Genomic DNA, 56,401 nt, shown 5'->3' with positions numbered 1-56,401 from the left:
TCAGCCAAGGCGCTGCGGTCGACTGCTTCAGCAGCCCTTCGATCGCATCCGGGATCTCCAGGTACGACATCTGGAAGCGCAGCATGTTGGACACCGCGATCAGCAGCAGCACGACACCCGTCGTGCGCGCCGCATGCGACAGCGCGCGGCGCAGCTTCGCGACCGTCAGCGTGCGGTAGACGATCGCGGTCAGCACGAGCGAGTACACGACGGCGATCGCGGCCGCTTCGGTCGCGGTCGCAATCCCCTTCGCGACGCACACGAGGATGATCGCGATCACCATCAGCCCGGGCACCGCGCCGACGAAGCTGCGCAGCACCGCATACCAGCCGGGAAACGCGGGCAGCGCGGACGAGCCGTCCGCACGGCGCGGATAGCCGTGACGCACGGCCTGCCAGTACGCGGCCGCGAGCACGAAGCCCATCACCCACAGCACGGGCAGCAGCCCCGAGAACAGCAGGTCGCCGATCGACACGCCGCCCACCGGCTGGCCGTGCAGCATCCCCGTGATCCCCTGCGCGGCGAACGCGTAGATGATCATGTTGGTCGACGTCGGCATCAACGCGCCGGCGAGCGATGCATGCGTCGTCACGTTGACCGCGTACGCGGCGCTGTAGCCTTCGCGCTTCATCAGCGGGATCACCACGCCGCCCATCGCCGACGTATCGGCGGTCGGCGAGCCCGACACGCCGCCGAACAGCGTGCACGCGACGACGTTCGCCATCCCGAGGCCGCCGCGGAAATGGCCGACGGTTGCCTGCGCGAAGCGCAGGATCCGGTCCGCGATGCCGCCGTGCAGCATCAGTTCGCCGGAGAAAATGAAGAACGGCACCGCGAGGAACGAGAACGCGTTCATCCCCGAAATCATTGCCTGCATCGCGGTCGCGATCGGCAGGCCTTCGACCATATAGGTCAGCACGCAGGCTATCCCGAGCGCGAACGACACGGGCACGCCGAGCACGAGGAAAATCAGAAAACTGACGGACAGGATCGCGAGTTCCATGGCGTTATTGTCCCGACGAAGAACGACGAAGCGCGAGCAGGTGCTCGAGCGAGAAGAGGATGATCGCGACCTCCGCGGGCATCGTGATCAGGTAGCGCACGCCTTCTGGAATCCCGATGATCGGAATGCGGTCGCCCATCGTCTCGGCGGCCATGCTGCCGCAGCCGACCATGATCGCGATCGCGAACGCGATCAGGCTCAGGTGCTGGATCGCGACGACCACGGTGCGCGCGTTCGGCGGCAGCCGGCGCACGAGCGAATCGAGGCCGATATGGCCGCCGTCGCGCACCTTCATCGCCGCGCCGAACATCGCGATCACGATCACCAGCAGCAGCGCGATCGGCTCGACGAAATCCGGCGCGTTCTCGAACACGTAGCGCATCACGACCGCGTAGAACACCAGCACCGTGAGCACCGCGAGACAGGCCGACGCGATCACGGCCAGCACGCGGAACAGCACGTCGTTCACGCAGCGCAGGAACGGTGCGGCGTGCGGCCGCGCCGTTCCTGCGCCGTCCGGGGCGGCGGCCGGCGAATCCGCGGCGACCGCGCTGTTCAGGGAAGTGCGACGCGTCACTTGGTCGCCTCGATCTCGTCGACGATCTGCTTCATCTGCGGCGTCTTTTCATACTTCGTCCACAGCGGCTGCATCGCCTTCACGAACGCCGCGCGGTCGATCTGCGCGGCCGGCAGGATCTTCGCGCCGCCCTTCGTCACCGACTGCTGCGCGGACGCCTCGCGCGCGGTCCACAGCTTCTGGTAGTACGGCACCGAATCGGCCGCCGCCTTCCTGATCGCCGCCTGCTCCTGCGGCGACAGCGTGTCCCAGATCTTCTTCGAGAACACCAGCACTTCCGGCGTCATCGCGTGCTGCGTCTGCGAGTAATCGGGCGCCACTTCGTAGTGCTTCGTTTCCTCGTACGACGGCAGGTTGTTTTCCGCCGCGTCGACGAGGCCCGTCTTCAGGCCCGTGTACACCTCGGCGAACGGCATCGGCGTCGGCGTGCCGCCCATCGCCCTGATCTCGTCGACCATCAGGTCGGACGGTTGCACGCGCACCTTCAGCCCCTTCATGTCGGCCGGCGTGCGCACCGGGCGCTTCGCGTAGATCGAGCGCGCGCCGCTCTCGTAGAAGGTCAGCGCGATCATCCCCTTCGCCGTGAACGCATCGAGGATCTTCTGGCCGGCCGGGCCGTACATCGCCTTGCGGAAATGATCGACGTCGCGGAACAGGAACGGGAACGACGGAATCAGCGATTCCGGCACGATCTCGTTGAACGACGCGCCGTTCACGCGTGCCATGTCGATCGCGCCGATCCGGACCTGGTCGACGGTGTCCTTCTCGGAGCCGAGCGCGCTGTTGCCGAACACCTTGATCGAATCCTTGCCGCCCGTCTGCTTCGACAGCTCGTCGCCCATGAACTTGACCGCCATGTTGGTCGGGAAGTTGTCGCCGTGCACGTCCGCCGAGCGGAACACGCGCGCCTGCGCGGACATCGCGAAGCCGGCCAGCAGCGCGACGGCCAGTGCGGTACGGGAACCGGTGAATCGGTGCTTCATGGTGAGTCTCCTTGATGGTCGTTCGTTGTTGTGCGGCGATCCGTCGGCATGCGCGTTCGTCGGCGATGCGCTCCCCTGAACCGCAAAGTCATACGTCGTATGATGTGTTGACGCGAATGTACGTCGGTTAATCGTTTAACTCACTTGGTGCATACCCCTATAAGCGCTGCGGCTAAGGGTTTTAGGCATCAGTCCGGGAATCGCGTTCTCTGTTTTGGTGATTTTCAGAGAAACGTTTTCCGGCAATGGGCCCGCGTTTGAATCGGATGCCCGCGTGGCTGGTTTGCCGACGCCGGAAAGCAATCTTTCGCTTCGGTTGCATTAGTCATAAGATGTCTGACCATGACGCAAGCACACCCGCGCACGGCCAAGAGCACGCGCCGGCACACGATCGTGTGCGGCGGAACTGCGAAGGTTCGGGAAGGAAGCCGTGCAAGCGCGGGCGCTCGAAACGCCCTCGCCACACCTTTACGTCTGCATGACCAGCGACGTCAGTTGCGCCGCGCGCGCCACATCCGTCTTCGCGTAGATCGATTTGATCTGCGCGCGGATCGTGCCGATCGACACGCCGCGCAGCGCCGCGCATTCCTGCGGCGACAGCCCGTCGCAGCACAGCAGCACGGCGAGATCGGCTTCCGCCGACGACAGCCCGTAGAACACGCGCAGCCGCTGCGCGCGGGCCGCCGGCGAACGCAGGTCGGCGGCCGTCATCAGCGCCGCGACGCCGGGCCGTTCATGCAGGAGGCGCGACTGTTCGGGAATCGGCATCAGCGCGAGCGACAACGGTTCGCCCGTCGCACGGCGCAGCAGCAACCCGCCGCGCGCGAACGCGTGCCGCCATTGCACATCGTCGACGCAGCCTTCCGGCGCGAAGCGCCCGTTCACGATCCGCATCGCCGGTTCCGCCGCGATCAGTTGATCGGCCGCGCGATTCGTATAACGCAGTTCGCGTTGTTCGCCGAGCAGGAACACCGGCACCGGAATCGCATCGAGCGCCGATTCCGCGGCGGCCACGCGCGCTTCGAGCTCCCCGATGCGCGCCTGGATCCGCAGCGCGCGGCCGATATGCGCGCCCATGATTTCGATCGTGCGGCGCTGATCGTCGGAAAGACCTTGCGATTCGAGCCCGCCCTGTACGCTGAGGAACGCGCCGCCGCCCTCTTCGCGATGGATGTACAGGCCCGAGATGCTGCCGAGCCCGTAAGGACGCAGGAATTCCTGATAGAACACGCCGTGTGTGCGCTGTTGCGGGGACAGGTGCTTGACGTCCTCGAACCAGCGGCCCGCCGGCCAGTTGCCGGCGACCGGCACGACCGGGTCGTACCGGTAGAACTCGGTGTTGTAGATGTGGTGACACGCGGCGACCCATGACGCGTCGTCGCCGGCCGCCAGCTCGATCGCCGGCACCCCCGCCGCCTCGTCGAACCACAGCAGCGTGGCCATGCGCACGCCGAGCGTCGTTCGCAGCCCGTCCAGCACCGCTTCCCATCGTTGATCGCCCAGTGCCGCAGCGTAGATGTCATCGAACCATGCCGATGGAATCAATCCGTTCCGTTGCATCTGGCTACCCCGCGCCGTGCGTTTTTGTCGAACGTCTTGCGCGCATCTTACTCAACCAGCGGCATTGTTCAAATTACCTGTGCGCATTTGATTCGGAATACCGCGTTTGATACCGTTTCTCGTCAGACGTATCGGCCATTCTTTACAAGCTTTCGATTCCTTTCGGCGCAAAAGATCCGGACTATCGCACTCGGCGGCACCGCTCGGGATTGCAGTGCACGTCCGCGGAACTCATCCCGACGCCGGCTTTTCATCAGGGTCGGCGTATGTCATGATGCAGCGCATGACGATCCGAAACGCGACGACCCACCTGCACCATCACCACGCACGCCCTCTGTTGCGCCGTGGTTCGTTTCGCATCTAGCACTTGAATCGGGAGCTTTCCCGATCAGGACGACAACCAAGGCGCCTGCGGCGCCTTTTTTGTTTTTGGCCGCCCTGAAACCTGCTGCGCCGATCGATCGATAACGTACGGAGTGTTTCCAATGCAACGACCGTGGAAGGAAGTGTCCTTGTCGGACTTGCCGCTCAGGGAGGACCTCAAGTTGCAGCACGCGTACGGGGCGCCGCAACTCGATGTGCCGGTCTGCCTGAACGTCAACGAGAATCCGTATCCGCCGTCGCCGTCGCTCGTCGAGCGCATCGCGACTGCGGTGGCCGACGCGGCGCGACAGGCGAACCGCTATCCCGAACGCGACTTTGCCGAGCTGCGAGCGCATCTGGCCGCCTATCTGACGCACGACACCGGCGTGACGGTCGACGTATCGAGCGTCTGGGCAGCCAACGGCTCGAATGAAGTGATCCAGCAGATTCTGCAGGCGTTCGGCGGCCCGGAGCGCTCGGCGCTGGCCTTTACGCCCGCGTATCCGATGTATGACGAATACTGCCGCACGACCTTCACGCGCCTGCATACGGTGCCGCGCACCGAGGATTTCGCGCTGGATCCGCAGCAGGCGATCGACAGCATCCGCGAGCATCGGCCGAGCGTGGTACTGCTGACGTCGCCGAACAATCCGACCGGGACCGCGCTTCCCGTCGACGATATCCGTGCGATTCTCGACATCGCGCCGGGCGTGGTCGTCGTGGACGAAGCGTATGCGGAGTTCCGGCGCCACGGCGTGCGCAGCGCGGTGACGTTGCTGCCCGACCATCCTCGGCTCGTCGTTACCCGCACGCTGAGCAAGGCGTTCAAGTTCGCGGGCGGCCGCGTCGGGTATTGCGCATGCGCGCCTGCGATCGTCGACGCGCTGAAGCTGGTTCGACTGCCCTATCACCTGTCCGCCTTTACGCAGGCGGCCGCCTGCGCGGCGCTGGTCGCGCGTGACGAGATGCTGTCGCAGGTCGACGCGATCAAGGCCGAGCGCGACGCAACCGTTTGCTGGCTGCGCAGCCAGGGTTTCGCGGTGGCCGATTCGGACGCCAACTTCGTGATGTTCGGCAGGTTTGCCGATCGCCACCGGATCTGGAGCGGACTCCTGCGCCACGGCGTCCTGATTCGCGAGTCCGGCCCGCCGGAATACCTGCGCGTATCCATCGGCACCGCGGCGGAGATGGCCGCGTTTCGCGCGGCGTTGCTTGCGGTGATGGCGGCCGGATAAGCAACGGGTTATGCGGTCGATCGCACGATGGAGGGCCACGTTGTTCGATCACGGCGGTGCGGGTGCGCCGTGCCGCCCACGCCGCCCGGCGCGGCGGCCGGCGCGTGTCGGCGCAATCACCGGCAGCACCGGCGGCGCACCTACCTCATCGCCACGTATCGCAACTCGATCGCGTCGATCTTCGCGAGCACCGCTTCGCTGAGCTGCCTGAGGTGCCGCGGCACATCGGGCGTCGACAGCAGTTCCTCGATCCGCCCTCGCCAGTAACTCGGGTGCCTCACGCGTCCGGCGCCCGACATCGACACGTCTTCAGCGATCGTCTCGCTGTCCAGCAGAGCCACCATTCTCTGGATGTGAGAAAGCTCTCGTTCCACATAGTCTCGTGCCAGCATAATGATTGAAATTCCCCGAAATGCGACATCAGGCCTTCCGTTATCGACGCGCCATCGTGCGACGATGCAAACGACGCACCGCACACGTTGCTCGTCGGCGTACGCAAAGACCGTGTCGGTCAACTGCGTGGACATTCCCGGCGTTCGACACGGAATGGCGACCCTGTCCGCGCGCTCCGGTTACATCCGTCCCCGATGCACTGTTGCCAATCGTAGGCGGACTGACCGGCGCCGGCATCCCCAAAAGTGGGGATGCCGGCCGATATCGGGAAGGTGAGGGTTTCCGGAAATTACCGGGAGTGGAATGGCCGGCGAGCACATGGTCGTGCCGCCTGCGCTACGGCGCGATCGCGCGCGACTTGAACGGCCTGTAGCCGGTGCGCTGCTGTCGGCCGAGTCGGAAACGGGGGTTTCCAGTGTGCACGGACAGATTTCGTTGCGCGTGCAACGGAGAAGCGCAATCGAGTGCGGGGCGACGCGTCACCGAAGCCGTGCGCTCGGGCCCGAACGGCTCTCTGTCACCGCTTCGTCACGCCGCCAGTTCGGGTGACGAAGCATCGGGGCTGTCCGGGTTGAACCGCGTCATGCAGTTCAGGTCGAGCGCACGTATCTGCTCGGTCATGAAGTCGACGAAAATACGAATGCGCGTCGGAAGATGTTGCCGGCTCAGATAGCAGATATAGTGCCCGCGATCGTCCGGCACATGCTTCGCCAGCGCGACGACGAGCTCGTTCGATGCGATATGGTCGCGGATCTGATAACCCGCCATCTGCGCAATGCCCGATCCGTTCAGAACCGCACGCAACACCAGATCCGTATCGTTGAACGTGAGGCGGGACGTCGGCAGGTACTTTTGCAGGCGGCCGTCGACATTGAATTCCCATTCGAGTACGCGACCGCTGGCAAGACGGAAATTGATGCACTCGTGCCGGGCCAGATCCTCCAGACGCTGCGGAAGGCCATGCCTGGCCACATACGACGGCGCCGCGCACAGCGCCATCTGCATCGGAATCAGTTGCCGCGCGATGATGCTGGAGTCCTCGATGCGTCCGTTGCGGAACGAGATGTCGATCCGTTCCGACACCAGGTCGATCGGCCGGTCGTCGAGCAGCAGATCGATGACGATATCGGGGTAGGCCCGCGCAAACGTTTCAAGCAACGGCGCAACGACTTTCCTGCCGAATCCCACCGCCGAGCTGATCCGAATGAGGCCGCGCGGCGGCCCCTGCCGCAGTTCCAGCATGTCGTTCATGGCTTCGACGATCTGCGCGACGCCCTGGTGGCAGTTCTCGAAGAATCGCTGGCCTTCGCAAGTCAGTTCGGTCATGCGCGTGGTCCGCTGGAACAGCCGCGTACTCAACTGCGCTTCCAGCTTCTGGACGTTCCGGCTCACGGCCGGCCGGCCGACGCCGAGACGTTCGGCGGCCTTCGTAAAACTCCCCTCGCTCGCCACTGCGACGAATGCAAGGATGCCCGCGTAGCTTGCACCGAAGCTCGCCGACAGTGCATCGGCGCGACCGGCCAGGTCGCGACGAACGCCATGCTCCGATGTATCCGATTGATTCATTTCCGCTGCCTCCAGACATGCCGCTCATCACGATTGCCCGTCGCTGGCCTGCGCCAGCGAACCGTCACACGTGCGAACGCGAATCAGCTTCTTGCGAGCCACTGGTCGAGACCGATGCGGCCGAGTCGCGCGGGCCCGAGCGGCACCAGCGATTTTTCCTCGACGCGGCCGCCGTAGTAGCGGGCGTCACGATCGGTCACCACGGCGCGCGTGTCGCCGACCGATTTCAGATAGCGTGCGACGATCTCCGCGAACGGCGCGCGATCCGGGCCCGCGATCTCGACCGTGCCGTTCAGCGGCCCGGCAAGCGCGATCTGTGCGAGGAGCGCCGAGACGTCTTCCGCGGCGATCGGCTGAAACAGCCCGTCGCCAACGCGAACCACACCGCCTTCCGTGCCGAAATCCGCAATCCCGCCGATGAACTCCATGAATTGCGTTGCGCGCACGATCGTGTACGGCACGCCCGCTGCTTCGATCGCCTGTTCCTGCGCGACCTTGGCCGCGAAATAGCCGTTCTCCGGCATCCGGTCGCAGCCGACGATCGAAAGCGCGACGTGATGGCGCACGCCTGCGGCCACTTCGGCCTTGCCGAGATTACGCGCTGAAGTACGGAAGAAGTCCAGCACCGCCTGCGGTTCCCAAGATGGTGCATTCGCCACGTCCACGACGACGTCCGCATCGGTCAACGCGTCGGTCAGGCCTTCGCCCGTGATGCTATTGACGCCGGTGCGCGGCGATGCAGCGAGCGCCTGATGGCCCGCTTCGCCCAGCAGCGTGACGACACGCGAGCCGATCAGTCCCGAACCGCCGATGACAACGATCTTCATCGCAAAATCTCCTGACGAAAGGATTTCATTTGAATCCACTGGGCGCGTGACGGACGCCGTCTCCGACGAAGAAGGTCATGCCCGTCACATCGCGTGCCGCAATTGTGGAAGTATCATGTCCTATCGATAAGAGCCAAGAATCGTCGATCAAACTAGTCCATGCCGTTCCCGTCACCCACAAGGCCATGATGTCTGCGTCAACGCCCACCCTGGCCATCGAAATCGACCGGCACCATCAGTTGCCGATCTATCTGCAGATCTGCGAGCGGTTCAGAACCGCGATCGCCGCGGGCCATCTGCGTCCCGGCGATCGCGTGCCCGCGCTGCGCGGCCTGGCGACGCAACTGAACACCGCGCGCGGCACCGTCGAACAGGCTTACACGATCCTGGTCGACGAGGGTTATCTGCAAATGCGCGGCGCGGCAGGCACGTTCGTGTCGCCGTCCCTGCCGATATCGCTGACGGGTTCGCTGCCCGCGCGTGCCGTCGAACCGGCGCAGTGCGCCGCAGACGCCGGTTCGCAACGGGCGCCGGACATGCCGTGCGACAGTCGAGCTCCGCCGCGCCCGCAGCCGATCGCCGTCGCGATGAGCGGCGAGCCGCGCCCGTTGCAACCCGGGCTCCCGGCGCTCGACGCATTTCCGCGCAAGGTATGGCACCGGCTCGTGTCGCTGCGCGCGCGCAGCAGCGACCGCGCGCTGCTCGGCTACCCGAATCCGCTCGGCTACCGGCCGCTGCGCGAGCACATCGCCACCTATCTGACCCTGTCGCGCGGCGTCACCTGCGCGCCGGAACAGGTGTTCATCACCGGCGGCTACCGCGCGACGCTGGAACTCGTGCTGCGCAGCCTCGCGCGTCCGAACGACCGGGTATGGTTCGAGGATCCCGGCTATCTGCTCGCACGCGGCTTTCTGTCCGAGACCGGTGTCCAGCTGGTGCCGGTGCCGGTGGACGCCGAAGGGATCGACGTCGAACGCGGCATGCAGCTGGACGCACGCGCACGCTTCGCGCTGGTGACGCCGTCGCATCAGAGCCCGCTCGGGCATACGCTGTCGCTTGCCCGACGCATCGCCCTGCTGGATTGGGCCGAAAAAGCGTCGGGCTGGATCGTCGAGGACGACTACGACAGCGAGTTTCGCTATCTGGGCCGCCCGCTGCCGGCGTTGAAGAGTCTCGACCGGCGGGATCACGTGATCTATTGCAGCACGTTCAGCAAGGCGATGTATCCCGGCTTGCGGCTTGCGTACGCGGTCGTGCCGGAGCGTGCCGTGGAGCGCGTCGAACGGGTCGCGGGCAGCATGAACGCCGGCTCGCCGACGCTCCTGCAGGCGGCCATGGCGGATTTCATCGAACAGGGGCACTTTGCCCGCCATCTGAAGCGGATGCGCACGCTGTATGGCGAACGACGCACGCTGATCGTGCACGCGTTGCAGCAAGCGTTCGGCGAGCGCTTGATCGTCGAATTGCCCGTCGGCGGCATCCAGTTCGCGGTGCAGTTTCCCGACGGGCCCGACGGCCCGGTCGACGACGTCGCCGTTGCAGCACGCGCCCGCGACGCGGGGCTCGCGATCTTGCCGCTGTCTATCTGGTATGCGAACAGCCGCACGCGGCAAACGCCGCGCGGCCTCATCATCGGATTCGCGAACATCGCCGATGCCGGCGAAGCGCGCCGCCTCGCGCAAACGCTGCGCGCGTGCGTGGATCGCTGAAGCCCGGCACGCGCCGTCGCGCCCGGGGGTACGAGCCCGCAGCCGCGTTTCTCCGGGCCTGCGAGCGGGAGCGGCGCAATGGCCATCATCAAGCGCACCGGCGGCAGCCGGACGCCGTCGGCCCGGATTGGTGTCGAACGGGAAACATCATGTCTCCCTCGGCGGCCATACCGCCGCCACCCGCACTCCTTTAGCATGGGGGCGGCTTTGTCCCGCGGACCAACCAGGAATCGGGCTGCATCACGAGATTGCCGCATTCCTTATATGACCATTCGTTCCATGCCACTTCTCGAAGATGATGTCTGCCCGGGCAGTGCAGCCCGCCTTCGCAAGACGCTTCGACGAATCGACCGACCGGGATCGGAACGCGCGTCCTTGAACTCGAGAATGCATCATGCACGACAAGAAACTGCAAGCTCCCCCGCTTTCCCTCCTCGACCGGTATCGGGGCCGGGACTTCCATCCCCTCTATACGACGACCGTCACGGTTTCCGGCGGCGAGACGGGGCACGGCCGCGCATCCGGCGTCGCACGTTCGGATGACGGCAATCTGGCCGTGGATCTGCGGCTGCCCGCCGAGTTCGGCGGTCCCGGCAACGGCACCAATCCAGAACAACTGTTCGCGGCGGGCTTCGCCGCGTGCTTCCACGGGGCGTTGAACCTGATCGAGAAGCGCGCCGCCTTGGAGATCACCGACACTGTCGTGGAAGTGCAAGTGTCGTTTGGCCGCGATCCGATGGATGGCGGTTATGCACTGGTCATCGACGTGCGGGTCCGGATGCCTGGTGTAGACCGAAGCACTGCGGAAGAGATGGTTCGAACTGCGGAACGCTTGTGCCCGTATGCAAAGATGGCCAGGCAAGGGTCCGTCAATATCGTGACCGTCGTCGACTGACTCGCCGCCCCGCGGGCGGCGGCGGCGGCGGCGCGATTATCTGACGAAGACGCTCATCGCCGCCCGCCTGACCAGCCGCGCATATCGCGACCGATCAGGCGGCGCGAATGCGTCAATCGGACGACGCTTGCGGGTTGCCCGCTGCCAACGCTTCGGTGCGATTCGGCGCCGGCGGGTAGATCCACTGCGTGTTGATCACCTGTTTGCGCGCCTTTCCATCCGCATGCGTCAGCTTGATCTGACGATCCCAGCCTTCCGAGTAAACCGCGCCCCATTCGCCAAGGTCGAGGCAGGTCGCATAGAACGGCTGCCGGTATGCCAGCGTGGCCTCCCCGATCAGATCCGCGGCGACGTTGTGCCCGCCGAATTGCCCCATCACGATCGCGTGTTGACAGGACATCAACGCGTAGTGCCCGTCATCGTCGCTCCGGGCGCGCGCCACATCTCCCGCCACGAACACGTGGGGGGCTTCCGCCACGCGAAGATCGGGCGTCACCTCGACGCGCCCGAGCGGGTCAAGATGCGACGAGACTTGCGCCGTCAGTGAACTCGCACGCATCCCGCCGGCCCAGATCACGGTCATCGCTTCGACATGGGTGCCCGACGCGGTGCGAACGCCGTCAGCCTCGACCGACACGACGCGCGATCCGAGTACGGTCTCGATGCCCAGCGAGTCGAAGGCTTCCGATACGTACGGCCGAGGATTGGGGCCAAGATCGGGACCAATTTCGTCCTGCGCTCCGATCACGACAACACGACTCGCAACGTCGGCGCCAAACCACTCGCGCAGGCGCTTCGGCAATTCGGTGGCGACCTCGATACCCGTAAAACCACAGCCGACAACGGCGACCGTATTGCGTGCCGGAGAATCCGGCAGCTTCGCCAGCGCAGCGAAATGCGCATCGAGCGCTACCGCGTCTTCGATACGATCGACCGAGAACGCATGTTCCGCCAACCCCGGAACCGGCGGTCTGCTCAACGAGCTGCCACTGGTCAGCAGCAACCTGTCATACGCCAGCAAACGCTTTTGTCCGTCGGACAGCGCAACAACGAGCGTCTTCTCGCGAACCGAAATCTCCTCGACACTGCCCTCGACGAAATTCACGCCGACGGCGTCGAGCAGCGGCAGCAGCGGTGCGGCCATCCGTTGCGGCTCGCTTTCGTACAGTCGCGGCCGGATCTGCAATTCGGGTTTCGGGGAGATCAACGTGATTTCCACGTCGCCGCTTCCCACACCGGCCTTGTCAAGCACGCGAGCCGCACCCAGTGCACCCCACACTCCGGCGAAGCCGGCACCCACGATCAAGATTTTCTGCGACATGATTTTTGCCTTCGGTTGGAAAACTGCAAGATCGACGACAGGCACCGAACTCGATGCAACGGGTACCTGCTTCGTTACTCGGCGCTCCTTCACGAGCGCCGCGCGCTGCCGCGCCTTTGGAACAACGTCGGTTCCCCTGCAACCGAAGTCGCGCCTCGACAGCCGGAGCGAAATATCGCGATTGCGGTGTATTCGACGCGAAGCCGAACATGGTCGACATGCCCGTCGCGGGTTCCTCGACGGGACCGCGAACACTCGTGTCCGGCGGAGTCGTTCGCGGCAATGCGCCGCACGAAGTCATCGTAGGTCGGTGCGGCATTGCCCGGTAGACCTGCGATCAGGCTCATGGTGTTGCCTCTTCGGCACCAATCAATCCCGTTCCGCCGAATCAAGCGTCGGGCATCATGCGTAACGGACGATCGTCCGCTCGTACGTCACGAAGACCGAATGCACAGCGCCCACGAAGCGGTCCTGCCACGGTCGGACGGAGTGGGTATTCGCGCGGCTGCGTACGTTGTCAGAAAACCGTATTCATCATAACCTTCAATATCCCGAGGCACAAAAATGCATCTTGGAAAATCGTATAAATTCTCCGAGTTCCTGATCTGGACTCGCTGGAAAATTTACGAACTTCTTATTTGCGGCTCCGTACCGGTTGTGCTTTACAAGTTCTTCTCCTTCACATGGTTATCCGTACCCCTTACGATCGTGGTGATGCTCGGAACGGCAACGTCGTTCATCGTCGGCTTCAAGAACGTTCAAACGTACAACAGGGCAATGGACGCGCTGGACATCTGGACCGACATACTGAGCAAAAGCCGCCGCTGGGGCCAGCTCACGCGGGATCTGGTCGAAGATGAGGCGATTGCCCGGAAACTGGTGTACCGGCACCTCGCCTGGCTGACCGCGTTGCGATACGACCTGCGTCGGCCGCTTGTCTGGGAAAGCACGAGCAAACGCTACAACGCCGAATATCGCCGGTTCTATCGTGTTCCGGAGTGGGAAAAGGATCTCGGCAAGTTATTGCCGGAATATCTGTCTCCGTCCGAAACGGCGCAAGCGCTTTCATCCGCCTCGATCCCGACATTCGTGCTGAGCCTGCAAGGGAGCTCGCTCAGGATGCTTCACCAGGCGGGACACCTGAATTCAAGCTTCTATATGGAACTTCAAAAGCTTGTCGGCGATTTCATCGATCTACAGTCGAAATCGGAACGTTTCAAGAACTTTCCCTATCCACGCCAGTATGCGACGGTCAGCTCGCTGTTCGTGAGGTTCTTCTGCTTTTCCTTCCCGTTCGGATTGCTTCACGAATTCGACAGACTGAATGACGGCGTGAGCGGCTTCATGCACGGCAATATGGTATGGCTGGTCGTGCCGTGCAGCGTCGCGGTATCGTGGATGTACACGTCGCTCGAGCAGGTTGGTGAAAGCACGGAAAATCCGTTCGAGGGCGGCGCAAACGACGTTCCCATTTCGACGATGTGCAGCTCGATCGAGCGCGATCTGAAGCATATTCTCGGAGAACATGCCGGCGATCCGTCGAGCCAGGCGGTCATCGCGCTCTAGGGAATTCGGTGTATCCGGGCCGGCATGTCTCATCGTTGTGCACCGGCCCTCCTGTCGTTGATTGTTGTCGCCGAGACAACACGGTGAGGTCCTGTTCAGGGCTACTGCCGCAACACGACATCGCCTACGCTTGGTCCTGACGGTGGCCGCTCACGCTGCCCGATGCGATCCGGGAAACGACGCGACACCGTAAGAGAGAAACGTGCGAATGCGCGCAGCGAGTCATCACCGCGTTGCGCGATCGCGCGTCATTCACCGCGGCAACGAAAGCCGTGGCGACGAGTGTTACGCAGCACCTCACCAAGCGAGGAACGATCCGTGACAGAAGAAGATATCCGCAACAACGCCTTTGCGATGCCCGTGCACAATCCGGCGTATCCGCGTCCGCCCTTCCGCTTCATCAACCGCGAGTACTTCATCATCTCGTACGAGACGGACATGGACGCGCTTCGGGCCGTCGTCCCCGAGCCCCTGACGGTCGACCACGCAATCGTCCATTACGAGTTCATCCGCATGCCCGACTCGTCGGGGTTCGGCGACTACACGGAAAGCGGCCAGGTGATCTCCGTGCTCGACGAGGACGGCAACCGGGCCAACTTCACGCACGCGATGTATCTGGACGACGAAGGCCCGATCGCGGCTGGACGCGAAATCTGGGGCTTTCCCAAGAAACTGGCTTCGCCGAAGCTTTGCATCGACGGCAAGGACACCCTGCTCGGCACGCTCGACTATGGCACGCAGCGCATCGCCACCGGAACGATGGGCTACAAGTATCGCGCACTCGACACGGCGGCCGAGCGCCGCAAGCTCGCCGATACGCCCAACTATCTGCTCAAGGTGATTCCGCACGTCGATGGCTCGGCGCGCATCTGCGAACTCGTGCGCTTCTTCCTGCGCGATGTCGACGTGATCGGCGCGTGGGAAGGGCCTGCAGCGCTCGAACTGCATCCCCACGCACTCGCATCGGTCGCCGATCTGCCGGTTCGAAAGGTGATCGGCGCACGTCACGTCATTGCGAATCTCACGCTCGGGATCGGCGAAGTGGCTTATGACTATCTCGCCCCTGTCGAGTCGTTGAAACTCGCGGTCAACCAGTAATCTCACGGAGGACGTATGGCAATGAACGACAAGGTTGCACTCGTGACAGGTGCGGCAAGCGGTATCGGCGAAGTGTGCGCGCGCAAGCTCGCGAAAGACGGCGCAACGGTGGTGATCGCGGATCTGAATCTCGCGAACGCTCGAAAGGTCGCCGACGACATCGTTGCCGACGGCGGGAAAGCGCTTGCGGTCGCGATGGACGTAACCAGCGAGGAAGCGGTCGATGCGGGTGTGGCCGAAACGGTGGACCGGCTGGGCGGCATCGATGTGCTCGTGTCGAATGCCGGCATCCAGATCGTCAACCGGATCGAGGACTACGCATTCTCCGACTGGAAGAAGATGCTCGCCATTCACCTCGACGGTGCGTTCCTGACGACCCGGGCCGCGATCCGGCACATGTACGCGTCGAACAAGGGCGGCTCGGTGATCTACATGGGCTCGGTGCATTCGCACGAGGCCTCGCAGCTCAAGTCGGCTTACGTAACCGCGAAACACGGGTTGCTCGGTCTCGCGCGGGTTGTCGCGAAAGAAGGCGGGCCGCGTAACGTGCGCGCCAATGTCGTGTGCCCGGGCTTCGTCCGAACCCCGCTGGTCGACAAGCAGATCCCCGAACAGGCGAAGGCGCTGGGAATCTCCGAACAGCAGGTCGTGAAGGACGTGATGCTGAAGGAGACGGTCGACGGCGAATTCACGTCGCTGGCCGATGTCGCGAACACGGTTGCCTTCCTCGCCGGCTTCGAATCGACCGCGCTCACCGGGCAATCGATCGTCGTCAGCCACGGCTGGTTCATGCAGTAAGGAGAAAACCATGTATTCGAGCCAGCGCAACAAGCTGAAGCAACCCCATTGCATCGATCTCCCCGCCTACGACGAAATCGGGCTTGTGCTGCAGGGCGGCGGCGCACTGGGCTCATACCAGGCCGGCGTATACGAAGGCATGGCCGAAGTCGGCGTGGAACCGACGAGAATATCCGGGGTATCGATCGGTGCGCTGAATACGGCGATCATCGCCGGCAATGCGCCCGCGGATCGAGCGGAAGCGTTGCGCGGCTTCTGGAACACCATCAGTCAGCCGGCCGATGCGCTCTCGCACATCGGCGCGTTCATGCCGGCGTGGCCCGGGCTCGAGCACATCGGTCGAAAGTGGTCGAGCGCATGGGCCGCAACGCGCACGCTGATGGAAGGTCAGAGCGGGTTCTTCTCGCCGCGCATGCATGTGCCTTTCGCCGGGATCGGCCGGAAGCGCCCCGACCAGGTCAGCCACTACGACACGTCGGCGTTGCGTGAAACGCTTTTGCAGTATGCAAACTTCGATCGCATCAACGACGGGAACATTCGCGTATCCGTTGGCGCCGTCAACGTTCGAACGGGCAATCTCGTCTATTTCGACAATACGAAAATGCGTCTGGCGCCGGAGCATTTCATCGCCTCCGGCGCGCTGCCGCCGGGTTTTCCGGCGGTCGAAATCGATGGCGAGTTCTATTGGGACGGCGGGCTGGTTTCCAACACGCCGCTCACCGAGATCATCCGGGAAAGCCAGCACAAGGACACGCTCGTTTTCCAGATCGACCTGTGGAGCTCGCGAGGCAAGCTGCCGGGCGATTTCCTCGATGTCAGCGAGCGCACCAAGGACATTCAATATTCGAGCCGCACGCGAGCCATCACAGCGTTCATGTCGCAGAACCAGAAGCATGCGCAGATGATCAAGGCGCTGCTCGAACACATCCCCGAAAACGTGCGGCTTGCGCACCCTCTGTTGCAGGAGGCGCAAAAAACGGCGGACGGCAGCGCGGTGAATGTCGTTCACCTGATCTACAAGAACAAGTCGTTCGAGGGGCACTACAAGGACTACGAATTCAGCAAGGAGACGATGCGCGAGCATTGGGCGAGCGGCCTCGAGGATATTCGCCGTTCGTTCGGACATCCCGAGTGGTTCGAGATTCCGAGCCGCGAGATCGGCTTCGTCACGCGCGACGTGCACCGCTATCGACAGGATGCCAATGAAACTGCCGGGCCCGGCAAGGACACGCTTCCGCCATCAAGACGCGAGCCGGAAGATGAACCGTCCGCCGCCAGGTAGCGCGTACCGGCTTCTTCCCCCGGCCATTCCATTCGAGTTGGTCGAGCATGGCCGCGGCGAAGGCGGAGAACATCGGAGCACGGCGCCGCGCCGCCGTGCTTTCCACCGTGCGAGCGAACGGTTCTTTCCCGGGCCGGACATCGGCCGATGTGCGGTCCGGCTGCCTCCGTCGCGGACTCGATGTGTCGGACCGTTTCGATGACGGCAAGTCCGGAACCGGCGTCGGACACCGCAGTTCACGGCAGCGCAATGAGCGACCTTCGACACCGATACGTGCAAGCCACAAGGAGAGCATCGTGATTTCGCATGAACTGATCGCACGGTATGGCACGTTGGTCGTATTCCTGAACGTGCTTGGATCTTCGCTGGGCCTGCCCTTGCCGGCCATACCGACATTGATCACGGTGGGAGCGGGCATTGCGCTCGTCACGCACGTTGCGTCGGCGACGGTGCTGCATTTCGCGGCGATACTGGGCGCCGCCGTGATTGGCGGCGTGCTCGGCGACCTGGTCTGGTTTCAGGGCGGCAAGCGGTACGGCAAGCGCACGCTTCATACGGTCTGCAAATTGTCGCAGTCACGTGAAACGTGCGTCCGGACGACGGAGCGCTTTTTTGGGCGCTGGGGCGTCCGCGTACTGGTGGTTGCGCGGTTCGTACCCGGCCTGTCGCTCGTTGCCGTTCCCCTGTGCGGTGCGATGGCCGTCAGGTTGCGCGCCTTCGTCCTGCACGATTGCGCCGGCGTTGCGCTTTGGGCGTCGGTCGGCCTGGCCATCGGTGCACTATTCGCTTCGCAGATCGACGTGATCTTTTCCCTGGTCGCCCGTCTCGGCTGGCACGCGCTCATCGTCGTCGGCATCGCACCGTTGCTGTATGTCGCGTATCGCCACTGCCGGCGACTCACGCTGGCCAATGCGCTCGAGAAGGCGCGGATCAGCGCGGGTGAATTGCATGCGTTGCTCGCGAACAATCCGCGGCCCGTCGTGATCGATATCCGCTCCACCGAACGACGCATGCGCGATCCGTTTGTCATTCCGGGCGCCGTGATTGCCGACGAACGCAAGCCCGGGCAGATCATGGAACGCTATGGGGCGAACCGGACGCTCGTCATCTATTGTGCGTGTCCGAACGAAGTGTCTGCGGCGTCGGTGGCCAGGCGGTTGCGACTGTCTGGCGTCAAGCTTGCATTGCCGCTCACTGGGGGGATCGATGCATGGCGTGTTGAAGGTTTCGACGTCGAGCCGATCATGGCGATGAATGACGCGGCAATCGGCGGAGCGGAGCGAACGCTTTTCACGCATTGATGGCAGTTGCGTCCGCAACGTGCCCTAGTATCCGGGCACGTTGCGACTCCCCCCATCAGGTTGGCGCGCCGCCATGCAGCGGACAGCGCCTCCACCGCCTCGCGCGGCACGTGTCCGTAGACGGCGGCCATCATCCTTGCCTTTCCGGTTTCAAGCATCTTCCCGATCGGATCCGTGTGCTCATCGATTGCGCGACGGCGAACGACAACGTCGTCGGCAGTCGAATGGCGGCACCCGGGACGACACCGAGCAAACAGCGCGCAGATAGCGGCCGGTCCGGCAAAGAGCCGCCACACACATGCTCGATGAAAATTGCCATGACTGGCGACACAATGGCTCGTCGGCAGCCAGTTGCCGGCCTGCGCACACGCTCACGCCCCGATTGCGGTGTCACCCTCGTCGAACGCGCACACGATTGCGAACGACAGGCTGAAGAATGTTCATACGGGATCGAAGGTCGCAATCGATCCCGCAAACTCACCAGGCTTCTGAGCTGCCGAGTCGCGTTATCCATGGCCGGCACCGACTGACTCGCATGCCGCAGTTGTTTCCGCCGCAAGACCGCTCGGAAAAAACCTATCCGCGCTGGGCCGTTGAAGAGACGACGGCCCGGTACTTCGATGTCGAGTTGCGAGACGACGCACGCGTCCCGCATTCCGGCACACGTCCAGGCATCCTGAACGTCGTCTGCTCCGATAGCGGCCAGGTCGCCGTCGACTTGCGAATGCCGAAGGCGCCAGGTGCACCAGGCGACGGCGTCAATCCGGCGCAGCCCTTCGCGGCCGAGTATGTCGGCGGCACGGACTGGCATTCCGATTCCCGGCATGTTGGTGGAAAGCGCAATCGAGCCCAGCGCGACTCGATCGATGTCCGCTCATGCTGACACCGCACATCCACGTCTATTTTCCCCGTGACGGGTTACCGTCGCCGCGGGACCGGTACGTAACAGCGAGCGAAGTGGCGCTGGCACCAGGATGGCACTGCGCTGAATGGGAAATTGAGTCGCCCTTGTGCCGCCGGGCGATGCAGAAAGAACCGGACCGCGTCACCTCTGCGGCCCGGAGGGCACCCGAACAGAACCGGAATCGACCGCAGGTCTTGCACCAACGATCCCGGCGGCTGCCGAGCGATCGTCACCGTGCGTCGAAAGCCGCCGCTGGAAACGACCTCATTCAGTGCGCGCCCGCCGCTGCGCCACCACCACCCTTGCCGGGCTTCGTGAGCCAGACCAGCGGGATGATCACGACGAAGATGATCGACGACAGCCAGAAGATATCGTTCAGCCCGAGCATCGGGGCCTGTGCGTTCAACGCGCGTTCGAAGAACGCGGTGGCCTGATCCACGCCGCCGCCGAGCGTCGCGTGGAGGTTCGCGATGGCGCTCGTATAGTCGGAGTTGTTCACGCTCGACTGCTCGGCGAGCTGCGCATGGTGCAGAATCGTTCGGTTGTTCCAGCCCGTCGCGATCAACGAGGTGCCGACGCCGCCTGCGAACACGCGCACGAAATTGGACAAGCCCGCGGCCGCCGGAATCCTGTCCGGCGACAATCCCGACAGGATGATCGCGGTCAGCGGCGTAAAGAAGAGTGCCATCGGAATGCCCTGCAACAGCGTCGGCAACGCCAGCGTATAGGGGTCGACGTTCGTCGTGTAATGCGAGCGCATGAAGAACACGCCTGCAAAGCCCAGGAAGGCCAGCGTCGCGAGCACCCGCGCATCGGACTTCGGCATGATTTTCGCCATCACGGGCGCGAGCAGCACGGCGAAGATCCCGAGCGGCGCCGTCACGAGCCCGGCATCCACCGAACGATAGCCCAGATAGCCTTGGATCCATTGCGGAAGGATTACGAGATTCGAGAAAAACACCGCATAAGCGACCGAGATCGCGATCGTGCCGCCACGGAAATTTCGCACCGCGAAGAGGCGAATATCGACGATCGGGTTCTTCTCCGTGAATTCCCAGATCAGGAAGAACAGAAAGCTGACGGCGGCGATGACGGCAAGCGCGCAGATCACGGGCGAGTTGAACCAATCGAGATCCTTGCCCTTGTCGAGCATGATCTGCAGCGTCGCGACCCACACGACGAGCGACATCAGGCCGACTTTGTCGATGGGAAGCTTGCGCACCGGCGTCTCGCGGTCGCGATAGATCATCCACGTCACGCCGGCCGCAAACAGGCCGACGGGAATGTTGATGTAGAAGATCCACGACCAGCTGTAGCTGTCGGTGATCCAGCCGCCCAGCGCGGGGCCCGCTATCGGGCCGACCGTCGCGGTCATCGACCATAGCGCCAACGCGGTCGAGCTTTTCTCTTTCGAATACGAACCCAGCAGAATCGCTTGCGAAAGCGGAATCAGCGGGCCTGCGACGACTCCCTGCAAGACGCGCGCCGCGAGCAGCACGAGCAGGTTCGGCGCGACGCCGCACAGCCACGACGAAAATACGAAAAGCACGATGGCGGCCACGAACAGCCTGATCTGCCCGACGCGCTGCGTGAGCCAGCCCGTCAGCGGAATCGCGACGGCATTGGCCGCCGAGAACAGCGTGATCACCCACGTGCCTTCGTCGACGGAGACACCGAGGTTTCCCGAGATGGTTGGAATCGCGACATTGGCAATGGACGAATCCAGCACGTTCATGAACGTCGCTAGCGCGACGGCGAGTGTCGCAAGAACCAGCTTTCCGCCGGTCAGCGGTGCTGGTGCAAGTTGCATCGAGGAATTCATCTCGCTTCCGGTCTGAAGTATTCGACAGGCCCGGCGCATCGATCCGGCCCGTCAGACGATTGAATGACCCGGAGCGCGACTGCGACACGCGTTCCGGGAGGCGATTCAGCCTGCGCGCTGTTCGGCGCCGCTCCTGTCCCTGGCGTAGCGCTTCGCGGAACGCGTGGACGAGACGACGGGCTCCGTCAGCCCAGCTCGATCGGTCACGATGTTTTGCGCGATGATCTTCTCGATCTCGGCATCAGCCTGCGCGCCGTATTCGGCAAACACATCGGTTCGATACGACGTATTCATCGCCGCGCCGAGCTGCGGACCGGTGTCGTCGCGCGTATCCACATCGACGTCCATCGACAGGCCGATGCGCAGCGGATGCGCGTCGAGCTCCTTCTGATCGAGCTGGATGCGCGCGGGCAAACGCTGGACGATCTTGATCCAGTTGCCCGTCGCGTTCTGCGCCGGCAGGCTCGCGAACGCGCTACCCGTGCCCGCCGAGAAGCCGACGACGCGGCCGTGGTACTTGACCTTGCCGCCATACACATCGGCCGTCAGCGTGACGGGTTGACCGATGCGCATGTTGCGCAGCTGGCTTTCCTTGTAGTTCGCATCGATCCACACACCGTCGAGCGGCACGATCGCCATCAACGGCGTGCCGGGCGACACACGCTGGCCGACCTGCACCGAACGCTTCGCCACATAACCCGTGACCGGCGCGGGCAACACATTGCGTGCGTATGCGAGATACGCATCGCGCACTTTCGACGCGGCGGCCTGCACGTTCGGGTGCCGGCCGATCGTCGTGCGGTCGGTCAACGCGCGGTTGGCTTGCGCCTGTTGACGCGCGGCGTCGAGCGCGGCACGCGCGGCCGCCACGGTGTCGCGCGCATGCGCGATTTCTTCCGTCGACACGGCGCCCGTGCCGGCAACGGCCTGACGGCGGCGCAGATCGTCCTGGGCGCGGGCCAGATCGGACTGCTTCTGGGCAACGTTCGCGGCATAGAGATCGTTGTTCACGTAAAGACTGCTAACCTGCCGCACGATCTGGCCCAGCGTCGCTTCGGCGTTGCCGAGCGCGACTTTCGCATCGGCATTGTCGAGCGTGACGACCGGATCGCCCGCCTTCACGATCTGCGTATCGTCGGCATTCACGGCGATGACGGTACCCGCCACCTGTGGCGTCAACTGCACGAGGTTGCCGCTGACGTACGCGTCGTCGGTGGATTCGTGGTAACGCGCATACGTCAGGTAGTACACGCCATACGCGATCGACGATGCGACGACCGCCACGCCGAGCAGCGCCAACAGCAACCCGCGCCGCCGGGTCGCGGGTTCGCTTCCGACATCGTCGCCTCCCGACGGCGACGGCTCATGATTCACGCGGGCGGCATCGACCGGCTTGCGCACCGGCGGGTTGATTTCGCTCATTTCAATTCTCCAGGCAGATTCGATGGATGGCCGCTCAGCGAGCGGCGACGGCAGGCGTGTCGGACGCGGGCACGTCGACGCGCGCCGCGGCCCCCGAGTCCGCGAACGATGTGTCGACGAAGCCGCCACCCAGCGCGGAGGCCAGCGCAATCTGCCGATCGCGGCGGTTCATGCGCAGATTCGCGACACTCTGATCGGCGGAAAGCGCATTGACGTCGGCGTTCAATACGGTCAGTTGATTCGTGAGACCGGCCTTGTACTGCGCGAGCGCCAGTTCGGCGGCTTTCAGCGCGGCTTGCTGCGCAGTCTGCGCATCGACAAGCTGCGCATCCGTCGAACGCACGTCGGCAATTTGCGTGGCGACTTCGCTCAACGCGGTCACGAGCGCCTCGTTATAGGTCGCGACGGCGTAATCGAAGTCGGCGTAGCGTCCCTTCAGTTGCGCGCGGAGTTCACCCGCGTCGAAGATCGGCAGGTGGATTGCCGGGCCGGCCGATGCCGTGCGGCTCGCCGCCGTCAGGAAGCGGCCGAAGCCGAACGCGTCGAGTCCGATCGCGGCGCTCAGGTTGATGTCGGGATAGAACTCGGCCTTCGCTTCCTTCACGTCGTGCGCTATCGCATCGACGTTCCACCGGGCAGCCACGATGTCGGGTCGCCGGCTTACGAGATCCGCGGGCAGGTTGTCGGGCAGGCGAACGTCGTCGCCCATGCCGAGCACCGGGCGCGCGATCTGCAAGCCGCGATCGGGACCGGCGCCAAGCAGCGCGGCGATCTGGTAGCGCGTCGCGAGAATCCGACCGTCGAGCGATTTCATCGCGGCGCGGCTCGTCGCAAGATTCGCGCGTGCGGTCTCGCGCTCGACCTGCGTGTCGAGCCCTGTCGCGATACGGCCTGCGGTGATGCGATCGATCTGCTCGCGCCGAGCGATCTCCTGTTCCGCGATGTCATGCAACACATACAGGCGTGCGAGCTGGTTATAGGCGCGCGCGATCGACGTCGTGAGCGTCAGCCGGACCGTTTCCTCGTCCGCGCGGCTCGCCTGAAGCCGGGACACCGACGCCTTCAGCGCCTCGCGCTTCTTGCCCCAGAGGTCGAGCTCGTACGAAGCGCTGAGGATGCCCCGGTTCTCCGTTTGCCATGACCCGCCATACGGCGGCGGAACGAGCGCCGTTCCTGAAAATTGCTGGCGTGTGAGCGCGTAGCTGGCATCGACGCGCGGCATCGTTCCCGCATGTGCGGATTCGCTATAGGCCCGCGCGGCCGCCACGCGCGCACGCGCCTGGTCGAGCGTCGGGCCGCTTCTCAGCGCCTCGTCGATCAGTGCTTTCAGTTGACCGTCACCGAACTGATCGACCCAATCGGCGGCGGGCCAATGGCCTTGCTCGAACGGAAGGCTCCGTTGCGTCGCATACTGCTGCGGAGCGGTCATCGCCGCATCGCCATGAATGCCCGCGTAATTCGCGCACGCCGACAACCCTGTCGCGACGATCACCGGCGCCCCCATCTTGAACACGCGCGACGTGCATCGCCCCGCGATCGAAAGAATGTTCATTGCTCGTCTCGTCACGTTGTAGGCAAGAAAAACCGTTTGCAGAAATACCGCCATGCGGGGTCGTTCCGGTATCGGCGGAAACGCAGCGTGATTCGAGCGCATTGCATCAAGACCGCACGACGCCATGCGTGAGCGCGAAGCAAGCATCTCGTTCGCAAGCGCAAACAATGTTCGGATGCCCATCCACGGATTCGTCAAGCCACGGCGTACCTGCTCACTGCGCCCGACACCCCGTACGCACCAGGTACAGAAGTGTTCGCAGTTGTTCGTCAGAAGCTTGTATCGGTCTTCGCCAAGGCGCGACCTGGCCCGCTCGACAACGGTCATCCCGGTATAAACGGCATCCGGTTCCGGTTGAACACGGACACCTTTGTTCGCCGCGAAGCGACGCAACGAGATGCATTCCACCGGGCACCGTCTGGTGGAACGATGAAAACCGCCATAGTGAATAACCAGTCCGTTTCCGGCGTAGATTCCATGGTGCGCATACCCTTCGCGCTCACTGACGAGATGAGCCCCCGCTTCGACACCGGATTCCGTTCGAATCGGCTCCAGCGAAGTCGTCAGCCAATCGATATTCAACGTTTCCATCGCAAGCCTCCGATTCCTTACACGCACCGCATGCGCGTCGCCGACGGGCCGCTTGCATGCGCAAGTCGAACAGTGGGTCACGGCCCTCCCGATCGAAGACAAAACCGCTCCCGCCCGAAATACGTGTTTCGGGAACAGTTGCCGTTGCATTCGTGGCACGCCATTGGCGACGGCAAATCACGATCAAGGATGCGTGCGTCGGGCACTATCGAAATCGATGGCTCGTCGGTGCTCCTGATCGGCCGCATTGCCGTGCCGTAATACTAGGAGCCGAACCCATGCGCAGGTAGACCCGTACCGGAACACTTTCCCGTTCCTCATTGACACCAATCCGCCCCGTCGCTGCATTCGGCGAGAGATCGATGCAACCGACTGCCCCGCGTCCTCACCCGATTGGTGCAGAGGGGGCAACACCATGCATCCCGAGTCGATCTGGTACGGCGACTCGTCTTTGCCTAGCATGCAGGTGCGCTTGGTCCATCTTTCGGATAACGGTCATGGGGATCGACTCGCAGGCAAGACCTGCGCCATTGCGCTGATTCGCTTCGGAAAAAGCAACGCACCGCCTCGACACGCAAGGTTCGAGAGCCGCTCGCGTTGGCCATACAAAACCGGGAGGCATATGGAGAACGAGAGGTTGCAACCTCCGCCGCTGACACTGCTCGACAAATACCGGGGGCGGGAATTCGCCCCGCTCTACACGACGAAAGTTACGGTCTCAGGAGGCGAATCCGGACATGGCCGCGCATCGGGCGTCGCGAAATCCGACGACGGTCGTCTCGTCCTCGATCTGCGCTTGCCCGTCGAACTCGGCGGCCCGGGCGGCGGCACCAATCCCGAACAGCTTTTTGCCGCCGGCTACGCCGCATGCTTTCACGGCGCACTGAGCCTGCTGGCCCAACGCGCGCAGATCGACATCCGGGAAACGACCGTGGGTGTCGAAGTATCGTTCGGTCGTGATCCGGTAGATGGCGGATATGCGCTGATTGCCAACGTCATCATCCGCATGCCGGGTGTCGACCAGCATGTCGCGGAAGATCTTGTCCGCAACACGGAACGCCTGTGCCCCTATACGAAGATGACGCGACAGGGAATCTGCAGTGTCATCACGGTGTCGGCATGACTGCACGCCAACGATGTGCAGTCGACAGCTACCCCGAAAAACGATTGGTGCCGAAGCGACAACATAGTGCACACGTTCCCGGCACTACTGCCCCGTGAGGCACGCGACTACGATGGTTGCCAGGCAGATCCTGCGATGAATCGTCATATGCAGGTTCGGCAGTAGCACTTCCACAGATCAGGAGAACAGATCATGACGCAACGTATCAACTACTTTCAGCAATCGCCGGAACTGACCAAGAAGCTCGTCGAGCTGGACGGGTTGTTTCAAAAAACGACGATCGAGGCACCGGTCCGCGAGCTCGTCGAGATTCGGGCATCGCAGCTCAATGGCTGCGCGTTCTGCGTCGACATGCACATCAAGATGGCAAAAATCCACGGCGAGCGCGAACTGCGCCTGCATCACGTTGCGATCTGGCGCGAGTCGACGCTGTTTTCGCCGCGCGAGCGTGCCGCTCTGGAATGGACCGACGCCCTGACCCATCTCTCCTCGCATGGCGTGCCGGACGACCTCTACGAACGCGTTCGTTCGCACTATTCCGACAAGGAGCTGTCGGATCTCACTTTCCTTGTGGGCGCAATCAACAACTGGAACCGGCTGAATGTCGCATTCCGCATCGTGCCCGGCTCGTTCGACAAGATGTTCGGGCTCGACAAGGCCAACCTGGAGTGACGACATGAAACGCATCATGCTTGTTCTTGCGCCGCTGGTATCGTCGCTGCTGATGGCCGTTCAGCCGGCCGCCGCCGCACCGCAAGCCAAGGTCACGCCGCTGACCACCCAGTCGTTGCCCGAGTATCCGGGCAAGGAAGTCCAGATGATCGTCGTGGATTATCCGCCCGGCAGCGTCGATCCCGTTCATCGCCACGATGCGCACGCATTCGTCTACGTGCTCGACGGCAGTATCGTGATGGGCCTGAACGGCGGCAAGGAGGTCACGCTCCACGCTGGCGACACGTTCCACGAAGGCCCCGAAGACGTGCACACGGTCGGACGAAATGCCAGCGGCACAAAACCGGCAAGGTTCGTCGTATTCCTGATCAAGAACAAGGGTGCGCCGGTCCTGACGCCCGTGCAGTAGCGCAGTCGCTCGCCTTGGCCCGGCCGTGCCGGGCCGTGGGTCTGTCAGTTCACTGTTCTGCCACGCTGCAGCGAGAAAATGAAATCCGCTTCCACCGAAGCGCCTTTGGGCAATTGCAACACGCCGACCGACGAACGAGTATGGACGCCCGCATCGCCGAGCACCGCATACAAGACGTCGGACGCGCCGTCGGCCACTTCGCTTTGCATCGTGAAGCCGGGTGCGCTCCGCACGTACACGGTCATGCGCGGGACAGCCGATATCGCATCGAGCGTGCCGCAATACTTTCCGATCAGCGACAGCGCCCGCAGCGCCGATATTCCGGCCGCACGGCGACCGTCGTCCAGCGAAACGGATTCACCCACCACGCCGACGAAGTGCACCACTTCCCCCACCCGCGGAACCTGGCCGGCAATATAGGCCGTACTCCCGTCGACCAGAACGGGCGTGTACTTTCCGCCGATCCTGATTTCCTCGTCCGGATCGAATCCGAATTCGGCCGCGACCTGTCTCAGCTTATCGTCTCTGTTCATCCGTGAATTCCCCGATTCTTCCGAAAAAAGACAAAGAATAATTGAGTCTTCCGGGCGTGTCCCGAAGGATAAGCTCCGCCTCGAACGGCCAAAGAGACGTGGCCTGACCGTTTTATGCTTCTCGACAATCATGTACGCGTTCGCCAAATGCGACGCACTTTTCAGGTGTTCGAAGCAGTCTTGCGCGCCATATCGCTGGAGGAATTCGTAGTCGGAGAGAATTTCCTCATCATTTCCGATTGAAACCGCTATCATGTGTGAACACACAACCCGAAGAGCGATACATGGCAACTTACAAGGAACTGAAAGCCCAAATGGAAGCTTTGGCCGAGAAAGCCGAAGCAGCGCGCGCCGCGGAATTCCAGTCGATCGTCGATGACATCCGCGCCAAGGTCGCGGAATTCGGCATTACCGAGAAGGACATTTTCGGCGTACGTCGAGGCCGGTCGGCCAAGCAAGCGGCCGCCCCCGTGCAGGCAAAGTATCGCGACCCGAAGACCGGTGCGACCTGGTCTGGCCGCGGCCGCGCGCCCGCATGGATCAAGGATGCGAAGAATCGCAATCGATTCCTGATCCAGGAATAAGGTTCTCGACGCGCACCGGCGCGCGGTTCAGCGCGCTGTCCGGCATATTGGGCATCGGTACCGGCGGTATTCAAAGACCGCTCCGGGTTGATAACGATTTGCTCATTCAGCGCGTGGCGCGCCGACTGATCGGCAGATCACGTCGCGCGCCAATACTTTCTTCAGCGTTCGTAATAGATCGCAAGCCAGACGGATTGCTCGTCTTCATGCGTCCACGCGACGCGATGGCGGCAATGCGGCTCGATCAGCACGTAATCGCCAGGGCGCATGTCGTGCAGCGTCGAACCCTCTTCGAACTCGAGCACGGCCGCCCCCGACAGCAGCACGACCCATTCGGCGCGCGAGTCGTCATACCAGAACCCGTCGGGACTCGCGTGCCCCATCGACACGATCCGCTCGACATTCAGGCGTTGCCCCGTGACGAGGATGTCGATCCGCTCGTCGCCGCCGCGCTGCCCGTCGGCGCTGAACAGGTTGCCGGTTTGAAGTTGCATCGTTTGACCTCGTCGTTGGCCTTCGTTTGAAGAGAGCGGGTTCAATGGTGCAGGGAATGTTCACTTTAGTCCAACGGCAACCATTGTTTGCAAGCACGTCGATGAATGCACTCAAAAAAAGATGACGAATGGCCTTTAAAGCACTCGCGCCCATTCATTGCCGGGGTGGAGAGCGTCCAGGCAGTCCTTCAGTCACGCTCGTTCGCCAACCGGCAGTTTCGGTAATGCCCTGTCGAAATCCCGATGGCCTTTGGGGCGCCGATCCCTGGCCTTGAACAGAAGTGCCGCGGCCGGATTCAGATACGGGATATCGTCGGCGGCTCCCGGTTTCGTTCGTTCGACGGGCTCATCGGATTCGTAACTGCTTTCGGCAAGGTGACGCGATGCGGCAAGAACTGCTCGAATTGATTCACCGGATGACCGTGCAGCAAAAGCTTGGCTCGGACGATTCAATCTCCTGGCACGCACATCGCGAAGCGGAACTGCTGGCTGACATGACTTTGGTTGATGAACTTGATGCATTCCTCGGTCAGGCGCCCAACAAAGATCAGCGTTCGGCTGCTTACTTCATCATCGGCAAGATCGGGAAAAACTGTCTCAGCGCAGCATGTGCGTCGCGCTTGATCGAATACTCGTCGAAGGAATCGGACAAGTATGCGCTGGCCAACCTCCTTGATCGACTTGCCGATATCCCGAAGCCGGAAAACGTCGACCTCAGGCCACTGTTTACGCTTGTCGAGGACCAAAGATGGCTGGTGAGGCATGCCGCGATAAGGTCCCTGAAGCAATGCACAAATGCCGAGGCTGAAGACAAGTTGCTGGAGATTCTCGCGACCACCTCGGATCCCTATGACGCAATTTACTGCCATGCCACGCTTTACCAGATTGGTACGCGCAAGGCATTACCCGCTCTCACGCAAAACCTGACGTCTCGAAAGCGTGATGTGAAAATTTCGGCTCGCGCGGCGATAGAGGCAATTGAAGCACGTGACAGCCAGATTGCCGTGAATACCGGCGATGGAACTTCGCCTGCACAAAGCTAGCGAGTCAGACGGGTGATTAAGCGTCCGCTTTGGGATAACGCGACCGTCTCTTGACGGTCAACGGCAGCCCATCGCCCTCACCATCAACCGCCCCATCTCCGGGCGCCCGCGCATCCTCTCGTTGCCGAAACGCTGAAGTCCCGCTCGGCATCAGCCCTCGGTCCATCAAGCCATCGTCTTCAACCACGCAAGCAGATCCGACTGCGCGCTTCCGGCCGTCACAGGTTCCGGCGTCAACAAGCAGTAGTGCGAGCCATCTTCCACGAAACCCATCGGCGCGACCAGCACACCGCTTTCCAGATCGTCACGAACGAGATGCCAGGGGCCGATGGCAACCCCCAGCCCCGCGACGGCCGCCTGCAGACTGAAATAGAAATGGTCGAACATCTGCCGCCGCCCGCTCCCCGCCGGCCGATTCGCGGCCACCGTCCATTCCTTCCACGCGTCCGGCCTGGTCCGCGTATGCAATTGCGGAGCATCCGGCTTCAACAAGTAACCATTGCGGCCGCCGGAAAACCACGCATCGATTTTGTCCGGCCGACAAACCGGTCCCACCCTCTCGGTGAACAGACGTTCGGCGTGATAACCCGCTGGCCACGTAAAGTCGTTGCGGCGGATAGCCATGTCGATGCCGCTGTCGAACGAAAACGGCCCGCCCGCGGCGGCCAGGTGGATATCGACGCCCGCGTATCGGGCCTGGAAGTCCGGCCAGCGCGGGATCAGCCAACGCATCAAGAGCGTGGGCTCGCACGACAGGACCCAACGCCGCGCGCGGGCGGCCTCGGTGCGCAATTCGTGCGCGGCATGACGCATCAGCCCCAGGCCGTCATGTACCGCCTGGGCCAGCTTGCGGCCCGCGTCGGTCAGGAACACACGACGGCTGCGCCGCTGGAACAGCGCCACGCCCAGGTCATCTTCGAGCAAACGCACCGCACGGCTGACCGCGCCGTGAGTCACGCACAGTTCGTCGGCGGCACGGCTGAAATGCTCGTGACGCGCCGCCGCCTCGAAACAGCGCAGCGCCATCAGCGACGGCAGGCTCGAGCGGATTTGTTGTGAGTCAATCTCACCATTCTGGTCAGAAATCATCGCTTTTCCGGATGGAATACGGTCCCTAGGATTGTGCCATGATGACATCGATCGAAAGGAAAACACGATGACGGAACTGATAGTTGTATTCACCATTACGCTGCTGGCCGTCATCAGCCCCGGGCCGGACTTCGCGATGGTCACGCGCAACAGCCTGATGCTGTCGCGCCGATCGGGCCTGCTCACCGCGCTGGGCATCGGGCTCGGCGTGACGGTCCACGTGAGCTATACGCTGCTGGGCGTGGGCCTGCTGATCCGCCAATCGCTGTGGCTCTTCAATGCGGTCAAGCTCGTCGGCGCGATCTACCTGGTCTACCTGGGCGCGAAGATGCTCATGACGAAGGCCGGCACCGGGCAACCCGACGCGAGTGTGGCGCCGCTGTCCGATCCGGCGGCGCTGCGCACCGGTTTCTTGACCAATGTGCTGAATCCCAAAACCACCGTGTTCATCGTCAGCCTGTTCATGCAGGCGGTCCGGCCCGACACCCCGCTGATCGTGCAGATCGGCTACGGCGCCTTCATCGCGCTCGCGCATGCCGGCTGGTTCAGCCTGGTGGCCGTCTGTTTCTCCGCCACTGCCGTCCGCGACCGCTTGCTGTCGCTGCGCCACTGGATCGACCGCACCTTCGGCGGCTTGCTCGTGGGCTTCGGCGTCGCGCTCGCCATCGCGCGTGGCGGCCGCTGATTCGCGTGTCCGGTCCGCGCTTCCAGGCGAGCGTCGGGCATGTTCTGCTGACGCGTCGGATGCGAAGCGCGGCAACCTTCCTGATCTAGAAGGCGTGCGCAATCGCGCGAGCTTCGTCGATCGCACGACTGCGATCGACCTTTCCGTCCGGGCCGAACAAGGTGCGCTCGACCACAATGCCGGTGACGTCTTTCACGCCCACGAACTTCAGCCAGGTTTCCATGTACGGGCGCTGAAGGTCGAACTCGGCGGCCGGCGTAAACGAACCCGGCGACTCGTAGCTGAGCCCGCGCGCATAGACGACCGCCGCCTTTTTCCCGGCCAGCTTGCCGGCGAAACCCGACCCGTCGAACGTGAACAGCACGTCCTTCTGCGAGATCGCGTCGATCAGGTGCTTGAGTTTGTATGGAATACTGAAATTCCACAGCGGCACGCCGAACAGGAACTTGTCCGCTTCGTGGAACGGCGCCGCGAGCTGCTCGACCTGCTGCCACGCCGCCGCCTGTTCCGGCGTCAACGCCGTTCCGTTCAGTCCGGCGTATTTCGCGGCCAGCGCGGCTGCGTCGAATTCAGGCATCGCCAGATCCCAGATGTCGAGCTTCCGGATCTCATGATCGGGATGTGCGTGCCGGTATGCATCGAGAAATGCATTGCACACTTCAATGGACGCCGAATAAGCCTTGTTGGGTGAGCCTTCGATATAAAGCACGCGTGTCATGGAGCCTGTCCTCGCCAAGAGTGACGGCGACGCGCGGGATGCGCGGTCGCCCACTACGATTCGCAGCCTATCGAGTCGGTCTATAATTTGGAAACGCTATTAATTGATTGAATTAACCCGATACCTTGATCAATGAGCCATCCCCTCGACACGGCGCTGCTTCATACGTTTGTGGCGGTCGCCGACATGCGGAGCTTTACCGGTGCCGGTCGCAGGCTGAATCTCAGCCAATCCGCGGTCAGCGCCCAGGTCGCTCGTCTTGAAGAACAGGTCGGCCGCGCGCTGCTCGTGCGCAATACGCGCAGCGTCACGCTCACCGGGCATGGCGAGACGCTGCTCGGATACGCTCGCGCGATGCTCAACCTGAGCGAGGAAGCCCGGTCCAGGCTGGGGCCCGGCGACGCAGTCGACATCAAGCTGCGCATCGGCGCATCGGAGGATTTCGCGGGAGGCTGGCTACCCGACGCGATGCGCCGCTACAGCGCCGCGCGGCGCGGCTTGCGGCTCGACCTGACGGTCGACATCGGCGACAGCTTGTTTCGACGGCACGCAAACGGCGAATTCGATCTCGTGATCGGCAGCCGGTGTTCGCACGCGGGCCAGGGTACGACGTTGTGGCAGGAACCGCTCGTCTGGGCGTTTGCGCGCCACGAGCCGCTTCCGGAAGGCGATGTCCCGCTCGCATGCTTTCCCGATCCGTGTCCGTACCGAGGGGCCGCCGTCAAGGCGCTCGCGCTGGCCGGCATGCGCTATCGGATCGCTTGCGAAAGCCCGAGCGTCACCGGCATCCTGACGTTCGCGCGCGCCGGCATCGCGATCGCACCGGTGCCACGCAGTGCGATCGACGACACGCTTCGCGAACTGGCCGGGCCCGAAGGCTTGCCGGAACTGCCGGACACGGAATTCGTGATGATGCATGACGCCCGGATGCCGGCCGCCGTCGAATTCGCCGCGACGATTTCCGATGAAGCCGCGGTTCGCACGGGGGCAGCCAAGCGCAACCGGCCGTAGCGAGCTTCCTTCCCGCCTGATGGCAGGCCGGCGCCGCGAACAAGCTGCCCTAAACGCCGCGCGGCAGATGGAACAGCGGGGCGCGCTACAGGCCGGTGCGTTCCGCCAGTTCCGCGATCTTCATGATTCCGGGACGCCCCGGCCGGACCACAGCCGCCCCCTTGACCCGCCGTGACGGCAAGCTGCCTCCGCACATTGATTCGCAATCCGATTCTTATATTTGCCTTTCGAATAGCGGACGGGGTTCGCGCTCAAATCACCTCGAAACGCAACCCCGCGTGGCGAACCAGACGCTCGACGAAGCGCTCGTCGAACATCGTCGCGGGTGTCCAGAAACCGCCGCCGCGCCCGGTCTTGATACCACCCGCGCCGCAATCCAGCGCAAGACAGATCGCGGCCTGGCCCAGCATCTTGCCGGTGGAGCCGTAACCTGGATCGCGGTCGCCGGTGACTTTCACGCGCAAGGTTCGCCCGTCGTCGGCTCGGCCGAAAAAACGCAGGTCGTAGCGGCCGGCGAGTTGCGCCGCCGCGCTTGGCCCCTCACCGGGCTTCGGCAGCAGGAAGCGCTCCATCAGGCTGCGCACCGGCTTGACGACGACACCCACCATGAACGCGCCCAGGCCGGCCACCATCGTCAGCGCGGCCAGGCGGCCCTTGAGACCCGTGCCGGTCATGACGGCTTCGTCATAGGTGAACCGGCTGCCGTACGGGTTGCCCGCAAGCGCATTGGAGCGATGCACGACACGCTCGTTGATCGCGGCCATCACGAAAGGCGCGATCCACGCGTCGAAGTCGCGATCGAACTCGGCCGATCGCACCGCGTGCTGCCGCACCGTGAAGCCATGCCCTTTCGGGCACAGCGAATAAGGATCGCGCAGCTCCCTGCGCAACGCGGGATCGGCCGCGGCTTCCCGGACGACGTTGATCACGCTCGCCACGGTACCGCCCGACGCACCGCCCTTCAGCGTTCGGACGCGCATCTTCACCTGCCCGGCCGGCATGCCCCACTGCTGCCGTGCCTGTTGCTGCAGGAAGAACACGCCCAGGTCCGACGGAATCGAATCGAAGCCGCAGCAATGAACGATGCGCGCGCCCGATTGCCGGGCCGCGGGTTCGTATTTTTCGATCATTCGCTTGATCCACTGCGTCTCTCCGGTGAGGTCGCAGTAGTCGGTGCCGGTTTCCGCGCAGACCCTGACCAGCGGCTCCCCGTAAAGCGCGTAGGGTCCGACGGTCGACACGACCACCCGCGTTTGCGCGCAAAGCGCCCGCAACTGCGCTTCGTCGGCCGCGTCGGCGACGATGATCGGTACCGACTGCCCCGCCGCGCCGAGCGAATCCCTGACCTGCCTGAGCTTCGCTTCGGACCGCCCGGCGATGGCCCAGCGCAGCGTCTCGCCGGCGCCCGACAGGTATTCGGACAGGTAGCGGGCCAGGATCTGCCCGACAAAACTGGTGGCGCCAAATACGACGAGATCGTGCGTCGGCTCGGTCATGGACGGCTCCTTCGGCGCAGGCGTGTCGCGGACGTCCGTACCGTTAGCGTTGTTTTCCGGGTTCATCGAAGGCCTTCAAAGGCGTCGGCAGGTTCAGGACCGATTGTGCGTCTTTTACCACGTCGACACGCATGACGGTGAAGGCGCTGATCGACCGTCGCACGCAACGCCCGAAGCCTGCTGATTCACGGCCGTCAGCAAGCACTCCAGGATTGAAGTCGACTTTAAGGTCAAGGATCCGAATAGAGGAACAAGTCGGTCTCCGATTACCGGCTTTCCGGCAATCGCGTTGCAATCGAATCATTTGGCGGTCGTGCGACGGTCTTTGCCGCGTCTCGACACCACGCCGTGATCGCGCCGCCGGCCCATCAAACGGGAGCAGGCATCGGATATGCCATAACGAAAACCGAACTCTCAGGCTGAAGGCCGCCTTCTCGCGCTACCGAAGGGGCACCTGGTCGAGCCCGCGAAGAAAATCGGGAACTGCTTCTCCGATCGACGCGAGATAGCCGGCCATCGCGCCGGCGACTTTCCGCACGGCCGGACGTGCGGTCATCCGCGCACGCCAGGCCAGCAGGCTGGGTGTCTCTGCCGTCATCGGCGCCCCTTTGCGTGCGCCGAACAACTGCGCCATGTAGAACGCGATGTCGGCGTAAGAATACGTGCCGGCCAGAAATTCCCGATCCACCAGCACGCGTTCCATGCGTCGATAGTATTCCGATGCATCGGCACGCGCGGCCTGCGCCGCCGGATCGTCCGGCGTCGCTTCGAGCCCCATCAGCCGGATAACGTGCGGGAAATAGATTTCGTCGCTGCAATGTTCGAGCTGACGCGCGATGGCGCGTGCCGCCGGATGCGCCGGCCATAACGCGGGATCGGGCTTCAGGTCCTCGAGATATTCGAATATCTGCGTGGAATCGAAGATCTCCAGCGTGCCGTCCATCAGCACCGGCACCTGCCGCTTCGGATTGATGCGCAATACATCCGGATGCCTGGGGTCGTAGCCGCGAAGCTGGCTGAACGGCGCCATCACCAGTTCGAAATCGATACCCTTCTCGTGCGCCGCAATCTCGACCTTGGCGCCGAACATGCTCAGCGGTCCGGAAATTATCTTCATGGTTCGATCTTCCTTTGTTTGCTCGAATTCGCTCGCGAAGGTTTTACGTTCGCTTCGGTGAAACGGATCAGGCATGCCGCCAAGCATAAGCCCGATAACATGACACCTCATGTCATGTATTTGATGTAACGTGTCGCGTATGAAAGCCAGCCGCCTGTTGTCGATCATGATGATGCTGCAAGCGCGCGGCCGGATGACCGCACCGGCGCTGGCCGAAGCACTGGAAGTGTCCGAGCGCACGATCCTGCGCGATATCGACCAGCTCTCCACGGCCGGCGTACCCATCTGGGGCGATCGCGGCCGCAACGGCGGCTTTCAGTTGCGCGACGGCTGGAGTACCGATCTCACCGGGCTCACCGAGCACGAAGCGCATGCGCTGATCCTGGCGGGCTTGCCCGGGCCGGCAAGAGAACTGGGCCTCGACGGCATGGCCAGCTCCGCACGGCTGAAGATGATGGCCAGCCTGCCTCCAGGCTCGCGCGAGCAGGCCGATCGCGTCGCCAGCCGGCTGCATATCGATACCGTCGATTGGTACCGGGCGCAGGAAACGCCCGAGTTTCTGCGTGAAGTCGCCGATGCGGTGTGGGGTTCGTATCGTATCGACGTGAAATACCGAAGCTGGCGTGGTGTGTCCCGCCGCGAACTCGAACCACTCGGCCTGGTGCTCAAGGGAGGTGCCTGGTATCTGATTGCCAAGGTGGTTGGCAAGCCCGGCGCACTGACTTTCCGACTGGCAAATATCTGCGAATTCAACGCGACGCGCCGCCGTTTCAAGCGCCCGGCGCGATTCGATCTGGCGGAGCACTGGCGTGACGCGATGAGCCGGTACGAGACCGATCTTTATCGGCTGACCGCTCATATCGCCGTGTCGCCGCGCGGCGAGAACTGGCTGGCCAATGCGCGGATCAAGACCGCACCGGTCTTGCAAAAAGCCGGCAGTGCGGAGGTGCCGTCAGGATGGAAGGAATTCCTGATGCCGATCGAATCCATCGAGCACGGCGCGCGGAAGCTGCTGGGGTACGGCGCACATCTGAAGATCCTCGGGCCGCAGGCGCTCAAGGATCGATTCATCGAAGAGTTGTCGCAGTTGAAAGCGCTTTATCGATCAGGCGACGGTTGAAGCGTCGCCTTTTGCATCGATGCGGTCGCCGGCCGATGCATGGTGCCGGCGGTTGCTCGCGCACCAATGACACCACTGCCCGCTTTCGAAAGCGCGACGTCGGTCAATCGCGCATCGTTGCGTGAGCCAGCCGCACGCAGGGTGGTCGCGTCGAAACACGTGCGTTGACGACTTTTGAAGTTGCGCTTTGCAGAATGGCGTTCACGGGACGGAACCGGATGTCCATATCGCTTCGCATTGGACGATGTCGATCGTGTGCCGGCAACCGGCCGGACGCAATCGATCGCACAATCAGATTTCGTCGGCAAACTCATCAAGAAAGCGGCGCAAGCGATCGTGGCGGATTTTCGCCAAACGGGCACCGGTAGCGGTCTGAAAACCCGACGCCAGCTTCAGCAGCTTCGTGTGAAAGTGATCGATCGCGAATCGCGTGTCGTCGAGTTCGCGTTCCGACGCGTGCGGATCGACCGGGTCATACAGCGCGCTGCCCATCCGGCCGGCGACATGGAAACAACGTGCAACACCCAGCATGCCGATCGCATCGAGCCGGTCGGCATCCTGCAGCGTTTTGGCTTCCAGCGTCGTCGGTGCAACGCCGGCCGAAAAACTATGCGCTTCGATCGCATGCGCGACAGCGTCGATCTTCGCGTCCGGCCAATCCAGCGACTTCAGCACCTGCGTGGCCTTCTCCGCCGACAGCCGCGATGCCTGCGCCCGAAGCGGAGCGTTTTTCTCTACCGCCACGCAATCGTGCAGCAGCGTTGCCGCAAACAGCACTTCGGCGTCTCCGCCCTCCTCGGCATGGATCACCGCCGCGTTCTTCCACACGCGTTGCAGATGCGAAGTGTCATGGGAGCCATCGCCATTGGCGCTGCTCCAGTGAGCCAGCAGGGCTTCGGCCAGATCCTGAAAGGGGGCGAACGCGGGGGTCGTCACGGGTGCGGATGGTTAAAGACGGAATACCGATTATCGCCGCAAGCGCGACAAGGCACACGATCCACGGCTTATGCCGGCGTGAACAGCAAACCGTTACCGCCAGCGGAACCCGATTGGCTTATAGTGCGGAGTGCCCATTCGACGAGGAGATTCGCCATGAAACTGCAGGTCAACGGTCCGTTTGAAGTGAAGCTGAATCCGGAATCGCTGAGTAGCGTCGCGGAAAATACCGGGCTCGGCCGCATGTCGCTCGACAAGCAATTTCGCGGCGACCTGGAAGCCGTCAGCCACGGCGAAATGATCGCGTTTCGAAGCAGCATCCAAGGCTCCGCGGGCTACGTCGCGATGGAAACCGTGCAGGGCACGCTACGTGGACGCCAAGGCAGCTTTGTCCTGCAGCACAGCTCCACAATGTCCCGTGGGCAGCCGAAGCAGTCGATCACCGTCGTGCCCGATTCCGGAGCGGGAGAATTGCTGGGGCTCTCCGGCTCGATGATCATCAACATCGACAACGGCCAGCATTCGTACACCTTCGACTTCGAGTTGCCCGAATCGCCGCAGTAAATCGATACACAAAGGCGCGGCTGGACGGTAACGCGCTTCAGCGCTCTCGCACACCATAAGGAAAGCGTCGGCTTCATTCGTCAGCGCGTTACGAAAGCATCGGCATCGACAAGCCGGCCGCGGTCGCGGACGTCAGCACGTCATGCGACTGCGTCGTCACGCAGACGGAACTGCGCGACCGCCGCGCTCAGCCGTGAACCCTGCTCGTCGAGCGACAACGCCACGGCCGCCGCTTCCTCGACCAGCGCGGCATTACGTTGCATCGTCTGCTCCATCTGGATGACCGCGGCGTTCACCTGCTCGATGCCCGACGACTGTTCCTCGAAGGCGTTGCTCGTTTCGCTCATGATCGCGTTCACGCGCTCGACCGCGGCGACGAGTTCGGTCATCGCCGAGCCGGCCAGCGTGACGAGGCCGCTGCCGTCTTCGACGCGTCGCGCGGAATTGCCGATCAGATCCTTGATTTCCTTCGCCGCCGACGCGCAACGCTGCGCGAGCCCGCGAACTTCCGTCGCGACGACCGCGAAACCGCGCCCCTGCTCGCCGGCACGCGCGGCTTCGACGGCAGCGTTCAACGCGAGGATGTTCGTCTGGAATGCGATGCTCTCGATCACGCCGACGATGCCGGAAATCCGCGTGGAACTGCGCGCAATCTCGGTCATCGTCTCGACCACGCGCTGCATCGCGTCGCCGCCGCGCGACGCGATGCCGGCCGCGCCCTCGACGTAGGTGCGTGCATCGCGCGCGTTGTCCGCATTCTGGCGCACGGCCGCCGTCAGTTGCTCGACGCTCGCCGCCGCCTGCTGCAGCGACACGGCCTGCTGCTCGGTGCGCGCGGACAGGTCGACGTTGCCGCTCGCGATCGTACGGACGTCGCCGACGATCGTCTCCGTACTCGCACGCACCTGGCTCACCGTGTCGACGAGGCCGTCCTGCATCCGCTTCAGCGCATTCAGCAGATACGCCATTTCGTTCGCGCCGGGAATGACCACCGTGCCGGTCAGGTCGCCTTTCGAGATTTTTTCGAATTGATCGACCGCGAGATTGATCGGCTCGATGATCGCCTTCGCGAGCACGCGCTGCGCAAAGAAGCCGACGACGAGCGCAAGCACGGCGACCGCCGCCATCCCCCACACGATCCGGTGGAAATGGATGCCGGCCGCATCGTAGCGGGCCTTTTCGCGTGCGACCTGGAACGATTCGAGCGCGTCGATCGCATCCTGGTACGCAGCGAACAGCGCCGGTGGCGCGGTGCGCTGGGTGTCGAGGAAGTTGAACGCGTCGTCGCCGTCGAGCTGCGACAGCGCCTTCAGGAACACACGCTCGAGCAGCGCGCGACGACGATTCTGCAGCGTGTCGAACAGCGCCTGCTCGTCGGCGTCGCGCGCGTGCAGGCGCGTGTAGGCGTCCAGTTCGTCGTTGCTCTGCTTGAGGAGCGTGTGCAGTTGCGCGATTTCCGCCTTGGCCGGCTGGCCCGCGCTGATGATCTGCGCGACGTCGCTCATGCGTTCGCGCAGCACGAGCATCCGCTCGGAGCTGGTCTTCAGGTGCAGCAGCGACGCGGTGTCGTCGCGGTACATCGCCTCGAGCGAACCATTGCTCACGTAGAGGCCGGCGATGCATGCGCCGACCACCAGCACGAGCAGCACGGTATAGCCGGCGATGGTCGCGACGAGTCCGCCACGGATGGTGAATTGTTTTCGCATGACGTTCCCTTGCGCCGACCACGCACGGCCAGCGGCGGATGTGGATTCCGGATCACGAAAGACGAGTGCTGCGTCGCAACACGCGGCGCGTGGGCTGCGAACGAGTTAACGGCGGGGGCGGCGGGAAGGTTTTATCTGCACACGACGCGAATCTTGACGATTGCGACAGATGGGGGCGGAAGATGCGTGCGGCGGGGCGTTCGCCGTCGAGCGAAGCGGTGCTGGCGGGGCAGCCGTGGGCGGAATTCGGGCAACTGCGGATGGAACACAAAACCCTTGGGTCTCGCGCTGCGCCGCAACCATCGGCTATCCGTCGTTGGCCAGCGTTGAACGGATCTCATCGACCGGGAGGTCGCGCTGATGCGTGGCAATCTGCCATGTATTTCCCCACGGATCCCTTACCATCGCGCGCCTGTCGCCGTAGGGCATGTCGGCCGGAACTTCGAGCGAGATCGCATTCGCCGCAATCGCTCGCCGATAGGTCGAATCGGCATCCTCGACATAGACGTACAGGAACGCCGGCATCGGATCGCGCAGGCCGTCACCGCCGCTGATCATCACGACGGAATCGCCGATCCGGATTTCGGCAGGCAGTCCGGCGCGGAATTCGCCCTGTGCGCGAAACACCGTCCTGATGAATTCGATCAGGTTTTCCGGATCACGGACGACGATTCGGGGCGTGACGGTATGCCATCCATCGGGCTGAAATCGGGTCATGTCGCGCTGCCTCCGAAGGGATTTCCGGGAGGTATTCTCCTCCGGGTGCCGGCGGTCTGCAAAGGGCTGGTGGGAGCCGATTGCGTTTGTCGACATGGATGCCTGGATCGTCGACAATCGGCTGGACGTTTTCGGCGCAACCGAGAGATCGTGAAGGATCCTCGAGCGCTCGCCGCCGTACATGCCACAACGTTTGGTTGTGGACAGAAAGTATGCGGCTCAGGCTACCTCGCAGTTCCGGCAACACGTACTCATCCTTGGCAGGAGAGTCATCAATGTCTGCTCTGCTGAAAATCCACTGGGTGTGCTGGGGTGCGCTCACCATATTGTTCAGCGTCGCCGTGGCGGCATTCGAACTGTCCCGTGCTTCGCATAGTGTCGAACTGCCTCTGAAGCCCAGCGCGACCACCAGCTTCTCCGTATTTCGCCTGATGCGAGCCCCGCTTGCGGTCGGAATCGACTTCAAGCGCAATGGCTGGGCGGACAAACGCCCGGAGTTGGGCAACTACTCGTATAACTCGAACTCCAGGGCGAGCGGGTATTTGGAATTCAAGGACCCCGGAGAACCCGTCACGATTCGCATCACGTCCGACTCCGGCATGGACACGCTGTTCCACGCAATGCCGAGGTCGAGATATGGCGAAACCGACATGTGGCGCGCGTTGGTTGCCAGCGAAGCCAACAGCAACCCTGACCGCCTTCCGTGGCCCCCTCGCGCTCATGCTCAGTCATTGCCGCGAGGAATCACCCATCTGACCATTTCAGTTGTCGATGTGGGCCCCGCAATCTTGAGCGAACACGTTACTTTCGTCGCCGAAGCGCCGCCCTCGGGTTACGGCTGGCTGGGGTGGTTATCTTTCTGGCCGCTATTCGCGGTGCCTCTTGCCATCTATGGCGGCACACTGCTTTCGCTTGGCCATCGCACGGCCGGAGCGCAAACGGCTGACACGAGCCACGGCATTTTCAGACGCACGTTGTGGCGCATGGCCAAAACCGGCGCCGCGATGGCCCTCGCATATCCGTTGAGCGGATTAACCGCAGGCGCCTGGACGTTTTTTCACGATTTCCCGCGGGCTTCTCTACTAGACGCGGTTCGGATAGCTATATGGATTGGTACATACGCTCCAATACACGGAGTGCTGCCGGACGTCGACCCTGACGGTCATTATCACTTCCCCGCCTACCCGTTCGTCATACCCACCGCAGTCGTGCTCATCTTTTTGTTTTTCCGGGGCTGGCGTTTATTCAAGCCGCATCGATTGCCACGGTAGCCGCCATGGTCATCCTGCCAATGCGGTTGACCGCAAATGGACCTGCCGATTTGCCGCCGAGTGCCCGTTTCCGAGATCGACGATCGTCCGCTTCGGGTCGTTCAGAAGCGTCGCCCGGCTTAGCCTCTGCCCAACCTGCGCACCATGCCAGGCATGGCGCGCAGCCACGGAGGACCACATCGTTTCGCCCGCAGGACGGACCTCCTGGCGAAATAGTTACAAGATAACTGTTGACGCCGGCACTACCCGCGGTTAGTGTGTGGCCAGAAGTTCAAGAAGTTCGATTGCTGTTCATCAATTGCTCGCTCCTCAGCGGTATTCGTTGTCCTCTCCCTCCTTGATGCTTCACGCGCTCTTCAACAGAGCAAATTTTCTATTTTTTTTACTCAAGGATTCTTCATGGATACCGGTATCGTCAAGTGGTTCAACGACAGCAAAGGCTTTGGCTTCATCACTCCGGACAAGGGCGGCGACGACCTGTTCGCTCACTTCTCCGAAATTCGGGCCGACGGCTTCAAGACGCTGGCTGAAAATCAGAAGGTGAGCTTCGAAACGAAGCAAGGCCCGAAGGGTCTGCAAGCGGCCAACATCAAGCCGCTGTAAAGTTTGAAGGACCCGGCCTCCCGAAACGGGCGCCGGGTTGCAGCGACATCCTCGCGGAGCGTTGTCTCCCAAAGTTGGCGCGATCGCTTATAGCTGCATCTGTTTGTTCAGCAGCTTGCCAAGCGCCACACGCCTCGTTGCACTTCATTCTCCCCTCTGGCTGCAAGGCCCTTTTTTCGCATTCCGACTGCTTAAGATTCAGCTCGCAATGGCTTTGAATCGGCGCATCCGTGCACGTTTCGCACGGCACGCGCGCATTCGCACATCATTAAAATTAAAATGCACACCAAACGAATTCAACAATACAACGGCTATGCCGTCCAACCCTCGGCGCATCGTTTGCCCGACGGTAGTTTTTCATCCAACCTGCTGCTCGAACGCACCGACAGCTCGCGCGCCGAAGGCCGCTACCAGTTCTATTCGCTCGACTACTTCACGAGTGAAGCGCAGGCGCTGCAGCACTCGACACGTTGGGCACGCAACTGGGTCGACACGCGCGGTTAAAGGCAACACCCCCGTACCAGACGCCCAACGCATCTGAGGAACCAGGGCGCGCGCAACACCGCGCGCCCGAACATCGCGCGCGATCGATTCGTTACCTTCCGATTCGATCTGCGCACTTGGTTCGAACTCCCGACCTTCCCTTTCGACGTCGCCGGCAACAATTCGGCTGCGCGCATGCCCCGGAAAACCGACCTAAAGAACGCGCTCCAGCGCGTCGGCGAACCTGGCAACCGCACCGTCGACGTCATGCAGTTTTTCCAGGCCGAACAATCCGATGCGGAAGGTCTTGAAATCTTCAGGCTCGTCGCATTGCAGCGGAACACCGGCCGCGATCTGCAAACCGACATCGGCGAATTTCTTGCCGGATCGAATGCCGTCGTCGTCCGTGTAGCAGACCACGACGCCCGGCGCCTGAAAACCTTCAGCCGCCACGCTCCTGAAACCCTTGTCGGCCAGCAGCGCACGAATGCGCTTGCCGAGCTCGAGCTGTTCCGCCCTCACCTTGTCGAAGCCGTATGCGTCGGTTTCCTTTATCACGTCGCGCAGCGTCGCGAGACTGTCCGTGGGCATCGTCGCGTGATACGCGAATCCGCCGCTCTCGTACGCTTCCATGATCTGCAGCCATTTGCGAAGATCGCACGCGAAACTGGTGCTGGTCGTCGCATCGATTCTTTCGCGGGCGAGCGGGCCGAGCATGACCAGTGCGCAACAGGGCGACGCGCTCCAGCCCTTTTGCGGCGCGCTGATCAGGACATCGACGCCGCTGGCCTGCATGTCGACCCAGACCGTACCGGACGCGATGCAATCCAGTACGAACATGCCGCCGACGGCATGCACGGCATCGGACACCGCGCGCAAATACGCATCGGGCAACATCATCCCGGACGCCGTTTCCACATGCGGCGCAAAGACCAGATCCGGCTTGTGCTCCCTGATCGCGGCGATCACTTCGTCGATCGGGGCCGGTGCATAGGCGGCCTGCCTGCCCTGTTCGACCGGGCGCGCCTTCAGCACCGTCGTTTCGGACGGAATGCTGCCCATGTCGAAGATCTGCGACCAGCGGAAACTGAACCAGCCATTGCGGATGACCAGACACTTCTTGTTCGTCGCGAACTGCCGGGCGACGGCCTCCATGCCGAACGTCCCGCTGCCCGGGACGACGACGACCGACTTCGCGTTGTAGACCTTTTTCAGGGAAGCGGAAATGTCGCGCAGGACGCCCTGAAAGAGCTGCGACATATGATTGATCGATCGGTCGGTGTAGACCACGGAATATTCGAGGAGCCCGTCGCGGTCGACATCGGGAAGTAAGCCTGGCATGGTCGTCTCCGGTAAAAGATGAACAATGGCGTCGGGGCAAGCAGTATCCGCGACCGGGTACCGCTACGCCGATGCAAGTTCGTTTTTTCTCGATGAAAGCCGATTCTAACGAAGGCCGCGTGCAACTTGGCGCATATTTTGTCTGCTCACTGGCACATGCATGAAGTTGCACGGCCGCAAGCCAGAGCGAAGCGCCGGCGGCAAACCGTTCGTGCGTTAACGACGCAAGAGGCTACACGCCGACGGCTCCCGTTTCGTCACAAGCCACGATCTTCACCCCCTCCGTCGACCGGTGGCGCGCACGCCGCACACCGGATTGCCTGCCCATCATAAGCATTTCCGCACGGTCGGGCGCGGCGGGAACCTTACCGCCCGCCGTCGAGCGCCCCGAGAATCCGGTACGCGGTCTTCACGCGGTCCTCGATCGGGACGCTGCGGTTCGCGAGCATCACGATCGCGATCCGCTTCGCGGGGACGAACGCGACATACGTGCTGAAACCGTCGGTCGAGCCCGTCTTGTTGATCCACGTGTCGGGTCTCGGCGCCAGCGGCGGCGTGATCGCGCTGGCCGGTGTCGCATTGAACAGCATCTTCGGCGCGTTGCCTTCGAGCAGCGTCGGCAGCGCGACCGGATGCGGATACTGCTCCCAGATCAGGTCCTGCGTCAGCGGCCCCGCGCGGAAATAGCCGGCGTGCGTGCGCTCGATCGCGCGCTGCAGCCGCGGCGCCGTTTCGACCAGCCCCATGTTCGCCTGCACGAAGCGCAGCAGGTCCGCCGCCGTGGTCCGGACGCCGTACGCTTCCTGCCACAGCATGCCGCCCGTCATCCGGATCGGCTTGCCGTCCTTCGTATAGCCCTGCGCATAGTCGGCCTTGCGCGTGTCGGGCACGTTGATATACGTGTGCGTCATCCCGAGCGCGGGAAAGAGCCGCTGCTCCATCAGCACTGCGAAATCGCGGTTCGTCGCCTTCGCGGTGAGCCACCCGAGCATCCCGATCGCGACGTTCGAATACGTGCGGCGCGTGCCGGGCGCATACGCGGGCCGCCACGCGTCGAGATAGCGGATCAGGTCCGCCTCGTCGCGGATGCTGTCCGGCACCTGCAGCGGCATGCCGCCGGGCGTGTGCGTGCCGAGCTCGAGCAGCGTCACGCCGCCGAACGGCTTGCCCTGCAGCGCGGGCAGGTATTTGGCCGCAGGGTCCGCCAGCGACAGCTCGCCGCCCTCCTGCGCATCGGCCGCGAGCGTCGCGGTCAGCGTCTTGCTGACGGAGCCGATTTCGAACAACGTGTCGCCGGTGACGGGCTTGCCGGTTTGCGTCGACATCACGCCATAGTCGAACACGTAGGGCTTGCCGTCGGCGACGATGCCGATCGCCATGCCGGGAATCGCGTACTGCTTCATCAGCGGCGCGACGTGACGGGTCACGGTTTCGTGGATGTCGTTCTGCGTGACTGCGGCCGCGCGGCCGGCCGTGGCGGTGGCGCACGCGGCGACGAACAGGGTCGCGGCGAAGCGGGTCGCGTTGAATCGCATGGTTGCGGTTCCTTTGACTTTGATATCGGATGGTTGCATGAACAACAGATCCGGCCGCGCCGCGCGGAAATCACGGCGGCCGGCCTGTCGAAGCAGAACTATCCGCTACCGGCCGGCCGCCAACAATCGACGATATGTTGCGCGAGCCTAAAGAAAAACTTATGAGATACGCGAAGCGCCGGACTGCAACGCGGCAATCGCGGGTCGTTCAACGGTTTGCGGGGAATACCTAGCGGTTTCAACAGCGTTCGATCCGGCGGCCGAATGGCGCCGCATCGAAATCGATGAAAAAGAGATAAGTCCTGGCAGATCGGCAAACGCCGGCACGCCGCGCGGACCGTGCAAGTGGTCAGCCCGGCAGCCGGTCGAGAAAGGCCAGCATCGCCGCATTGAATCGCGCGGGTCGCTGCAGCGGCGCGAAATGGCTCACGCCGGGCAGGATCGTCAGCGTCGCGCCCGGAATCGTGCGCGCCAGATATGCCGCATGCTCGGGCCGGATGAATTCGTCGTGCTCGCCCTGCACGATCGTCACCGGCACGGCGATCGCCGCGAGATCCTGTGCGCTGTAATCCGGTTGCGTGCGCATCATTTCGCTAACGGCCGCGACGAATGCGTCGAACTGGTCCGGCGTCGCGGACAGTTGCGCGTAGTCCTTGCGGTGCCGCGCGAAGCAGCGGTCGATCAGCGGGCTCGGCTCCATCTCCTTCGTGCCGCCCGGGTCCATGTTGCACGCGAAGAAGAACACGCCGGCGACGCGTTCCGGCGCGCGGGCCGCCAGCACGAGCGCAATGCACGCGCCGTCGCTCCAGCCGACGAAGCGCGCGCGGTCGACGTGCAGCGCGTCCAGGACCGCGAGCACGTCCGACGCCATGCGTTCATAGGAATACGGTTGGTCGTCGCGCGTGCTGCGGCCGTGGCCGCGACTGTCGATCAGGATCGCGCGGTAGCCGGCCGCGAGCAGCGCCGGCACCTGGTTGCCCCAGTTGCCGCCGTGGCCGAGGCCGCCGTGCAGCAGCACGACCGGCGGGCCGTGGCCGAACGACGCGTGCCAGATGCGCGCGCCGTCGTGTTCGAGCCATCCTTCGGCATCGGCCGCCGGCAGCGGCGTGCCGCCGTGCGCGTCGAAACGGACGAGTTCGTCGTCGTCGAGTTCCGCATTCATCGTTCTGCCGTCCTTTCGAGGGAGACGAGCTTGCGATTGTAATGCGTGCGGCCGAAGCGGCCGTGACCGCTTCGCGCAGCCGGAAACCGTCAGGCCTGCGTCGACACCAGCCCGCCCGCCGACGAGCCGCCCGACTTCTCGATCGCCGCCGCGAGCTGCGAGATCGCCGTCGCCAATGCCGCCGAGATCGCGCTGGCTTCCGCGCTCAGCGACTGCTGTTCGACCGCCGCGGCCGGGTCGTCCTTCGCGCGCTGGGCCGCGCTCGCCATCTGCCGCTCGAGCGTTGCGAGCTGCTTCTGCAGCCGCTCGATCAGCGCCTTCAATTGGCCGACCGCCGGGCTCTCCGACGACGCGCCCGATGCGCCGGGCGTTGCGCCGGTGCCGCCGGTCGAACCCTTCGCGCCGGTGGTGCTCGTCGTGCCGGTGGTGCCCGCGGTATCCGTTGCGCCGTCAGCGGATGACGTCGCAGCAGGTGCGGTCGTCGTGGCCGATGCGCCCGGCGTGTTTGCGGTAACGCTGCCGTCCGCCAGCGGAGATCGCGCGGTCGTGGAGAAATCGATCTGCATCGTGTCGGTCCGTGTGTCGGTAATCAAATCGTGACGGGGTGGCATGAAATGCCTTCCAACTCGTTTACGACATTCGTCACACGAAACTTGAGTATCGGGGTCGGACGGATTCCGCGGTAAATCGCAGCATTCAAGTCGCGAAGGGGCCAGATTGGCAGCGAAGCGGCGCTGGTAAAATTCCGGGTTCGCCGGCCGGATTCGCGCGTCGACAGCACCTCACTGCACGATCGCGCGGGCCGCCGGTTTCGACTCCTGCCCTTCCGGGCGCGGCACGTGACGCGTGCCGCGCCCCAGTAGCGGCTTCGCGGGTCGGCCCTCTCCGTTCGCCTGCTTGCACCGCTCGCCGGGTCGAGCGGCGAACGCCTGCAGTACTCACTTCATTACGCATTCGAGGAACACACGATGGCCCGCATCGGCGCCTTCTGCATCACGACGTGGCTTGCCGCCGCGATTCTCTACTTCGGCCAGCATTCCGTCGCGATGATCGCGCTCAGCGGTGTCGTCGTATTCGGCGGGTTCGACCTGCTGCGGCCGTAACGCGCATCGCGACGACGGCGCGCACGCTGCTCGCGCAACATCACGGGCTTGAATTCGGCTCGTTCAGTTCGGAGCTGCACGTCGTCTTCGATCGTGCGACCCACCGCTTGCTGCGTTGCAGCGGCGTCGAAGCGGGTCGCGCATCGACAGGCGCCCGGAAAATCCGGGCGCCACATGAACGCAGGGAGATGAACGAACCGGCGCCTCGCGCGTCAGCGCGGCAACGTCCTCAACGAAGACGGCCCGCCGGTCAGCGCAATACGCTTTCCCGTATCGCGCAGCTTGCCGCCCTCCACCGCATAAAGCGCAAGCTGCCGTTCGACGTTGAACTGCACGATCACGTGCCGGCTATCGGCGGTAAACACGATGCCCTGCGCGGCTTCGCCGCCGGGCAACTCGCTGGTCTTCACAGCCTGCCCGTCGCGGATCTCGAACAGCAGCACTTTGCCGAGCTTGTGGCGACCCGGATTGTCGGGCGTCAGGTTCGAGCCGTCCATCGCCTGCACGGCGATCCATTTCCCGTTCGGCGAAATCGCGACGCCTTCCGGCAGCGACGGCACCGTCAGGTACTGGACCGTCCGGAACGGCACGCGCGACACGTCGATCAGCGCGACCGTATCGGCGTCGCCCGCGAGCGTGCCCGCATAACCCGGCAGCCCCGCGAGCCCGACGTTGCTGACGACCGCCCAGCGGTTGTCGCTCGACACGTCGATCGTGTAAGGCGCGACGCCCGTGCTCAGGCGCGTGCCGCTGTCGCTCACCTTGCCGTCGTCGACGTTCAGCACCGCGACACCCTGCTCGTCGCGCAGCGACACGAGCGCATGCTTGCCGTCGTGCGTGAAGCTGATCCCCGCGAGCCGCTTCTTGCCGATCTTCAGGTTGCCGTCGAGCGTCGCTTGCGTGCCGTCGATGCGCAGGATCGATACGCTGCCGTCGACGTTCGCGACGAGCGCGAGCCGGCCCGAACGGTCGATCGCGATCCCTTGCGGATGCGTGCCGAGCTCGATGCGCGTGATCGCGGGCGGTGCGGCGTCGAGATTCACGACCTGCAGGAACGTGTCGAACACGAGCTGCTTCGCGGCCGTGTCGTAGCGCGTCGGTGCGCCGACCAACGCGAGCTTCGCGTCGGGCGTGATCGCGACGGCCTGCGGCGGCCCCTGGATGCCGTTCTCGACGTCGACCTGCAGCGCGACCTTCGGCGGGAACGTGCTGGCGTCGAGCAGCGTCAGCGTGTCGGCGGGCGGCGAGGCGAGGAAGGTGTCGCGGCCCTCGACGCGCTGGTACTTGCCGTCGTTGCCGGACACGATCCAGTCGGCGGCATGCACGGCGACGGCCGTCGTGGCGAGGGTCAGCGCGGCGAGCAGGCGCGCGCTGCGCAGGCGGAAAGGATTCGAATGCATGGCGGTCGGTTCTCCGGATCGGTTGCGGACGCAATGAATTGCACGACCCTGCTGCTCGACGGGCCGCTGCCATCGCATGATGCCCGAAAGCGTGCAAATCCGGCGTCTCGCGCCCCGCTCCGTCAGGCCGCCGGTGACGCGCCCGGCTCCCACCGAGCGACGTCATCGAGCGGATACACGGGCCGCGCAAGCCGCTCGTAGCGAAACAGCCCGTAGTCCGAGCCCGTCACGCCGCGGCTGTCGCATTCGACCAGCGCGGCCGCGATCGGCACGAACACCGGCCGGCAATACATCCGCGATTTCAGCAGCAGGAAGCGCGCGCGGCGCGGATCGACGCCGACGCTCTCGAACACGCCGAGATCCCACGGCTCCTGCGTGCGCTCGGTGACGACGAGCGTCGCCGCGCCGATGTCGAGCACGGCCGTGCGGCCCATGTACGCGCGCTGGCCCGTGTATGTCGGCCCCGTGATCACGTATTCGCCGTCGGTAAGCGCGCGCACGACGCCCGTCGCGCGAAACGGCTCGCGCCGCACGCCGCCGTGCGACGGCAGCCGGTTGCCGACCGGCACCGTGACGGTCGCGCCGACACCCGCGTCGATCAGCGCCGCGACGGCCTCCGGATCGCATAGCGGCCCGCTGACGATGCCGTCGAGCCCCTGCGCGAGCGCTTCTTCGAGCAGGTCCATCGTGTCGCACGGGCCGCCCGACATACAGTTGTCGCCGTGATCGAGCATCAGCACCGGGCGGTCCGCGCCGCGCGCGAGCGCCGCGGCCTGCGCGACCGATTCCGCGAGCGGCGCGCTGCGGTACACGAACTCGTCGCGTGCGTCCCAAATCTGCCGCGCGATACGTTCGGCGACGGCATCGGCCGCCGCGCGGTCACCGTCGCCGACCACGACGACACTGATGCACGGCGCGGGAATGTCCGCGAGCGAGAAACCCGAAAGCACCGACACGGCGAGCACGCCGCCGACCTCTGCCTCGGCCGCGCGCGCGGCCTCCACCGCGCGCCGCATCGCGCCTTCGGCGCTCGCGCTGCGCAGCGTCGACGTCATCAGCGGCGGTTGCCGCCATGCAAGCACCGGCCGTGCGCGGCCGTGAAGCCGGTCGAGCAGCACGCGCGCGGCATGCTCGCCGGTCTCATACATGTCGACATGCGGATAAGTCTTGAAGCTGACGATCACGTCCGCGTGGTCGATCATCTTCTGCGTGACGTTCGCGTGCAGGTCGAGCGCGACCGCGATCGGCGCGTCGGGCAGCGCCGCGCGCACGCGCGCGAGCAGGTCGCCCTCGCCGTCCGCGCTCTGCTCGGCGACCATCGCGCCGTGCAGGTCGAGCATCACCGCGTCGCAGCCGGACGCGGCCGCGACGATCGCATCGCAGATCGTCGCATACGCATCGGCCGCGACGGGCCCGCTCGGGTTCGCGGCCGCCGACACCGGCGTCACGATTTCAGCGCCTTCACGCGCGGCCGCATCGATGAACGCGGCCATCGCGGTGCGCATCCCGTGGTTCGCGCGATACGCGTCGTCGCCCCAGTCGGGGCCGTTGCGGCCGAACGCGGCGAGCGGCGTCGGCACCGGCGAGAACGTGTTGGTCTCGTGGTTCATCCGGGCGATCAGGATCTTCATCGCGCGTCACCTTCCACGATCCCGGCAACGCCCAGCATCGCCTGCAGCAGCACGTTGCAGCCGGCTTCCAGATGCGCCGGATCAGCGTCCTCGATCTCGTTGTGGCTGATCCCGTCCTTGCACGGCACGAAGATCATCGCGGTCGGCGCAACGCGCGCGAGATACACGGCGTCGTGGCCCGCGCCGCTGATCACGTTCATCGACGACAGCCCGAGCGCGCCCGCGCCGGCACGAACCTGCTCGACCAGCGTCGTGTCGAACGGTTGCGGCGGGAAGGACACGACCTGCTCGACGTCGATCCGCATGTCGGCCGATGCGCCCAGGTCGGCGCACGTCGCGCGCAGTTGCGCATCCATCGCCGCCAGCGTCGCGTCGTCGGCCGCGCGCAGGTCGACGGTCAGCGTCACGCGGCCCGGAATCACGTTGCGCGAATTCGGGTGCACGTCGACCCAGCCGACCGTGCCGCGTCCGTGCGGCGGATGCGCGCACGCGATGCCGTTCACCGCGCGCACGAGATCGGCCGCAACCAGCAGCGCGTCGCGTCGCAACGCCATCGGCGTCGGGCCGGCGTGCGCCTCCATCCCGTGTACGGTCACGTCATACCAGCGCTGCCCGAGCGCGCCCTCGACCACGCCGATCGTCGTATCGTGCGCCTCCAGCACCGGCCCCTGCTCGATATGCGCTTCGAAATACGCACCGACCGGATGCGCGTCGCGCCCATCGTCCGCATCGCCCGCATAACCGATCGCGCCCAGCGCGTCGCGCACCGACACGCCGTCGCGGTCGCACTGCGCGAGCGCATGGTCGAGCGTAAACGCACCCGCGAACACGCCGGAGCCCATCATCACGGGCACGAAGCGCGAGCCTTCCTCGTTGGTCCAAACGGCGACCTCGAGCGGCGCACGCGTACGCACGCCCGCGTCGTCGAGTGTGCGCAGCACTTCGAGGCCCGCGAGCACGCCGTAGTTGCCGTCGAACTTGCCGCCGGTCGGCTGCGTGTCGATATGGCTGCCCGTCGTCACCGCCGGCAGGTCGTCGCGTGCGCCAGCACGCCGCGCGAAGATGTTGCCGATCGCATCGACACGCACCGTGCAGCCGGTTTCCTTCGCCCATGCGACGAACAGGTCACGCGCGTCGCGATCGAGTTCGGTGAGTGCGAGGCGGCACACGCCCCCTTTGTCGGTCGCGCCGATCCGCGCGAGACGCATCAGGCTGTCCCACAGCCGCGCGCCGTCGACGCGCAAGCCGGACGCCGCGACGGCCGGTGTCGAATCCTGAACTTGCATCGATGGAATTCCTCGCAATGAAAGGGCACGGCGCTTACGCGACGCCGACGCCCAGGTAACGGTCCTTCACCTCGTGATCGGCGGCGAACGCCGCGTTGCTGCCTTCGTAGACGATCACGCCCTGTTCGATCACGAAGTGGCGGTCCGCAAGCTGCGTGCACACTTCGAGGTTCTGTTCGACCAGCAGGATCGCGACGCCGGCCGCCTTGATCCGCTTCAACTGCTCGACGATCTCCTCGACGATCACCGGTGCGAGCCCTTCGACGGGCTCGTCGAGCATCAGCAGCCGCGGGTGGTTCGTCAGCGCGCGGCCGATCGCGAGCATCTGCTGCTCGCCGCCCGACAGCTGCGCGCCGCCGTTGCGGCGGCGCTCCTTCAGGCGCGGAAAGATCCGGTAGATGTCATCGAGCTGCCACGGCGAATCGCGGCGCGCGCCGAGCCGCAGGTTTTCCTCGACCGACAGCAGCCGGAAAATCCCGCGATGCTCGGGCACGAAGCACAGCCCGCGCGCGGCGATCCGGTGCGCGGGCTGCCCGGCGATCGGCCGGCCCGCGAACGTCACCGCGCCGCCGGTCGGCGCGACGACGCCCGCGATCGTCTTGAGCGTCGTCGACTTTCCCGCGCCGTTGCGGCCGAGCAGCGTCACCGTCTCGCCTTCGTTCACGTTCAGCGTAATGCCCTGCAGCACGTGGCTCTTGCCGTAGCACGCATGGACCTCCTTCACGTCGAGCATCATGCGCGGCCTCCCGTGATCATGTTGCCGAGATACGCACTGCGCACGCGCTCGTCGCCGCGAATCGCGTCGGGTTTGCCCTCGACCAGCACGCGGCCCTGCTGCATCACCGTGATCGTGTCCGAGATGTCCATCACGATTCCCATGTTGTGTTCGATCAGCACGACCGTGTAGTCGTCGCGCAGGCCGCGGATCAGCGCCTTCATGTCGCCGAGATCGTCGATCCCCATGCCCGACGTCGGCTCGTCGAGAAAGATCGCGCGCGGCCGTGCCGCCAGCGCCATCCCGACCTCGAGCCGGCGCTGCTGGCCGTGCGACAGCACGCCGGCCGCCGTGTCGACGAAGCGCTGCAGGCCGAGCCGCTCGAGCACGTCGTCGACGATGCCGCCGTGCGCGAGCGCACCGCGCGGCGGCGTCCACGGATTCAGCGCGCGCCGCGATTCGACGCCCTGTGCGGCAACCCGCAGGTTCTCGCGCACGCTCAGGTTCGGAAACAAGCTCGTCACCTGGAACGAGCGTGCGATGCCGCGCCGCACGCGCTTGTGATCGGGTTCGCGCGACACGTCGTGACCGTCGAACAGGATCGAGCCCGACGTGATCGGCAGCGTGCCCGTCAACGTATGGAACAGCGTCGTCTTGCCCGCACCGTTCGGGCCGATCACCGAATGCACGGTGCGCGGCATGATCCGCAGATCGACGCCGCCGAGCGCCGTGAACTTGCCGTAGCGCTTGACGATGCCGCGCGCCTCGAGAATCGCTTCGCTCATTGCTGCTCCCTGGCGTCAGTCGCCGTGCCTTCGGTGCGCCGCAGCTTCGCCGCGACGCGTTCGCCCAGCCCCCACAAGCCGCGCTGCATGAACAGGCTGACCGCGATCAGCACGAGGCCGAGCAGCAGCAGCCAGCGCGGCCACAGCGTCGACAGCCAGTCCGCGAACAGCACGTAGAACGCCGCGCCGAGTACCGACGCGAACAGGTTGCCCGTGCCGCCGATCACCGTCATCACGAGGATCATCTCGCTCGTGTGATAGTCGATGTTCGACAGCGGCGCGATGCCCGTCATCAACGCGTGCAGCGCACCCGCGAGGCCCGTGACCGCACCCGAGATCACGAACGCCGCGAGCTTGAAGCGCTTCACGTCGTAGCCGGCTGCCGCCGCGCGCGCCTCGTTGTCGCGGATCGCGAGCAGCGTACGGCCGAACACCGAGCGCGACACGCGCAGCAGCAGCCAGAACACCGCGACGAACAGCACCGCGACGAAGCCGTAGTAGCGCCACGGCGAATCGAGCGAGACGAACGGATGCCCGAACGCGGCGAGCGCGGGGCGCGGGATGTCGAGCAGCCCGTTGTCGCCGCCCGTGACGTCCGGCGTCGTATAGGCGAGAAAGTAGAACAGCTGCCCGAACGCGAGCGTCAGCATCACGAAATAAGTGCCGCGCTGCCGGATCGAGAACCAGCCGACGAGCGCGGCCGCGACGGCGCCGAGCACGGCGGCCGACAGCAGCGCGACGCTCACCGACGCGACGCCGCGCGTCAGCACGAGCCCCGCCGCATAGCTGCCGAGCCCGAAGAAGATGCCCTGCCCGAACGACAACAGCCCCGTGTAGCCGAGCAGGAGGTTGCAGCCGAGCGCGGCGAGCGCGAACACCAGCACCTCGGTGGCGAGCGAGCCCGAGCTCAGCACGACCGGTAGCACGCACACGACGGCCACCGCGAGCCAACCCTCCGGTCGTTGCAACGCAGCGCGCCATGCCGGCGCGCGCTGCGAGGCTGCCGCCCCCGACGGCAGCGGTTTCGACGATTCGATCATGCGGCCCTCCCCAGCAACCCGTTCGGACGCAGCAGCAGCACGGCCGCCATCGCGACGTAGATCATCAATCGCGCGCCTTCCGGCCACAGCGTGCTCATCAGGCTCTGCACGATGCCGACCAGCATCCCGCCGACGAGCGCGCCGAGAAAATTCCCCATCCCGCCGACGACGACCACGACGAACGCGACGCCGAGCGCCTCGATGCCCATGAACGGATCGACGCCGCGGATCGGCGCGGCGAGCACGCCCGCGAGCGCCGCCGTCGCCGCGCCGAGCGCGAACACGAGGCTGAACACGCGCGTCACGTTGATGCCGAGCAGCGAGACCATCTCCGTCGATTCGCTGCCCGCGCGCACCGTGCTGCCGAGCCGCGTGCCTTCGAGCACCCACCACAGCAAGGCGGCGAGCACGGCCGTGAAGCCGATCACGAACAGCCGGTATTTCGGGTAGACGAAGCCGCCCCAGATCACGACGCCGTTCAGCGCGTCGGGCGGCGGCACGTTGTCGCCGAGCGGGCCCCATGCGAGGATCGCGCACTCCTGCAGCACGAGCGCGAGCCCGACCGTCGCCAGGATGTGGAATTCATGCTGCTGCGCATACACATGACGCAGCACGAGCTTCTCGACGATCCATGCGAACGCACCGACGACGAGCGGCACGACCGCGAGCGCGACCCAGAAATTCGCCGACCATTGCAGCGCCTGGTAGCAGAGATACGCACCGAGCAGGTAGAACGCACCGTGAGCGAAATTCACGAAGCGCAGCAGGCCGAACACGATCGACAGGCCGACGGCGAGCAGGAAATACAGCATCCCCACGCCGATGCCGTTGACGATCTGCAGCAGATAGACGTTCATGGCTTCCGTGTCGGAAAGGAAGGTAACGGACGTCCGCGGCGCACGACGGCCGCGGACGCATGCACGGCGTCACGCGAGCTTGCAACCCGTCTTGTCGACCGGCAGGAACGACTGGCCCGAGCTGACGATGTCGGCATAGTCGTCCGCGCTCTTCATCCGGCCCTTCGGCTTGCCCTTAAGCAGGTAGTAGTTCTTCAGCACCTGGTGGTCGGCCTTGCGGATTTCCTCCGGGCCCGTGAGGCCGTCGTACTTCATGCCCTCCATCGCCGCGACGACCTTCTTCGGATCGGCGCTGCCGGCCTTCACCATCGCGTCGAGCAGGATCTTCGAGCAGATGTACGAACCCGCGAGGCTGTAGTTCGGGTTCGCCTTGAACACGGCGTTCGTGCGCTTCACCAGGTCGC

The 56,401-nt window shown here is 64.1% G+C and carries 54 protein-coding genes and 1 pseudogene (2 of these 55 only partly in view); 22 read left to right on the top strand and 33 right to left on the bottom strand.

The window, feature by feature from the left end:
- The 4 genes from GD429_RS05890 to GD429_RS05875 form a co-directional block, all read right to left on the bottom strand.
- Positions 1–1,003, bottom strand: the 5' portion of a protein-coding gene (locus tag GD429_RS05890; protein WP_152856084.1) for a TRAP transporter large permease. The gene continues 350 nt to the left of window position 1, outside the view; only the first 1,003 of its 1,353 coding nucleotides appear in the window; the start codon lies at positions 1,001–1,003; its stop codon lies off the left edge, out of view.
- Positions 1,004–1,007: 4 nt separating this feature from the next.
- The gene (locus tag GD429_RS05885) at positions 1,008–1,580 is read right to left on the bottom strand and encodes a TRAP transporter small permease (protein WP_321574424.1); all 573 of its coding nucleotides are present in this window, start codon (positions 1,578–1,580) and stop codon (positions 1,008–1,010) included.
- Complete coding sequence (locus GD429_RS05880) at positions 1,577–2,563, bottom strand: TRAP transporter substrate-binding protein (protein WP_152856083.1); 987 nt, start codon at positions 2,561–2,563, stop codon at positions 1,577–1,579. The genes GD429_RS05885 and GD429_RS05880 overlap by 4 nt, the downstream gene beginning before the upstream one ends.
- A 468-nt stretch (positions 2,564–3,031) precedes the next feature.
- Positions 3,032–4,123: a helix-turn-helix transcriptional regulator gene (locus GD429_RS05875; RefSeq protein WP_152856082.1), complete on the bottom strand. Its 1,092-nt coding sequence runs from the start codon at positions 4,121–4,123 to the stop codon at positions 3,032–3,034.
- 485 nt (positions 4,124–4,608) lie between these two features.
- On the opposite strand from GD429_RS05875, the gene GD429_RS05870 reads away from it, so the two are divergent.
- The gene (locus tag GD429_RS05870; protein WP_152856081.1) at positions 4,609–5,721 is read left to right on the top strand and encodes a histidinol-phosphate transaminase; all 1,113 of its coding nucleotides are present in this window, start codon (positions 4,609–4,611) and stop codon (positions 5,719–5,721) included.
- A gap of 140 nt (positions 5,722–5,861) precedes the next feature.
- Here GD429_RS05870 and GD429_RS05865 read toward each other — a convergent pair whose 3' ends face one another.
- The 3 genes from GD429_RS05865 to GD429_RS05855 all read right to left on the bottom strand — a co-directional run bounded on the left by GD429_RS05865 (position 5,862) and on the right by GD429_RS05855 (position 8,507).
- Positions 5,862–6,113 carry a hypothetical protein gene (locus GD429_RS05865; RefSeq protein ID WP_152856173.1) on the bottom strand — a complete coding sequence of 84 codons (252 nt, stop codon included), beginning with the start codon at positions 6,111–6,113 and terminating at the stop codon, positions 5,862–5,864.
- A 529-nt stretch (positions 6,114–6,642) separates the two neighbouring features.
- A complete protein-coding gene (locus tag GD429_RS05860) occupies positions 6,643–7,680 on the bottom strand; it encodes a LysR family transcriptional regulator (RefSeq protein ID WP_152856080.1) in 1,038 nt (345 codons plus the stop codon).
- An 83-nt stretch (positions 7,681–7,763) separates the two neighbouring features.
- On the bottom strand, positions 7,764–8,507 hold the full coding sequence (locus GD429_RS05855) for an SDR family oxidoreductase (RefSeq protein WP_152856079.1): 744 nt from the start codon (positions 8,505–8,507) through the stop codon (positions 7,764–7,766).
- 188 nt (positions 8,508–8,695) lie between these two features.
- Here GD429_RS05855 and GD429_RS05850 point away from each other — a divergent pair, with 188 nt between their 5' ends.
- Both GD429_RS05850 and GD429_RS05845 read left to right on the top strand, forming a co-directional pair.
- Positions 8,696–10,216 carry a PLP-dependent aminotransferase family protein gene (locus GD429_RS05850; protein ID WP_152856172.1) on the top strand — a complete coding sequence of 507 codons (1,521 nt, stop codon included), beginning with the start codon at positions 8,696–8,698 and terminating at the stop codon, positions 10,214–10,216.
- Between the two features lie 394 nt (positions 10,217–10,610).
- Positions 10,611–11,111, top strand: a complete 501-nt coding sequence (locus GD429_RS05845) for an Ohr family peroxiredoxin (RefSeq protein ID WP_152856078.1) — start codon at positions 10,611–10,613, stop codon at positions 11,109–11,111.
- 112 nt (positions 11,112–11,223) lie between these two features.
- Here GD429_RS05845 and GD429_RS05840 read toward each other — a convergent pair whose 3' ends face one another.
- Positions 11,224–12,432, bottom strand: a complete 1,209-nt coding sequence (locus GD429_RS05840; RefSeq protein WP_152856077.1) for an NAD(P)/FAD-dependent oxidoreductase — start codon at positions 12,430–12,432, stop codon at positions 11,224–11,226.
- A 564-nt stretch (positions 12,433–12,996) separates the two neighbouring features.
- On the opposite strand from GD429_RS05840, the gene GD429_RS05835 reads away from it, so the two are divergent.
- The 6 genes from GD429_RS05835 to GD429_RS05810 all read left to right on the top strand — a co-directional run bounded on the left by GD429_RS05835 (position 12,997) and on the right by GD429_RS05810 (position 19,360).
- A complete protein-coding gene (locus GD429_RS05835) occupies positions 12,997–13,998 on the top strand; it encodes a bestrophin family protein (RefSeq protein WP_152856076.1) in 1,002 nt (333 codons plus the stop codon).
- Between the two features lie 318 nt (positions 13,999–14,316).
- Positions 14,317–15,096, top strand: coding sequence for an acetoacetate decarboxylase (locus GD429_RS05830; protein WP_321574423.1), 780 nt, complete (start codon positions 14,317–14,319; stop codon positions 15,094–15,096).
- Between the two features lie 15 nt (positions 15,097–15,111).
- Positions 15,112–15,894: a 3-hydroxybutyrate dehydrogenase gene (locus GD429_RS05825; RefSeq protein ID WP_152856075.1), complete on the top strand. Its 783-nt coding sequence runs from the start codon at positions 15,112–15,114 to the stop codon at positions 15,892–15,894.
- Between the two features lie 10 nt (positions 15,895–15,904).
- Complete coding sequence (locus GD429_RS05820; protein WP_152856170.1) at positions 15,905–17,176, top strand: DUF3734 domain-containing protein; 1,272 nt, start codon at positions 15,905–15,907, stop codon at positions 17,174–17,176.
- Positions 17,177–17,223: 47 nt separating this feature from the next.
- On the top strand, positions 17,224–18,477 hold the full coding sequence (locus tag GD429_RS05815) for a DedA family protein/thiosulfate sulfurtransferase GlpE (RefSeq protein ID WP_227791554.1): 1,254 nt from the start codon (positions 17,224–17,226) through the stop codon (positions 18,475–18,477).
- Between the two features lie 535 nt (positions 18,478–19,012).
- The gene (locus GD429_RS05810; RefSeq protein WP_152856074.1) at positions 19,013–19,360 is read left to right on the top strand and encodes a hypothetical protein; all 348 of its coding nucleotides are present in this window, start codon (positions 19,013–19,015) and stop codon (positions 19,358–19,360) included.
- A gap of 289 nt (positions 19,361–19,649) precedes the next feature.
- On the opposite strand, the gene GD429_RS05805 is transcribed toward GD429_RS05810, so the two are convergent.
- The 3 genes from GD429_RS05805 to GD429_RS05795 form a co-directional block, all read right to left on the bottom strand.
- The gene (locus tag GD429_RS05805) at positions 19,650–21,203 is read right to left on the bottom strand and encodes a DHA2 family efflux MFS transporter permease subunit (RefSeq protein WP_152856073.1); all 1,554 of its coding nucleotides are present in this window, start codon (positions 21,201–21,203) and stop codon (positions 19,650–19,652) included.
- Positions 21,204–21,308: 105 nt separating this feature from the next.
- On the bottom strand, positions 21,309–22,625 hold the full coding sequence (locus tag GD429_RS05800; protein WP_152856072.1) for an HlyD family efflux transporter periplasmic adaptor subunit: 1,317 nt from the start codon (positions 22,623–22,625) through the stop codon (positions 21,309–21,311).
- A gap of 34 nt (positions 22,626–22,659) precedes the next feature.
- Entirely contained in the window at positions 22,660–24,768 is a 2,109-nt protein-coding gene (locus GD429_RS05795) for an efflux transporter outer membrane subunit (protein WP_152856168.1), read from the bottom strand.
- 622 nt (positions 24,769–25,390) lie between these two features.
- Here GD429_RS05795 and GD429_RS05790 point away from each other — a divergent pair.
- The 3 genes from GD429_RS05790 to GD429_RS05780 all read left to right on the top strand — a co-directional run bounded on the left by GD429_RS05790 (position 25,391) and on the right by GD429_RS05780 (position 26,972).
- The gene (locus tag GD429_RS05790) at positions 25,391–25,891 is read left to right on the top strand and encodes an Ohr family peroxiredoxin (protein ID WP_152856167.1); all 501 of its coding nucleotides are present in this window, start codon (positions 25,391–25,393) and stop codon (positions 25,889–25,891) included.
- A gap of 192 nt (positions 25,892–26,083) precedes the next feature.
- Positions 26,084–26,563, top strand: coding sequence for a carboxymuconolactone decarboxylase family protein (locus GD429_RS05785; protein WP_152856071.1), 480 nt, complete (start codon positions 26,084–26,086; stop codon positions 26,561–26,563).
- Positions 26,564–26,567: 4 nt separating this feature from the next.
- Entirely contained in the window at positions 26,568–26,972 is a 405-nt protein-coding gene (locus GD429_RS05780) for a cupin domain-containing protein (RefSeq protein ID WP_152856070.1), read from the top strand.
- 44 nt (positions 26,973–27,016) lie between these two features.
- On the opposite strand, the gene GD429_RS05775 is transcribed toward GD429_RS05780, so the two are convergent.
- The gene (locus tag GD429_RS05775; protein WP_152856069.1) at positions 27,017–27,505 is read right to left on the bottom strand and encodes a RidA family protein; all 489 of its coding nucleotides are present in this window, start codon (positions 27,503–27,505) and stop codon (positions 27,017–27,019) included.
- Between the two features lie 284 nt (positions 27,506–27,789).
- On the opposite strand from GD429_RS05775, the gene GD429_RS05770 reads away from it, so the two are divergent.
- Positions 27,790–28,089: an H-NS family nucleoid-associated regulatory protein gene (locus GD429_RS05770; protein ID WP_034182467.1), complete on the top strand. Its 300-nt coding sequence runs from the start codon at positions 27,790–27,792 to the stop codon at positions 28,087–28,089.
- 161 nt (positions 28,090–28,250) lie between these two features.
- Here the strand turns inward: GD429_RS05770 and GD429_RS05765 are convergent, their stop codons facing one another.
- Positions 28,251–28,583: a cupin domain-containing protein gene (locus GD429_RS05765; RefSeq protein WP_152856068.1), complete on the bottom strand. Its 333-nt coding sequence runs from the start codon at positions 28,581–28,583 to the stop codon at positions 28,251–28,253.
- A gap of 383 nt (positions 28,584–28,966) precedes the next feature.
- Here GD429_RS05765 and GD429_RS05760 point away from each other — a divergent pair, with 383 nt between their 5' ends.
- On the top strand, positions 28,967–29,626 hold the full coding sequence (locus tag GD429_RS05760) for a HEAT repeat domain-containing protein (protein ID WP_152856067.1): 660 nt from the start codon (positions 28,967–28,969) through the stop codon (positions 29,624–29,626).
- Between the two features lie 165 nt (positions 29,627–29,791).
- Here GD429_RS05760 and GD429_RS05755 read toward each other — a convergent pair whose 3' ends face one another.
- Entirely contained in the window at positions 29,792–30,715 is a 924-nt protein-coding gene (locus GD429_RS05755; protein WP_152856066.1) for a LysR family transcriptional regulator, read from the bottom strand.
- Positions 30,716–30,782: 67 nt separating this feature from the next.
- Between GD429_RS05755 and GD429_RS05750 the strand changes: the two genes are divergently transcribed.
- The gene (locus GD429_RS05750; RefSeq protein ID WP_152856065.1) at positions 30,783–31,400 is read left to right on the top strand and encodes a LysE family translocator; all 618 of its coding nucleotides are present in this window, start codon (positions 30,783–30,785) and stop codon (positions 31,398–31,400) included.
- A gap of 85 nt (positions 31,401–31,485) precedes the next feature.
- Here the strand turns inward: GD429_RS05750 and GD429_RS05745 are convergent, their stop codons facing one another.
- Complete coding sequence (locus GD429_RS05745) at positions 31,486–32,118, bottom strand: FMN-dependent NADH-azoreductase (RefSeq protein WP_152856166.1); 633 nt, start codon at positions 32,116–32,118, stop codon at positions 31,486–31,488.
- A gap of 132 nt (positions 32,119–32,250) precedes the next feature.
- On the opposite strand from GD429_RS05745, the gene GD429_RS05740 reads away from it, so the two are divergent.
- Positions 32,251–33,129 (top strand): LysR substrate-binding domain-containing protein, encoded by an 879-nt coding sequence (locus GD429_RS05740; RefSeq protein WP_152856064.1) that lies wholly within the window; start codon positions 32,251–32,253, stop codon positions 33,127–33,129.
- 251 nt (positions 33,130–33,380) lie between these two features.
- Here GD429_RS05740 and GD429_RS05735 read toward each other — a convergent pair whose 3' ends face one another.
- From GD429_RS05735 to GD429_RS05725, 3 genes and pseudogenes are all read right to left on the bottom strand, one after another.
- On the bottom strand, positions 33,381–34,625 hold the full coding sequence (locus tag GD429_RS05735; RefSeq protein ID WP_152856063.1) for a saccharopine dehydrogenase family protein: 1,245 nt from the start codon (positions 34,623–34,625) through the stop codon (positions 33,381–33,383).
- 43 nt (positions 34,626–34,668) lie between these two features.
- Positions 34,669–34,776: pseudogene (locus tag GD429_RS41990) on the bottom strand (acetoacetate decarboxylase); the annotation flags it as partial.
- 288 nt (positions 34,777–35,064) lie between these two features.
- Positions 35,065–35,742 carry a glutathione S-transferase family protein gene (locus GD429_RS05725; RefSeq protein ID WP_152856165.1) on the bottom strand — a complete coding sequence of 226 codons (678 nt, stop codon included), beginning with the start codon at positions 35,740–35,742 and terminating at the stop codon, positions 35,065–35,067.
- 139 nt (positions 35,743–35,881) lie between these two features.
- Between GD429_RS05725 and GD429_RS05720 the strand changes: the two genes are divergently transcribed.
- Positions 35,882–36,862 (top strand): helix-turn-helix transcriptional regulator, encoded by a 981-nt coding sequence (locus GD429_RS05720; protein ID WP_152856062.1) that lies wholly within the window; start codon positions 35,882–35,884, stop codon positions 36,860–36,862.
- A gap of 291 nt (positions 36,863–37,153) precedes the next feature.
- On the opposite strand, the gene GD429_RS05715 is transcribed toward GD429_RS05720, so the two are convergent.
- Complete coding sequence (locus GD429_RS05715) at positions 37,154–37,798, bottom strand: HD domain-containing protein (protein ID WP_321574422.1); 645 nt, start codon at positions 37,796–37,798, stop codon at positions 37,154–37,156.
- A 156-nt stretch (positions 37,799–37,954) separates the two neighbouring features.
- Here GD429_RS05715 and GD429_RS05710 point away from each other — a divergent pair, with 156 nt between their 5' ends.
- Positions 37,955–38,362, top strand: coding sequence for a DUF3224 domain-containing protein (locus GD429_RS05710; RefSeq protein ID WP_152856061.1), 408 nt, complete (start codon positions 37,955–37,957; stop codon positions 38,360–38,362).
- Between the two features lie 140 nt (positions 38,363–38,502).
- Here the strand turns inward: GD429_RS05710 and GD429_RS05705 are convergent, their stop codons facing one another.
- Complete coding sequence (locus GD429_RS05705) at positions 38,503–40,068, bottom strand: methyl-accepting chemotaxis protein (RefSeq protein WP_152856060.1); 1,566 nt, start codon at positions 40,066–40,068, stop codon at positions 38,503–38,505.
- A 306-nt stretch (positions 40,069–40,374) separates the two neighbouring features.
- Positions 40,375–40,881 carry a VOC family protein gene (locus GD429_RS05700; RefSeq protein ID WP_227791553.1) on the bottom strand — a complete coding sequence of 169 codons (507 nt, stop codon included), beginning with the start codon at positions 40,879–40,881 and terminating at the stop codon, positions 40,375–40,377.
- Between the two features lie 179 nt (positions 40,882–41,060).
- Here GD429_RS05700 and GD429_RS05695 point away from each other — a divergent pair, with 179 nt between their 5' ends.
- The 3 genes from GD429_RS05695 (at position 41,061) to GD429_RS05685 (ending at position 43,163) form a co-directional block, all read left to right on the top strand.
- Positions 41,061–42,056: a hypothetical protein gene (locus GD429_RS05695; RefSeq protein WP_152856059.1), complete on the top strand. Its 996-nt coding sequence runs from the start codon at positions 41,061–41,063 to the stop codon at positions 42,054–42,056.
- A gap of 399 nt (positions 42,057–42,455) precedes the next feature.
- The gene (locus tag GD429_RS05690) at positions 42,456–42,659 is read left to right on the top strand and encodes a cold-shock protein (protein ID WP_011549079.1); all 204 of its coding nucleotides are present in this window, start codon (positions 42,456–42,458) and stop codon (positions 42,657–42,659) included.
- A 279-nt stretch (positions 42,660–42,938) separates the two neighbouring features.
- Complete coding sequence (locus GD429_RS05685) at positions 42,939–43,163, top strand: hypothetical protein (RefSeq protein ID WP_047904491.1); 225 nt, start codon at positions 42,939–42,941, stop codon at positions 43,161–43,163.
- Positions 43,164–43,355: 192 nt separating this feature from the next.
- Here GD429_RS05685 and GD429_RS05680 read toward each other — a convergent pair whose 3' ends face one another.
- From GD429_RS05680 to GD429_RS05665, 4 genes are all read right to left on the bottom strand, one after another.
- Entirely contained in the window at positions 43,356–44,483 is a 1,128-nt protein-coding gene (locus GD429_RS05680; RefSeq protein WP_152856058.1) for an aminotransferase class V-fold PLP-dependent enzyme, read from the bottom strand.
- 365 nt (positions 44,484–44,848) lie between these two features.
- Positions 44,849–46,018, bottom strand: a complete 1,170-nt coding sequence (gene ampC, locus GD429_RS05675) for a class C beta-lactamase (protein WP_152856057.1) — start codon at positions 46,016–46,018, stop codon at positions 44,849–44,851.
- A 349-nt stretch (positions 46,019–46,367) separates the two neighbouring features.
- On the bottom strand, positions 46,368–47,180 hold the full coding sequence (locus GD429_RS05670; RefSeq protein WP_152856056.1) for an alpha/beta fold hydrolase: 813 nt from the start codon (positions 47,178–47,180) through the stop codon (positions 46,368–46,370).
- Positions 47,181–47,269: 89 nt separating this feature from the next.
- Complete coding sequence (locus tag GD429_RS05665) at positions 47,270–47,746, bottom strand: hypothetical protein (protein WP_152856162.1); 477 nt, start codon at positions 47,744–47,746, stop codon at positions 47,270–47,272.
- Positions 47,747–48,148: 402 nt separating this feature from the next.
- Between GD429_RS05665 and GD429_RS41580 the strand changes: the two genes are divergently transcribed.
- Positions 48,149–48,283 carry a hypothetical protein gene (locus GD429_RS41580; RefSeq protein WP_006405345.1) on the top strand — a complete coding sequence of 45 codons (135 nt, stop codon included), beginning with the start codon at positions 48,149–48,151 and terminating at the stop codon, positions 48,281–48,283.
- Between the two features lie 212 nt (positions 48,284–48,495).
- On the opposite strand, the gene GD429_RS05650 is transcribed toward GD429_RS41580, so the two are convergent.
- The 8 genes from GD429_RS05650 to GD429_RS05615 all read right to left on the bottom strand — a co-directional run.
- Positions 48,496–49,683, bottom strand: coding sequence for a YncE family protein (locus GD429_RS05650; protein ID WP_152856055.1), 1,188 nt, complete (start codon positions 49,681–49,683; stop codon positions 48,496–48,498).
- 122 nt (positions 49,684–49,805) lie between these two features.
- A complete protein-coding gene (locus tag GD429_RS05645; protein WP_152856054.1) occupies positions 49,806–51,314 on the bottom strand; it encodes a M81 family metallopeptidase in 1,509 nt (502 codons plus the stop codon).
- Entirely contained in the window at positions 51,311–52,600 is a 1,290-nt protein-coding gene (locus GD429_RS05640) for a Zn-dependent hydrolase (protein WP_152856053.1), read from the bottom strand. Before GD429_RS05640 ends, GD429_RS05645 begins: the two co-directional genes overlap by 4 nt.
- A gap of 34 nt (positions 52,601–52,634) precedes the next feature.
- Positions 52,635–53,336, bottom strand: coding sequence for an ABC transporter ATP-binding protein (locus GD429_RS05635; protein WP_152856052.1), 702 nt, complete (start codon positions 53,334–53,336; stop codon positions 52,635–52,637).
- Positions 53,333–54,100, bottom strand: a complete 768-nt coding sequence (locus GD429_RS05630) for an ABC transporter ATP-binding protein (protein WP_152856051.1) — start codon at positions 54,098–54,100, stop codon at positions 53,333–53,335. The genes GD429_RS05635 and GD429_RS05630 overlap by 4 nt, the downstream gene beginning before the upstream one ends.
- Positions 54,097–55,140 (bottom strand): branched-chain amino acid ABC transporter permease, encoded by a 1,044-nt coding sequence (locus GD429_RS05625; RefSeq protein ID WP_152856050.1) that lies wholly within the window; start codon positions 55,138–55,140, stop codon positions 54,097–54,099. The genes GD429_RS05630 and GD429_RS05625 overlap by 4 nt, the downstream gene beginning before the upstream one ends.
- Complete coding sequence (locus GD429_RS05620) at positions 55,137–55,997, bottom strand: branched-chain amino acid ABC transporter permease (protein ID WP_152856049.1); 861 nt, start codon at positions 55,995–55,997, stop codon at positions 55,137–55,139. Before GD429_RS05620 ends, GD429_RS05625 begins: the two co-directional genes overlap by 4 nt.
- A 69-nt stretch (positions 55,998–56,066) precedes the next feature.
- A protein-coding gene (locus GD429_RS05615) for an ABC transporter substrate-binding protein (protein WP_152856048.1) crosses the window boundary here: on the bottom strand, positions 56,067–56,401 show its 3' end. It continues 874 nt past the right edge of the window; 335 of the gene's 1,209 nt are visible here — the last part of the coding sequence; the start codon falls outside the window, past its right edge — the gene reads right to left on this strand; its stop codon occupies positions 56,067–56,069.

The organism is Burkholderia sp. BE17 (assembly GCF_009362305.1).
In the GTDB taxonomy this organism is placed as follows: domain Bacteria; phylum Pseudomonadota; class Gammaproteobacteria; order Burkholderiales; family Burkholderiaceae; genus Burkholderia; species Burkholderia pyrrocinia_C.
The sequence above is the reverse complement of the archived record's forward strand: the minus strand, read 5'-3'. Positions and strand labels throughout refer to the sequence as shown.

Bases quoted from the DNA above. Each gene is read 5' to 3' on its own strand.
- GD429_RS05880 (WP_152856083.1), bottom strand. From the start codon at position 2,563: ATGAAGCACCGATTCACCGGTTCCCGTACCGCACTGGCCGTCGCGCTG.
- GD429_RS05875 (WP_152856082.1), bottom strand. From the start codon at position 4,123: ATGCAACGGAACGGATTGATTCCATCGGCATGGTTCGATGACATCTAC.
- GD429_RS05870 (WP_152856081.1), top strand. From the start codon at position 4,609: ATGCAACGACCGTGGAAGGAAGTGTCCTTGTCGGACTTGCCGCTCAGG.
- GD429_RS05865 (WP_152856173.1), bottom strand. From the start codon at position 6,113: ATGCTGGCACGAGACTATGTGGAACGAGAGCTTTCTCACATCCAGAGA.
- GD429_RS05860 (WP_152856080.1), bottom strand. From the start codon at position 7,680: ATGAATCAATCGGATACATCGGAGCATGGCGTTCGTCGCGACCTGGCC.
- GD429_RS05855 (WP_152856079.1), bottom strand. From the start codon at position 8,507: ATGAAGATCGTTGTCATCGGCGGTTCGGGACTGATCGGCTCGCGTGTC.
- GD429_RS05850 (WP_152856172.1), top strand. From the start codon at position 8,696: ATGTCTGCGTCAACGCCCACCCTGGCCATCGAAATCGACCGGCACCAT.
- GD429_RS05845 (WP_152856078.1), top strand. From the start codon at position 10,611: ATGCACGACAAGAAACTGCAAGCTCCCCCGCTTTCCCTCCTCGACCGG.
- GD429_RS05840 (WP_152856077.1), bottom strand. From the start codon at position 12,432: ATGTCGCAGAAAATCTTGATCGTGGGTGCCGGCTTCGCCGGAGTGTGG.
- GD429_RS05835 (WP_152856076.1), top strand. From the start codon at position 12,997: ATGCATCTTGGAAAATCGTATAAATTCTCCGAGTTCCTGATCTGGACT.
- GD429_RS05825 (WP_152856075.1), top strand. From the start codon at position 15,112: ATGGCAATGAACGACAAGGTTGCACTCGTGACAGGTGCGGCAAGCGGT.
- GD429_RS05820 (WP_152856170.1), top strand. From the start codon at position 15,905: ATGTATTCGAGCCAGCGCAACAAGCTGAAGCAACCCCATTGCATCGAT.
- GD429_RS05815 (WP_227791554.1), top strand. From the start codon at position 17,224: ATGGCCGCGGCGAAGGCGGAGAACATCGGAGCACGGCGCCGCGCCGCC.
- GD429_RS05810 (WP_152856074.1), top strand. From the start codon at position 19,013: ATGCCGCAGTTGTTTCCGCCGCAAGACCGCTCGGAAAAAACCTATCCG.
- GD429_RS05805 (WP_152856073.1), bottom strand. From the start codon at position 21,203: ATGAATTCCTCGATGCAACTTGCACCAGCACCGCTGACCGGCGGAAAG.
- GD429_RS05800 (WP_152856072.1), bottom strand. From the start codon at position 22,625: ATGAGCGAAATCAACCCGCCGGTGCGCAAGCCGGTCGATGCCGCCCGC.
- GD429_RS05795 (WP_152856168.1), bottom strand. From the start codon at position 24,768: ATGGAAACGTTGAATATCGATTGGCTGACGACTTCGCTGGAGCCGATT.
- GD429_RS05790 (WP_152856167.1), top strand. From the start codon at position 25,391: ATGGAGAACGAGAGGTTGCAACCTCCGCCGCTGACACTGCTCGACAAA.
- GD429_RS05785 (WP_152856071.1), top strand. From the start codon at position 26,084: ATGACGCAACGTATCAACTACTTTCAGCAATCGCCGGAACTGACCAAG.
- GD429_RS05780 (WP_152856070.1), top strand. From the start codon at position 26,568: ATGAAACGCATCATGCTTGTTCTTGCGCCGCTGGTATCGTCGCTGCTG.
- GD429_RS05775 (WP_152856069.1), bottom strand. From the start codon at position 27,505: ATGAACAGAGACGATAAGCTGAGACAGGTCGCGGCCGAATTCGGATTC.
- GD429_RS05770 (WP_034182467.1), top strand. From the start codon at position 27,790: ATGGCAACTTACAAGGAACTGAAAGCCCAAATGGAAGCTTTGGCCGAG.
- GD429_RS05765 (WP_152856068.1), bottom strand. From the start codon at position 28,583: ATGCAACTTCAAACCGGCAACCTGTTCAGCGCCGACGGGCAGCGCGGC.
- GD429_RS05760 (WP_152856067.1), top strand. From the start codon at position 28,967: ATGCGGCAAGAACTGCTCGAATTGATTCACCGGATGACCGTGCAGCAA.
- GD429_RS05755 (WP_152856066.1), bottom strand. From the start codon at position 30,715: ATGATTTCTGACCAGAATGGTGAGATTGACTCACAACAAATCCGCTCG.
- GD429_RS05750 (WP_152856065.1), top strand. From the start codon at position 30,783: ATGACGGAACTGATAGTTGTATTCACCATTACGCTGCTGGCCGTCATC.
- GD429_RS05745 (WP_152856166.1), bottom strand. From the start codon at position 32,118: ATGACACGCGTGCTTTATATCGAAGGCTCACCCAACAAGGCTTATTCG.
- GD429_RS05740 (WP_152856064.1), top strand. From the start codon at position 32,251: ATGAGCCATCCCCTCGACACGGCGCTGCTTCATACGTTTGTGGCGGTC.
- GD429_RS05735 (WP_152856063.1), bottom strand. From the start codon at position 34,625: ATGACCGAGCCGACGCACGATCTCGTCGTATTTGGCGCCACCAGTTTT.
- GD429_RS05725 (WP_152856165.1), bottom strand. From the start codon at position 35,742: ATGAAGATAATTTCCGGACCGCTGAGCATGTTCGGCGCCAAGGTCGAG.
- GD429_RS05720 (WP_152856062.1), top strand. From the start codon at position 35,882: ATGAAAGCCAGCCGCCTGTTGTCGATCATGATGATGCTGCAAGCGCGC.
- GD429_RS05710 (WP_152856061.1), top strand. From the start codon at position 37,955: ATGAAACTGCAGGTCAACGGTCCGTTTGAAGTGAAGCTGAATCCGGAA.
- GD429_RS05705 (WP_152856060.1), bottom strand. From the start codon at position 40,068: ATGCGAAAACAATTCACCATCCGTGGCGGACTCGTCGCGACCATCGCC.
- GD429_RS05700 (WP_227791553.1), bottom strand. From the start codon at position 40,881: ATGTCGACAAACGCAATCGGCTCCCACCAGCCCTTTGCAGACCGCCGG.
- GD429_RS05695 (WP_152856059.1), top strand. From the start codon at position 41,061: ATGTCTGCTCTGCTGAAAATCCACTGGGTGTGCTGGGGTGCGCTCACC.
- GD429_RS05690 (WP_011549079.1), top strand. From the start codon at position 42,456: ATGGATACCGGTATCGTCAAGTGGTTCAACGACAGCAAAGGCTTTGGC.
- GD429_RS05685 (WP_047904491.1), top strand. From the start codon at position 42,939: ATGCACACCAAACGAATTCAACAATACAACGGCTATGCCGTCCAACCC.
- GD429_RS05680 (WP_152856058.1), bottom strand. From the start codon at position 44,483: ATGCCAGGCTTACTTCCCGATGTCGACCGCGACGGGCTCCTCGAATAT.
- ampC (WP_152856057.1), bottom strand. From the start codon at position 46,018: ATGCGATTCAACGCGACCCGCTTCGCCGCGACCCTGTTCGTCGCCGCG.
- GD429_RS05670 (WP_152856056.1), bottom strand. From the start codon at position 47,180: ATGAATGCGGAACTCGACGACGACGAACTCGTCCGTTTCGACGCGCAC.
- GD429_RS05665 (WP_152856162.1), bottom strand. From the start codon at position 47,746: ATGCAGATCGATTTCTCCACGACCGCGCGATCTCCGCTGGCGGACGGC.
- GD429_RS41580 (WP_006405345.1), top strand. From the start codon at position 48,149: ATGGCCCGCATCGGCGCCTTCTGCATCACGACGTGGCTTGCCGCCGCG.
- GD429_RS05650 (WP_152856055.1), bottom strand. From the start codon at position 49,683: ATGCATTCGAATCCTTTCCGCCTGCGCAGCGCGCGCCTGCTCGCCGCG.
- GD429_RS05645 (WP_152856054.1), bottom strand. From the start codon at position 51,314: ATGAAGATCCTGATCGCCCGGATGAACCACGAGACCAACACGTTCTCG.
- GD429_RS05640 (WP_152856053.1), bottom strand. From the start codon at position 52,600: ATGCAAGTTCAGGATTCGACACCGGCCGTCGCGGCGTCCGGCTTGCGC.
- GD429_RS05635 (WP_152856052.1), bottom strand. From the start codon at position 53,336: ATGATGCTCGACGTGAAGGAGGTCCATGCGTGCTACGGCAAGAGCCAC.
- GD429_RS05630 (WP_152856051.1), bottom strand. From the start codon at position 54,100: ATGAGCGAAGCGATTCTCGAGGCGCGCGGCATCGTCAAGCGCTACGGC.
- GD429_RS05625 (WP_152856050.1), bottom strand. From the start codon at position 55,140: ATGATCGAATCGTCGAAACCGCTGCCGTCGGGGGCGGCAGCCTCGCAG.
- GD429_RS05620 (WP_152856049.1), bottom strand. From the start codon at position 55,997: ATGAACGTCTATCTGCTGCAGATCGTCAACGGCATCGGCGTGGGGATG.